At 70.0% G+C, this 45262-nt stretch carries 35 protein-coding genes (1 of these 35 cut by a window edge); 22 read left to right on the forward strand and 13 right to left on the reverse strand.

Going from position 1 to position 45262, the window contains the following annotated elements; all coding sequences use genetic code 11:
* Positions 1-593, forward strand: the end of a protein-coding gene (locus KF708C_RS24635; protein WP_059413569.1) for a hypothetical protein. 1642 nt of this gene lie to the left of the window's left edge; only the last 593 of its 2235 coding nucleotides appear in the window; its start codon lies beyond the left edge, outside the window; the stop codon is at positions 591-593.
* Between the two features lie 415 nt (positions 594-1008).
* Entirely contained in the window at positions 1009-2193 is a 1185-nt protein-coding gene (locus KF708C_RS24640; RefSeq protein WP_081651339.1) for a porin, read from the forward strand.
* A gap of 37 nt (positions 2194-2230) precedes the next feature.
* Here KF708C_RS24640 and cls read toward each other — a convergent pair whose 3' ends face one another.
* The 4 genes from cls to KF708C_RS24660 all read right to left on the reverse strand — a co-directional run bounded on the left by cls (position 2231) and on the right by KF708C_RS24660 (position 8170).
* Entirely contained in the window at positions 2231-3802 is a 1572-nt protein-coding gene (cls, locus tag KF708C_RS24645; protein ID WP_231586567.1) for a cardiolipin synthase, read from the reverse strand.
* Between the two features lie 130 nt (positions 3803-3932).
* Positions 3933-5120 (reverse strand): fumarylacetoacetate hydrolase family protein, encoded by a 1188-nt coding sequence (locus KF708C_RS24650; RefSeq protein WP_059413571.1) that lies wholly within the window; start codon positions 5118-5120, stop codon positions 3933-3935.
* Positions 5121-5169: 49 nt separating this feature from the next.
* Positions 5170-6954 carry an IlvD/Edd family dehydratase gene (locus KF708C_RS24655; RefSeq protein ID WP_059413572.1) on the reverse strand — a complete coding sequence of 595 codons (1785 nt, stop codon included), beginning with the start codon at positions 6952-6954 and terminating at the stop codon, positions 5170-5172.
* A gap of 214 nt (positions 6955-7168) precedes the next feature.
* The gene (locus KF708C_RS24660) at positions 7169-8170 is read right to left on the reverse strand and encodes a LacI family DNA-binding transcriptional regulator (protein ID WP_059413573.1); all 1002 of its coding nucleotides are present in this window, start codon (positions 8168-8170) and stop codon (positions 7169-7171) included.
* 478 nt (positions 8171-8648) lie between these two features.
* Between KF708C_RS24660 and KF708C_RS24665 the strand changes: the two genes are divergently transcribed.
* Positions 8649-10001, forward strand: a complete 1353-nt coding sequence (locus KF708C_RS24665) for an MFS transporter (protein ID WP_059413574.1) — start codon at positions 8649-8651, stop codon at positions 9999-10001.
* A gap of 21 nt (positions 10002-10022) precedes the next feature.
* On the opposite strand, the gene KF708C_RS24670 is transcribed toward KF708C_RS24665, so the two are convergent.
* From KF708C_RS24670 to KF708C_RS24680, 3 genes are all read right to left on the reverse strand, one after another.
* The gene (locus KF708C_RS24670) at positions 10023-12662 is read right to left on the reverse strand and encodes a sensor domain-containing protein (protein WP_082079812.1); all 2640 of its coding nucleotides are present in this window, start codon (positions 12660-12662) and stop codon (positions 10023-10025) included.
* 162 nt (positions 12663-12824) lie between these two features.
* The gene (locus KF708C_RS24675; RefSeq protein ID WP_059413576.1) at positions 12825-13835 is read right to left on the reverse strand and encodes a sensor domain-containing diguanylate cyclase; all 1011 of its coding nucleotides are present in this window, start codon (positions 13833-13835) and stop codon (positions 12825-12827) included.
* A gap of 357 nt (positions 13836-14192) precedes the next feature.
* A complete protein-coding gene (locus KF708C_RS24680) occupies positions 14193-15230 on the reverse strand; it encodes an alpha/beta hydrolase (protein ID WP_059413577.1) in 1038 nt (345 codons plus the stop codon).
* 183 nt (positions 15231-15413) lie between these two features.
* Here KF708C_RS24680 and KF708C_RS24685 point away from each other — a divergent pair, with 183 nt between their 5' ends.
* From KF708C_RS24685 to KF708C_RS24720, 8 genes are all read left to right on the forward strand, one after another.
* Positions 15414-16268, forward strand: coding sequence for an AraC family transcriptional regulator (locus KF708C_RS24685; protein WP_059413578.1), 855 nt, complete (start codon positions 15414-15416; stop codon positions 16266-16268).
* A 640-nt stretch (positions 16269-16908) separates the two neighbouring features.
* Positions 16909-18396: an efflux transporter outer membrane subunit gene (locus KF708C_RS24690; protein ID WP_059413579.1), complete on the forward strand. Its 1488-nt coding sequence runs from the start codon at positions 16909-16911 to the stop codon at positions 18394-18396.
* 16 nt (positions 18397-18412) lie between these two features.
* Positions 18413-19483 (forward strand): HlyD family secretion protein, encoded by a 1071-nt coding sequence (locus KF708C_RS24695; protein ID WP_020201673.1) that lies wholly within the window; start codon positions 18413-18415, stop codon positions 19481-19483.
* A gap of 3 nt (positions 19484-19486) precedes the next feature.
* Positions 19487-22258: a ribosome-associated ATPase/putative transporter RbbA gene (gene rbbA, locus KF708C_RS24700; protein WP_059413580.1), complete on the forward strand. Its 2772-nt coding sequence runs from the start codon at positions 19487-19489 to the stop codon at positions 22256-22258.
* A gap of 68 nt (positions 22259-22326) precedes the next feature.
* Positions 22327-23469: an ABC transporter permease gene (locus KF708C_RS24705; RefSeq protein WP_043365725.1), complete on the forward strand. Its 1143-nt coding sequence runs from the start codon at positions 22327-22329 to the stop codon at positions 23467-23469.
* Positions 23470-23567: 98 nt separating this feature from the next.
* Positions 23568-25889, forward strand: a complete 2322-nt coding sequence (locus tag KF708C_RS24710) for a DUF3141 domain-containing protein (RefSeq protein ID WP_063923057.1) — start codon at positions 23568-23570, stop codon at positions 25887-25889.
* Positions 25890-26045: 156 nt separating this feature from the next.
* Positions 26046-27134 carry a sensor histidine kinase gene (locus KF708C_RS24715; RefSeq protein WP_059413581.1) on the forward strand — a complete coding sequence of 363 codons (1089 nt, stop codon included), beginning with the start codon at positions 26046-26048 and terminating at the stop codon, positions 27132-27134.
* 19 nt (positions 27135-27153) lie between these two features.
* A complete protein-coding gene (locus KF708C_RS24720) occupies positions 27154-27957 on the forward strand; it encodes a LytR/AlgR family response regulator transcription factor (RefSeq protein ID WP_059413582.1) in 804 nt (267 codons plus the stop codon).
* 39 nt (positions 27958-27996) lie between these two features.
* On the opposite strand, the gene KF708C_RS24725 is transcribed toward KF708C_RS24720, so the two are convergent.
* From KF708C_RS24725 to KF708C_RS24740, 4 genes are all read right to left on the reverse strand, one after another.
* Positions 27997-28905: a crotonase/enoyl-CoA hydratase family protein gene (locus tag KF708C_RS24725; protein ID WP_059413583.1), complete on the reverse strand. Its 909-nt coding sequence runs from the start codon at positions 28903-28905 to the stop codon at positions 27997-27999.
* Between the two features lie 283 nt (positions 28906-29188).
* Positions 29189-29821 carry an MlaC/ttg2D family ABC transporter substrate-binding protein gene (locus KF708C_RS24730; protein ID WP_059413584.1) on the reverse strand — a complete coding sequence of 211 codons (633 nt, stop codon included), beginning with the start codon at positions 29819-29821 and terminating at the stop codon, positions 29189-29191.
* A gap of 267 nt (positions 29822-30088) precedes the next feature.
* Complete coding sequence (locus KF708C_RS24735; protein WP_020206363.1) at positions 30089-30439, reverse strand: DUF1428 domain-containing protein; 351 nt, start codon at positions 30437-30439, stop codon at positions 30089-30091.
* Positions 30440-30575: 136 nt separating this feature from the next.
* Complete coding sequence (locus tag KF708C_RS24740) at positions 30576-31115, reverse strand: hypothetical protein (RefSeq protein ID WP_059413585.1); 540 nt, start codon at positions 31113-31115, stop codon at positions 30576-30578.
* A gap of 345 nt (positions 31116-31460) precedes the next feature.
* Between KF708C_RS24740 and KF708C_RS24745 the strand changes: the two genes are divergently transcribed.
* From KF708C_RS24745 to KF708C_RS24760, 4 genes are all read left to right on the forward strand, one after another.
* A complete protein-coding gene (locus tag KF708C_RS24745) occupies positions 31461-33851 on the forward strand; it encodes an ATP-binding protein (RefSeq protein WP_059413586.1) in 2391 nt (796 codons plus the stop codon).
* A 25-nt stretch (positions 33852-33876) separates the two neighbouring features.
* The gene (locus KF708C_RS24750) at positions 33877-34599 is read left to right on the forward strand and encodes a methyl-accepting chemotaxis protein (protein ID WP_059413587.1); all 723 of its coding nucleotides are present in this window, start codon (positions 33877-33879) and stop codon (positions 34597-34599) included.
* A 63-nt stretch (positions 34600-34662) separates the two neighbouring features.
* Entirely contained in the window at positions 34663-35214 is a 552-nt protein-coding gene (locus KF708C_RS24755) for a hypothetical protein (protein ID WP_059413588.1), read from the forward strand.
* A 22-nt stretch (positions 35215-35236) separates the two neighbouring features.
* The gene (locus KF708C_RS24760) at positions 35237-35602 is read left to right on the forward strand and encodes a response regulator (RefSeq protein WP_029044314.1); all 366 of its coding nucleotides are present in this window, start codon (positions 35237-35239) and stop codon (positions 35600-35602) included.
* A 62-nt stretch (positions 35603-35664) separates the two neighbouring features.
* On the opposite strand, the gene KF708C_RS24765 is transcribed toward KF708C_RS24760, so the two are convergent.
* On the reverse strand, positions 35665-36816 hold the full coding sequence (locus KF708C_RS24765) for a methyltransferase (protein ID WP_020206369.1): 1152 nt from the start codon (positions 36814-36816) through the stop codon (positions 35665-35667).
* Between the two features lie 126 nt (positions 36817-36942).
* Entirely contained in the window at positions 36943-37884 is a 942-nt protein-coding gene (locus KF708C_RS24770) for a CysB family HTH-type transcriptional regulator (protein ID WP_020206370.1), read from the reverse strand.
* 155 nt (positions 37885-38039) lie between these two features.
* Here KF708C_RS24770 and KF708C_RS24775 point away from each other — a divergent pair, with 155 nt between their 5' ends.
* The 7 genes from KF708C_RS24775 (at position 38040) to cobA (ending at position 45193) form a co-directional block, all read left to right on the forward strand.
* Positions 38040-38813, forward strand: a complete 774-nt coding sequence (locus KF708C_RS24775; protein WP_059413589.1) for a sulfite exporter TauE/SafE family protein — start codon at positions 38040-38042, stop codon at positions 38811-38813.
* Between the two features lie 46 nt (positions 38814-38859).
* Positions 38860-40539, forward strand: coding sequence for a nitrite/sulfite reductase (locus tag KF708C_RS24780; protein ID WP_059413590.1), 1680 nt, complete (start codon positions 38860-38862; stop codon positions 40537-40539).
* Between the two features lie 18 nt (positions 40540-40557).
* Entirely contained in the window at positions 40558-41142 is a 585-nt protein-coding gene (locus tag KF708C_RS24785) for a DUF934 domain-containing protein (RefSeq protein ID WP_020206373.1), read from the forward strand.
* Positions 41139-41984, forward strand: a complete 846-nt coding sequence (locus KF708C_RS24790; protein WP_231586568.1) for a phosphoadenylyl-sulfate reductase — start codon at positions 41139-41141, stop codon at positions 41982-41984. Before KF708C_RS24785 ends, KF708C_RS24790 begins: the two co-directional genes overlap by 4 nt.
* Positions 41985-41997: 13 nt before the next feature.
* On the forward strand, positions 41998-42960 hold the full coding sequence (gene cysD, locus KF708C_RS24795) for a sulfate adenylyltransferase subunit CysD (protein ID WP_020206375.1): 963 nt from the start codon (positions 41998-42000) through the stop codon (positions 42958-42960).
* Between the two features lie 138 nt (positions 42961-43098).
* Positions 43099-44403, forward strand: coding sequence for a sulfate adenylyltransferase subunit 1 (locus tag KF708C_RS24800; protein ID WP_059413591.1), 1305 nt, complete (start codon positions 43099-43101; stop codon positions 44401-44403).
* Between the two features lie 40 nt (positions 44404-44443).
* Positions 44444-45193 carry a uroporphyrinogen-III C-methyltransferase gene (gene cobA / locus KF708C_RS24805; protein WP_059413592.1) on the forward strand — a complete coding sequence of 250 codons (750 nt, stop codon included), beginning with the start codon at positions 44444-44446 and terminating at the stop codon, positions 45191-45193.
* Positions 45194-45262: the final 69 nt, after the last annotated feature.

The following is a 45262-nucleotide window of genomic DNA, read 5'->3' on the forward strand; positions in this document are numbered from 1 at the left end:
GCGCGCCCGAGCGCTACCGCGAGGACGGCCAGCGCATGTCCCACGCGGAGCGCGAGCAGGCCTGGCTTGGCGGCAGCCCGTGGCCCAGCTCGATCTGCCATCGCGTCAATGCGTTCACCGCCGTCATGCGTCCGGACGACGGCGATCAGGGCCTGTACATGGGATGCGTGGGGCCGGCCAACCGGCGCGCGCTCATGCATATTCCCGGCCACGGCTACTACTACCACGACGAAGCCAACGAGTTCTGGGAGATCCGGCTGCGCCGCACCCCCGGGGAGATGCTCGAGGACGCAAAGCTCCGCGCTTCCCAACTGCTCGACGACGCCCGGCGGCGGCTCGACGGCGCGCGCAGGGTCTCGCCCGGCGTGGCCGGCTCGGCCTACCTTGCCGGACTGATCCAGCGCGCGGACAACGCCCTGCAGGAAGGCATGGAGTGCGAGTCGTCGATGAACGAGGGAGACGGCGAGGGTCAGGGCCAGGGCAACGGCGGGGACGCCGCGCGCCGGCTGTCCAGGGCGCTGCGCCGCTACACGACCTGCCAGGTCCGCGCGAAGCAGGCGATCACGGAGCTCGAACTGAGCCTGTCGATGTAATCGACCCGCCGGCGCCGCGCTCCTGGCGGCGCCGGCATCGCCGCGGCCGGGCCAGTGCCAATGCCGCGGGCAATCCCGCCTGAAAAGAGCGGCCGATGCCGCGCCACGCAAGCCGCGGCGCGGCCCGGCCGATCACGTCTGCCGCCGTACCTTCGCAGCCCGTTCGCGGCTGCGATTCGTTCCGTTCCGGTTCTCCCCGCGCGGCCCCGCTTGCGCGCCGGCCATGAGCACGGCCAGTCCTCATGCCAGCAGTGGACACACCTTTCTTGCAGCAGGAAATCCCCAGATTGGGGAAATAGATGTGGCATCAATATTGCATCTGGCATCGTGTAATTGACGATTGGTCAATTAGTGGCGCCAGACGGTTCTGGCTGCCGCAACGTCATCACGACTTCATCAGATCGGAGAGGTGCATATGCTTGGAAAGCGCGTCGGTTTGCTTTGTGTTGCCACGGTAGTGTCCTGCGGTTCCGCCAGTTCATGGGCGGAGGCCGACTCGATGGTCGATATTCAGCGCCTGGTCCTGCAGGGGGTGGGCCCGGGCGCGCTGGGCGTCATGCCGGGCAGGAGCATGCTGTCGCTGTACGGCACCGTCGACGTCGGGCTGGACTACACGCACGGGCCCAGCGGCAACATGAAGCGGGTGGAGAGCAACAACGCCTGGACCTCGAAGTTCGGCATCTACGGGCAGGAGAGCCTCGGCCGCGGGCTGACGGCGTTCTTCCGCCTGGAGAGCGGTTTCAACCCGGATTCCGGCACGCAGCAGAGCAAGACCTCCTTCTTCAACCGGGGCTCGTTCGTCGGGCTGTCGAGCACCGACTGGGGCACCGTCTCGCTTGGCAAGCAGCTCAGCGGCGCCTCGTCGCTGGCGATCGGCGCCGACCCGTTCCTGGCCACCGGGCACCAGTCCATCTACTCGTACCTGGCCGCCTTCAGCGACCTGGGCTACGGCTCGAGCCTCGACATCAACCGCATCAACAACTCGATCAGCTACACCACGCCGCTGCTGTGGGAGCACGTCGGCATCAACGCGTTCTACGCGCTGAAGGGAAACCAGGACGTCGGCCCGAGGACGCACAACCAGTCGCTGTCGATCTACTATGCGAGCCAGGAAAACTTCATGTCGGCGTCCTACTCCCAGAACTGGTGCGACCCGAGCCCGGCGGCAACGTCGCAATGCAGCCACGACGCCACCCGGGAGCCGTCGATCCGCACCGACAACGTCCTGCTCAACGTCTCGCACGACTTCGGCTTCCTGACCGGCACGGCGGTGCTGTCGTGGATCAACCCGAGGAATACCGGCGGCGCCAATGCCATGCTCTACTTCGCCGGGGTGCAGAAGAAGATCGGGGCGCACCTGCTGCGCGTCACGGCGGGGTTCCGCGACACCACGCAAAAGGCGAACCATGCCTGGGGCATGACGTTCGGCGACGACTATTTCCTGTCGAAGAGAACCTCGCTCTACGCCCGCTTCGGTTTCATCAGGAACAGCTCGGCCTCGGCCCTGACCTACAACTACGAGCCGGAGAACGGCTTTCCGCTGCCCAAGCCGGGCGGCTCGGTGCACAGCCTCACCGTCGGCATCGCGCACCATTTCTGAGCGGGCGCATGGCGGCCCGGTCCGCGCGCGGCAATTCCTACAGCAGCGAATCGGCCAGCCGGCAGAGGTTCTGCCAGGTGCGCCGGCGCAGCGGCCGCCGCTGCCAGGCGGCGCGGTCGACCTGCGCGCTGTCGCGGAAGTAGCGCGCCTGGATCTCGCGCATGCGCGCCACCACCGCGTGGTCGTAGATGACCAGCGCGGCCTCCGCGTTGAGCGCGAACGAGCGGATGTCCATGTTGGTCGATCCCACCATCGCCACTTCGTCGTCGATGGTCACGTGCTTGGCGTGCAGGAAGGCCGGCTTGTACAGGTGGATGTGCACGCCCGCGTCGAGCAGCACGCCAAAATAGGCTTCCTGCGCGGCCTGCGTGAAGCGCTGGTCGATCCGCCGCGACAGCACCAGGTGCACGGCCACGCCGCGGTAGCAGGCCAGTTGCAGCGCCTGCAGGAAGGCCTCGTCGGGAACGAAGTAGGGCGTGGTGATGACTACCCGCGCGCGTGCGCGGTGGATCATGCTGACCAGCGCCATCTGCGCGTTCTGCGTGCCGTAGCCGGGGCCGCTGGGCAGCATCTGCGCGGTGTGCGCGCCGGCGGCTTGCGGCGGCGGGAAGTTCCCGGCGACGAAGCCGCCACGTTCGGTCTGCGCGGCCTGCCCGGCCTCGCCGGTCTCGCCGGTCTCCAGGTAGCGGTCGGCCAGGAACACCGCCTGCAGCTGCGTCACCACCGGGCCGGTCACGCGCGCCACCAGTTCCTCGTTGGGCAGGCCGGGCGTGGATTCGGCGTCGATCACGTTCTGCGAGCCGATGTAGCCGATGCTGCCGTCCACCACCAGGATCTTGCGGTGGTTGCGCAGGTCGAAGCGCGCGCTCTTGCCCTTGAGCACGGCCGAGAGCGAGCGCATCGGCAACGCCTGCACCACTTCCACGCCGCCGTGGCGCAGCGTTTGCGCGAACGCGCGCCAGCCGGCGCGGGCACCCAGCGCATCCACCAGCAGGCGGCATTGCACGCCGCGCGCGGCGGCGCGCAGCAGCGCGTCGGTGAACGCGCGCGCGGTGGCGTCGGCCGCGTAGATGTAGACCAGCAGGTGGACCTGGCGCGCGGCGCCGTCGATGTCGGCGATCATGCGCGCGACCACGGCGCCGTAGTCGTCCATCAATTCCACGGCGTTGCCGCGCATCGGCCAGTACGAGCCGAGCCGCTCGATCAGCCCGGCGGCGTCGGCGGACACGCCGGCGGGCAGCGGCTGCACCGGCGCGAAGCGCTCGAGCGGGCCGCGCACGCGCTCGATGCCCTGGTTGATGCGCGCGAGCTTGAGGCGGCGCGACTTCGGATAGTAGATGCGGCCGAACAGCGCGTACAGCAGCAGGCCCAGCCACGGCAGGAAGAAGATCAGCAGCAGCCAGGTGCGCGCCGCCGCCGGCGCGCGGCGCTGCGGCACGTAGACCAGCATGACCAGCCGGATCAGCCATTCGGCCAGCGTGAACAGCCACGGCCATCCCGAGGACAGGCCGGCCGCCACCACGTCCGGCAGCGCGGCCAGCCAGGCGGCGGGCACGGTCGGGGAGAGCAGGGCGGGCAGGGAGGAAGGCGGTGGCAAGGATGGCGGCATGCGGCTCGGAGCGCCCGGCGGGCGACGTTCGGCGGAGCGCCAACCATACCAGAGCCGCGCGGCGGCGGGATGCGGACATTTCCGCCGCGCCGCCGCCGCTGGTGTCTCCGTCGCTGCCGGGCCGGCGCCGTTAGGCCGCGCCGAGCAGCCCGCGCTGCGCGAGGTTGCGGTACAGCGCGCGCACGCCGAAGGTCCACGGCGCGATCTCGGTGCACAGCCCCACCGTGTTGACCAGCGCGCCGAGCGCGGGCGCCGAGATGGTCACGACGTCGCCGAGGTGATGGGTGAAGCCGGCGCCCGGCGCGTCGCGGTCCTCGATCGGCGAGAACATGGTGCCGAGGAACAGCATGAAGCCGTCCGGGTACTGGTGGTGCGCGCCGCAGGTCTGGGCGACGAGGTCGGCCGGGTCGCGGCTGATCTCGCTCATGTGGCTGACGCCTTCGAGCACGAAGCCGTCGCCGGCGCCCTCGACGCGCAGCGACACGCTTTCCCGGCGCACCGAGTCGAGCGTGAAGCGCGCGTCGAACAGCCGCACGAACGGGCCGATCGCGCATGAGCCGTTGTTGTCCTTGCACTTGCCGAGCAGCAGCGCGGAGCGGCCTTCGATGTCGCGCAGGTTGACGTCGTTGCCGAGCGTGGCGCCGACCACCCTGCCGGCGCTGCTGACCGCCAGCACGATCTCCGGCTCGGGGTTGTTCCACACCGAGGCCGGATGCAGGCCGATGTCGGCGCCGAAGCCGACCGCCGACATCGGCTGCGATTTCGAGAACACCTCGGCGTCGGGGCCGATGCCGACTTCCATGTACTGCGACCACGCGCCGCGCCGCTCGAGCTCCGCCTTGAGCCGCTGCGCGGCCTCGGAGCCGGGCTCGATCTGCGACAGGTCGGTGCCGATCAGCGCGGTGATGGTCTCGCGCACGTCCTTGGCGCGGGCCGGATCGCCGCCGGCCTGCTCCTCGATCACGCGCTCGATCAGGCTCACGGCGAAGGTCACGCCGCACGCCTTGATGGCCTGCACGTCGCACGGCGCGAGCAGGCGCACCGGCGCGCCGGCGTCGCCCGCCAGCGCCGGGGCCAGCAGCGCCTGCACGCTGCCGAGCGCCTCGCCGGGCGCGTGGCGGGCGAGCTCCAGCGCGTCGGCGCGCTCGAACAGGTCGGCGGTGGTCGGCACGGTGGCCGTGATGTCGAAGACGTGGCCGTCGCGCACGGCGACCACGCAGGGGCCTTCATGGTCGCCGGCGCGGCGCCACACGCGCCCGACCAGCAGCGCTTGTTCGAGATCGGCCGGCAGGCAGGCGGAGGGAGAGAGGGTTCGCATGGGTTGGCGGGAGAGTCGGTTGTCGGGGGCGCGTGCGTTCAGTGCGCGTTCAGTGCGAGTGGCGCGGCTCGCCGCGTTCCTCGATCACCTTCAGGTACAGCGTGGCCGGTTCCAGGCAGCCGCCGGTGGACAACTGGCCCACCAGCTTGCGGTACAGCTCCTGCCACGGCGTCTGCGACGGCGGCGCGGTGAAGCTGGCGTGCTCGCGGCGGCGCGCCAGCTCGTCCTCGGGCACCAGCAGGTTGACGCTGCGCGCGTTGAGGTCCACGCGGATACGGTCGTCGGTGCGCAGCAGCGCCAGGCCGCCGCCCACCGCCGCCTCGGGCGACATGTTGAGGATCGACGGGCTGGCCGAGGTGCCGCTCTGGCGGCCGTCGCCCAGGCACGGCAGCGAGGTGATGCCGCGCTTGACCATCTCATCGGGCGGCGCCATGTTGACGACCTCCGAGCTGCCCGGGTAGCCCACCGTGCCGCAGCCGCGGATCACCAGGATGCAGCGCTCGTCGATCTCCAGCGCCGGATCGTTGATGCGCGCGTGATAGTCCTCCGGTCCCTCGAACACGATCGCGCGCGCCTCGAAGGTGTTCTCCGCGCCGGGCTCGCTCAGATAGGTCTGGCGGAAGGCGTCGCCCACCACCGACATCTTCATGATGGCGCTGTCGAAGAAATTGCCCGACAGCACGATGAAGCCGGCGCCGTGCTTGAGCGGGTCCCCGGCAGCGCGGATCACGTCGCGGTCGGCGTCCGGCGCGGCGTTGGCGATGTCGCCGATCAGGCGGCCCGACACCGTCAGGCATTCGCGGCGCAGCAGCCCGGCCGCGTCGATCTGGCGCAGCACGGCCGGCACGCCGCCGGCGCGGTGGAAGCTCTCGCCGAGGTATTCGCCGGCCGGCATGCAGTTCACCAGCAGCGGCACCTGCTCGCCCACGCGCTGCCAGTCATCCAGGCTCAGCGCGAGGCCCATGTGGCGCGCGATCGCGATCAGGTGCGGCGGGCAGTTGCTGGACGCGCCCAGCGCCGACGCCACCACGATGGCGTTCTCGAACGCCGCGCGCGTCATGATGCGCGACGGCCGCACGTCCTCGCGCACCAGGTCGACGATGCGCTTGCCGGTGGCGTAGGCCATCTGCCCGCGCTCGCGGTAGGCCGCGGGGATGCTGGCGCAGCCCGGCAGCGACATGCCGAGCGCCTCGGCCAGGCTGTTCATCGACAGCGCGGTGCCCATCGTGTTGCAGTGGCCGATCGACGGCGACGAGGCCGTGGTCAGTTCCATGAAGCCTTCGTAGTCGATCTCGCCCGCGGCCAGCAGGTTGCGCGCGTGCCAGATCACGGTGCCCGAGCCGACCCGCTTGCCCTGGTGCCAGCCGTCGAGCATCGGCCCGCCCGACAGCACGATGGCCGGAAGGTCGACCGTGGCCGCGGCCATCAGGCACGCGGGCGTGGTCTTGTCGCAGCCGGTGGTCAGCACCACGCCGTCGAGCGGAAAGCCGTGCAGGATCTCCACCAGCCCGAGATAGGCGAGATTGCGGTCCAGCGCGGCGGTGGGGCGGCGGCTCTGCTCGGCCAGCGGATGCACCGGGAATTCCATCGGGATGCCGCCGGCGTCGCGGATGCCGGCCTTGGTGCGCTGCGCCAGCTCGATGTGGTGGCGGTTGCACGGCGCGAGGTCGCTGCCGGTCTGCGCGATGCCGATGATGGGCCGGCCCGATTGCAGCTCCTCGCGGGTCAGGCCGTAGTTCATGAAGCGCTCGACGTACAGCGCGGTCATGTCCGCGTGGGAAGGGTCGTCGAACCAGTTCTGGCTGCGCAGCCGGCGCGGCGTGGATTGGGACATCTTGCTTGTCTCCGTGAGGGTCTGTTTGTGGTGCGTACCGGTGCCGGCGCGGCGGCGCGCATCGCTTCGCGCGCACTGGCCAGGCCGGACAGGCGGTGCTCCGCGCGTTTAAGTTACCGGTAACAATTTCGGATGTTAGCACGCATGCGCGGACCTGCACAGCGGTGCCCGGGCCGTGTGGCGAAGCGGGCGGATGGTGTTGCCGCAGGGGTGTCTAGGCGCTTTCGCGGGCCAGCACGGCGTAGTCGATCTTCACGCTCTTGGGCGGCGCCTTGGCCGCGCCGGCGCCTTCGCGCGCGTCCAGCGCGGCCAGCAGCGCCTCGCCGGTGCGCAGGCCGATGCCATATGCGTCGACCGAGATGGTGGTGATGCCGGGATGGCAGCAGGCGGCCACTTCGAAGTTGCCGAAGCCCGCCACGGCGATGTTGCCGGGCACCGACAGGCCGCGGCGCAGGCATTCCATGACGGCGCCGAACGCGGACATGTCGCTCACGCACATGACGGCGTCGGTGTCGGGCCATTGCGCCAGCAGCGCGGCGATGGCCGGCGCGCCGTGGCTCATGGTGATGGGGGATTCGCCCAGGCGGATGATGCGCGGCTCGCCCAGCCCGAGCGCCTTGATCTCGGCCTGGTAGCCCTTCATGCGGTCCAGCCCGCGCCGGTCCAGTTCGCTGGCGCCGCCGAGAAAGCCGATGCGCCGGTAGCCGCGCCCGGCGAGGTAGCGCACCATCGCGCGCGCGGCCTTCACGTTGGAGAATCCCACCGCGGTGTCGATCGGCGTGGTCGGCAGGTCCCACATTTCCACCACGGGGATATTCGAGCGCTGCAGCAGCGCGCGCGTGGTCTCGGTGTGCTGCGAGCCGGTCAGCGCCACGCAGCGCGGCTGGTGGCGCAGCATGGAGCGCACCAGCCGTTCCTCGCGCTCGAGGTGGTAGTCGGTGTCGCCGATCAGCAGTTGCAGCCCGTGCGGCTCCAGCGCGTCGCTCAGGCCGCGCACGGTGTCGGAGAAGTTCGAGCTCGACAGCGAAGGCACCAGCACCGCGACGAACTCCGAGCGCCCCGAGGACAGCGCGCCGGCCGCCGCGTCGGCCACGTAGCCGAGCTCGTCGATGGCCTGCTGCACGCGCTCGCGCGTGGCCGGCGCCACGCTGTGCCCCGCCAGCACGCGGGAGACCGTCATCTTGGACACGCCGGCCAGCCGGGCGACATCCGACATGCGGGGCGGTCCAGACTGGCGCGTCGCGGTGCTGCGGGTGGCGGGGGTAGTGGCCATCGGTCGGCGCTGTGAGGGAGTGGAAGGTGCGCATATGATACCGGGCACATCGGCACGGTCCCCGGCACGCGCTTGCCGGGGACCGCTGCTAAGGGAATACCCTTGCCGCGGCGGGCTTGAAGCCGCGATTGTCTCTGTGCTATTTTTCGTTACCGGTATCAGGACGTTTGTTGGGAGACTATTCCGCACCGAAATGTTACCGGTAACAAATAGAATGGCCGGCATCGCCGCGGGCTTCCCGCCTCACCCTGCGCTTCGCGCCGCGGCTGGTGCCCGACCGATGTCCTGACCGACCCGCGGCGAACGGATTCGCCGCCTGAACCTCTTCCGGCCCGCCGCGAACGCATTCCCGCGCGGCAGCAAGGTACCCCTGCCATCAGCGTGGGGCCGGAAGCCATCATAAGAAACGGGAGACAAATTCATGCCCTCCATCACGCAGGCCGCCGCCATTCCCGCGGCCGCCGATACGTCCGAAGACCGCCTGTACCGCAAGGTCATGCTGCGGATCCTGCCGCTGCTGCTGCTGTGCTACGTGGTGGCCTACCTCGACCGCGTCAACGTCGGCTTCGCCAAGCTGCAGATGCTCGACGACCTCGGCATGAGCGACACCGTCTATGCCATCGGCGCCAGCGTGTTCTTCTGGGGCTATTTCCTCTTCGAGATGCCCAGCAACCTGCTGCTGCACCGCTTCGGCGCGCGCTTCTGGATCGCGCGCATCATGGTCACGTGGGGCATCGTGTCGTCCTCGCTGGCGTTCGTGGTGCCGCTGGCGGAGCTGTTCCACGTGCAGACCACCACCATGTTCTACTCGCTGCGCTTCCTGCTCGGGCTGTGCGAGGCCGGCTTCTTCCCCGGCGTCATCCTGTACATGAACTACTGGTTCCCGGCCAGGCGCCAGAGCGTGGCGATGTCCGGCTTCCTGGTGGCGATCCCGCTGAGCCTCACCGTGGGCGGCGTGATCTCGGGCTGGCTGATGGAGAGCACGCACGGCCTGGCCGGCATGCAGGGCTGGCAGTGGATGCTGCTGCTCGAAGGCATCCCGTCCGTGCTGGTGGCATTCCTGGTGCTGTTCGCGCTCGGCGACGGCATCCGCTCGGCGAAATGGCTGAGCAACGAGGAGAAGGCCGTGCTCGAGCGCAACCTCGCGCGCGAGAACAGCAACAAGTCGCACCGCGTCGGCGCCGCGCTCAAGAACCCGCGCGTCTGGCTGCTGACCTTCATCCTGCTGACCTTCAACACCGGCTTCTACGGCCTCGCGTTCTGGCTGCCGTCGATCATCCGCGCCTCCGGCGTGACCAACACCTTCCACATCGGCCTGCTCACCGCGATTCCCTACCTGAGCGCCATCGTCGCGATGGTCTGGAACGCCCGCCATTCGCGCAAGACCGGCGAGCGCCGCTTCCACGCCGCGGTGCCCGCGCTGATCGGCGGCGTGGGCCTGATCCTGAGCGCCGCGTTCGCGCGGCACGTGGAACTGTCGATCGTCCTGCTGACCATCTCCACGTGCGGCATTCTCGCGCTGATGCCGATCTACTGGACCTTCCCCGGCCAGATCCTGTCCGGCCCCGCCGCCGCGGCCGGCATCGCGCTGATCAACTCCATCGGCAACCTGTCCGGCTTCACCGGCTCGATGATCACCGGCATGGCCAAGGAACTGACCGGCAACATCAACAACGGCACCTACGCGCTCGGCGCGTGCCTGCTGGTGAGCTGCGTGCTGATCGTGCTGATTCCGCGCAGCCTGCTCAACGGGGAAGGGGAGGCGGCGCGCTGAGCCGCCGCCGCGCGAGGCGGGTCATGCGTTCCACGTCTGCAGCAGCATGGCCGGCACCCGCTCGGCGGGGATCGCCGGGCTGAACAGGAATCCCTGGCCCATGTTGCAGCCGCAGCGCCGCAGGAAGTCGTACTGGCCGGCGTGCTCGATGCCCTCGGCGACGGTTTCCATGCCCAGCTTGCGGCTGAGCGTGACCACCGCCTCGACGATGGCGGCGTTGCCGGTCCGCTCGTCGAGATCCGCCATGAAACTGCGGTCTATCTTGATGACGTGGACGGGGAGCGCCTGGAGGTGGGTCAGCGAGGCGTAGCCGGTGCCGAAATCGTCGAGCGCGATGCGCACGCCCTCGGCGCTGAGCATGCGCAGCGCGCGGCCGACGCCCTCCGCGCTGCGCCCGAGGAAGACCGTCTCCGTCACCTCGACCTCGAAGCGGTCGGCCGGGATGCGCTCGGCCGCCAGCCGGGACAGGAACTGCTCGGCGAAGTCGTCGTGGACGAACTGCGCCGCGGCGGCATTGATGGCGATGCGGCCGAAGCGCAGGCCGGCGTCGAGCCAGCGGTGCATGTCGGCTAGGATGCTGCGGAACATGCGCTCGTGCAGCTCGTCCGCGAGCTCCATGTTCTCGAAGGCGGCGGCGATGCCGGCCGGCGGCAGCATCAGCTCGTCGCCCGAGTGCCAGCGCAGCAGCGCCTCGAAGCCGGTCACGCGGCCGGAGCGCAGATCGACCTTCGGCTGGTAGTACGGGCGGATGCGGTTCTCGTCGACGGCGCGCCGCGCGCACTTGATCATCTCCGTGCGGCAGCGCGCCTTGCGGCGCATGTCGGGATGGAAGAAGGCCAGGTGGCCGCGGTTGCCGGTCTTGGCCGCGTACAGCGCCGTGTCGGCCGCCTTGAGCAGGTCGGCCGCGCCGGTGCCGTGTTCCGGGTGGCAGGCCACGCCGATGCTGGCGCGGCAGTCGAGGATGCGCTGCGCGTAGCTGAGCGGCTGCCGCAGGCGCGTGCCGATGGCGGCGCCCAGGCTGGCGATGTCGGCGCGGGTGGCGAACGGCAGCGCGATGCCGAACTCGTCGCCGCCGAGCCGCGCGATGAAGGCGCGGGCGGGCAGCACCTCGCGCAGGCGGTCCGCCAGCGCGCGCAGCAGGGCGTCGCCGGCGTCGTGGCCGATCTGGTCGTTGGTTTCCTTGAGATCGTCGACGTCCACGATCAGGATGGCGGGGCCGGCATCGGGATCGCTGCCGCTGCGCTTGATCAGGCGCTCCATCTCGTGCTGGAACGCCGCGCGATTGGGCAGCCGGGTCAGGGCGTCGTGGGTTGCCATCCAGCGGATGCGCTCGTCGGCGGTCTGCTCGTCGGTCACGTCGCGGAACGTCACGAGCGCGCGCGCCATCTCGCCGCAGGGGCGGAACGTCTTCCATCCCTTGGTTCGCAGCCAGCGCTCGCGGCCGTCGTCGGCACGGCGGATGCGCAGCTGCGCATCGAATTCCTGCTGCCGGCTGCCGTCGTCGGGCGCGGCCAGCGCGGACTTGAGCAGCTCCCGGTCGTCGGGATGGATGAGCCTGCATGCGGTATCGGCCTGCGGCTGTTCGTGCTTCGCGATGCCGAAGATCGCCTTCAGCTCGTCGGACCAGACCTGGCGGCCGGTGCGCTTGTCGTAGTCCCACACGCCGAGCTCGGCCGCCTGGATGGCCAGGCGGAAGCGCTGCTCGTTCTCGCGCAGCGCGTTCTCGGTTTCCTTGCGGTCGTCGATGTCCTCGAGCGTGCCGTACCAGCGCACGATCTCGCCGGCGCCGTCGCGGCGCGGCTGCGCGCGCGCCCGCACCCAGCGGTAGGCGCCGTCGCGCGTCTCGATGCGGTATTCGATGTCCACCGGGTCGCCGGTGCGCAGCGCGGCCTGCCATGCGGCGACGACGGCGGCGATGTCGTCGGCGTGGAGCGAGTCCGCCCATCCGTTGCCGCGCGTGGCCTCCGCGCTCTGTCCCGTCACCTCGACCCACTTCGGGCTGATTTCCTCGACGAGGCCGTCGGGCGACGCGGTCCAGGGCATGCCGGGATTGAGCTGCACGGTGTAGCGATGGTGTTCCTCGCTGGCCCGCAATGCCGCTTCCGCCAGCATCCGCTCGTGGATGCATTCGCTGCGGCCGTGCCAGCTCGCGATGCGGCCGGCGTTGTCACGGCGCGCGATCGCGCGCGTGCGATACCACAGCGCTTCGCCGTCGCCGAGGGCCACGCGGCAGCGCACCTCGAACGGGCGCCCGTTCGCCAGGGCCTGCCGGATCGCGCGCCCGATGATGGGATGGTCTTCGCGCGGGACCAGGTCGCGCCAGCGCCGCCCGATCAGCCGTTGGCGCAGCGAGCTGGCCGCTTCGTCGCCGCTTTCGTCATCGCTTTCATTGCCCGCTTCGCTGCCCGTCCCGTCGCCCGGGTCCAGCAACAGGCTGAGCGCGCCGCGCCGGTCCGCGGCCCACCGGACCGACGGGTCGAGGGCATCCCAGTCCTGCCGCGCGAAACCGGCAAGCGCGGGTTCGGGCGCGCCGGGCGGGACCAGGCTCTCCCGGCTGTTGCGAAGCGTGGCCGAGCCGGCGCGGGCGGTAGTGTGCTCGCCGGGCCAATCCGGTGGCGGCCCGGCCTTGTGGGCCGGGGAGCAATGCTGGCATGGTTCCATCGTCTGTCGGTACTTTGGTGTTTACCGCTGGTGGTGCGATACATCGTCGCGATGCCGTTTCGGATAGAAGCGGATCGCACGTTACCGGCTGCTTGTGGCAGGCGCGGTGACGGGATGCGGGGAATCGGTTCCGGGCCCGGGCCGGCGCGTTCGCGCGCGGACCTAGGCCGTCATGCTTTGCGCGGGCCACGCGGCCGCCTCCGGCGCCGCCCGCCGCGATGCGCGCTTGTGGGCATACATCGCGGCGTCGGCCGCGGCAAGCAGGTCGGTGACGGAGACGTGCCGCCTGTCGTCGAACTCGATGTGCCCGACGCTGTATTGCAGCCGGTATCCGCGGCACATGGCGCCCTGGTTCTCCACCGCGATGCGGTGCTCGATGCGCCGGGCGATCTTGTCGGACTGCTCGCGGTTCGCGCCGGCCAGCAGCATGACGAACTCGTCGCCGCCGAGGCGGCCGATGATGTCGCCTTCGCGCAGGCTGCCGCGCAGTACGTCCGCGAATTGCGACAGCGCCTGGTCGCCGACCGCGTGGCCGAAGGTGTCGTTGATCTGCTTGAAATTGTCCAGGTCGAAGAAAAACAGCGACGCCGGCTTGCGCAGGCGCTTGCACGTCGTCAGCATGTTCTCGGCAAGCGCCACGAAGCCGAGCCGGTTGGCGAGGTCCGTGAGCGGATCGTGCGTGGCCAGCTCCACCGCCAGCAGTTCCTGCTCCGCCATCCGTCCCAGGTCGCGCAGCAGGGAGCGGTCCTCCTCGCCGAAATCGCGCGGCCGGTCGTCGAGCACGCTCAAGGTGCCCAGCTTGCTGCCATTGGAGGCCGACAGCGGGTAGCCGGCATAGAAGCGCACGTGCGGCTTGCCGGTCACGAACGGATTGTCCTTGAAGCGGTCGTCGCGCAGCGTGTCGGGCACGACCAGGATGTCGTTGCCGAGGATCGCGTGGGCGCAGATCGACGAACTGCGCGGCGTTTCGCGGAACGCGATGCCCGAGATGGACTTGTACCACTGCCGCTCGGCGTCGACGAAGCTCACCAGCGCGATCGGCACGTCGAACAGCCGCAGCGCGAGCCGGGTCAGGCGGTCGAACCGCTCGTCGGGCGGCGTGTCGAGGATCCGCAGCGCCCGCAGCGTATTGATGCGGACCTGCTCGGTGTCTGGCGTGGCGGCGGCTGGCATGGTGGCGATGATGTTCTTGTCCTGGCCGCGTCGGCCAGAAAAAACGCAGCCATGTCATGTTGGGACGGGGCTGCGGCAAGGGCATTCGGGCCGCGGCGCGGGTCGCGCGCGGCGTGGCTGGCGGCGGCAGTCGCCGTGGCCAGCAAAGCCGTCCATTATATAAGGGTTTACCCTTTATTCATCGTTGTTGCGCGATTTCCCACCCCGACGAAAGAGGGGTGGCATGCGCGGCAACGCGCTCCGTGCCCGTTTCCGGTGCGCGCAGCCGGCTCGCCGTTCCCGAAATGCCAAAGCGCAGCCGGCCAGGCTGCGCTTTGGCGCTTGTTGCCTGTGTCGCCTGTTGCCGGGGCGTGCCGGTCAGCGAGCCAGGCTCGAGCGCAATGTCTCGCTGGCCTGATGCAGCGCCGAGCGCACCGCCGGCACGTCGGCCAGCGCGTTGAGCAGGCCGTAGTCATGGATCATGCCGTTGTAGCGCACCGACACCACCGGCACGCCGGCCTGGTCGAGGTGGCGCGCATAGGCTTCGCCTTCGTCGCGCAGCACGTCGTTCTCGGCGGTCTGGATCAGCGCCGGCGGCAGGCCCTTCAACTGCTCGGGCGAGGCCAGCAGCGGCGAGGCGTAGATTTCCGCGCGCTGCTTCGGGTCGGTGGTGTAGGCGTCCCAGAACCACTTCATCATGCCCTTGCTGAGAAAGAAGCCGTTGGCGTACTGGTCATACGAGGCGTTCTCGAAGCTGGCGTTCGTCACCGGCCAGAACAGGATCTGCGAGCGCAGCTTGGGGCCGTTTTCCAGCTTGGCCTTCAGCGCGACCACGGCCGCGGCATTGCCGCCGACGCTGTTGCCGACCACGGCCAGTTCGTGATCGTCCAGGCCCAGTTCCTTGCGGTGCGTGTCCACGTACTGGGTGGCGGCGTATTCCTGGTTGATCGCGGTCGGGTAATGCGCTTCCGGCGAACTGGTGTAGTTCACGAAGATCGCCTCCTGTCCGGAATCGACGACGAGGTCGCGGACGAAGCGCTCGTGGTCCTGATAGCTGCCGAGGATCCAGCCGCCGCCGTGGAAGAACATGAAGCCCGGCAGCGCGCCTTTGGCGCCGCGCGGGCGCACGATGGTCAGCTTCAGCGGCTGGCCGTTGTAGCTGATGGTCTTTTCGCTCACGTCGGCCGGCGGCAGCTTGGCGCCTTTCTGCGCGCCGAGCAGCACCTGGCGCGCATCGGCCGGCGCGAGGGTCTCGATCGGCTGGCCACCGCCCTTGGCGAGGGCGTCGAGGAAGCCCTGCACATGGCTTTCGACCAGCGGGCCGCCGGCGTTGCCGGCCAGGGCGGCGGATGCGGCGGCCATCAGCACGGCGGCTGCGGCGATGCGGGTCACGCGGGTTTTCTTGAGGATGTTCATTGTCATTCTCCTGGTGCGGTGAGAGGTGGCTTGCTCGGCGGCCGTCAGGGGCGCGCCGACGTTGCGGTGGACACCGGCACGCTCCGAAGCATTGGGGAGTGCTGGTTGGCAGGTACCACTTTGCCCGCGTTCTTGGTACGATACGTGCCATAAAGTACGTATAAATTGACTTGGAGTACGGATATGGTCGACCGCCTCGAAGCGCTGTTCGAGCGTTTCAGCGTCACCGCGCAGGTGTTCAATACCGGCGCGCTGTGCGGCATCAGCGACCTCACCGCCGAGGACACCGGCCAGCTGCATCTGGTGCGCTGGGGCGAGGTGGAAGTCGTGAACGACGGCAAGGTCGCCGCGCGCGTGCGCGAGCCGAGCCTCCTGCTGTATCCGCGCCCGCTGTCGCACCGCTTCATCACCGAGGCGACGCGCGGCGCGGATTTCGCCTGCGCCAACCTGAAGTTCGAGGGAGGCGTTTCACATCCGATCTGCGCCGCGCTGCCGGCGTTCGTGTGCCTGCCGTTGAACCGGATCGAAGGGGCGAAGGACGTGCTGGCGCTGCTGTTCGACGAAGCCTTCGCCGAGCGCTGCGGCCGGCAGGCGCTGCTGGATCGTCTGTTCGAGGTGGTGCTGATCCAGATCCTTCGCCACCTGATGGAGCATGGCCATGCCAGGGCCGGACTGCTCGCGGGCCTGTCGCATCCGCGGCTGCGCCATGCCCTGGTGGCGATGCACGAAAAACCCGCGCAGGAGTGGACGCTGGAAGGGCTGGCCGGCGCCGCGGGCATGTCGCGCACGGTGTTCGCCAATACGTTCCACGAAGTCGTCGGCTTGACGCCGGGCCAATACCTGCAGGGCTGGCGCATCAGCCTCGCGCAACTGGCCCTGCATCGCGGCCATGCGCTGCGGCTGATTGCCGACGAGGTGGGTTATGGCAGCGAAGCGGCGCTGTCGCGCGCGTTCAAGGCGCAGACGGGAAGCTCGCCGCGCGAGTGGAAGCGGATGCAGGCCGCGTTGACGGGCGCCGGCCAGCCGGCCGGGAAATGAAAAAAGCGAAAAAGCCGCCTCTGCGTGAACAGAGGCGGCTTCCGAATTGGTGCCCGAGGCCGGAATCGAACCGGCACGCCTTGCGGCGGGGGATTTTCTTCCCACTTCGGCTTTCGCCGCCGACCTGCGCGGGGCAGGGCGTTCGTGGTCTGGAGCACGCCTTCACCATAGTCTTGCGACCGTAGGTGCCCGCCGTCTGCTCTCTACACCTTCCCTTGAACCTTTCGGTTCGAGGGCTTGGCTCGGCATTAGCTCGGACCTGAGTCCAGGGCCTTCACCGAGTTTGACGGGCTTCACCTCTGGAGTTTCCCCCGGAGGGCTCAAATTTGGTCTGAGTCCCCTGCGTCTACCAATTTCACCACTCGGGCGGAGTGGGTGCAGGCGGCTCGTGCCGGGAAACCCGGCTGGCCAGCACTGCGCTAAGCCGGCGATTATGCCGTAAATCCAGGTCGCCCACAACCTGAGCGCCGGGCCGCGCCGGCTCCCGGACTCCGCGAAGGAAGACTGTGGCATTTGATACATATCAGATATGTATCGGAGGGTTTTCCCTAGAATGGGGAAACCCCCTACAGGGGGATGCCACCCGTCCCGGGGGCGCATCGCATACCGCGGCGCGCCCCGCGCGGACCCAACGGAACCGATGCCACCAGCCCCCGCCCTGACATCAGCCCGCCTGCCCGCCCCCAGGCCAATCCTGGCTTGCGCCGGGGCGTTGGCGCTCGCCGCCCTGCTGGGCGGCTGCATCTCGATGGCGCCGCCCGACACGCGGCCACCGTTGCCGGTGCGCGCGTCGTGGGAGCCCGACGCCGCCGCGCAGCCGGCCGCCGCCAGCGCCGCCGCGCTGGACTGGCGCGACTATTTCGCCGATCCCACCTTGCGCGAGCTGATCGCGCAGGCGCTCGACAACAACCGCGACCTGCGCGTTGCCGCCGCGCGCGTGGCGCAGGCCTACGCGGCCTACGGCATCCAGCGGGCCGATCTGTTTCCGTCGCTTGCCGGCGTGGCCGGGGACACGCGCCAGCGCGTGCCCGGCGACCTCAACCTCACCGGCCGCCCGGTCATCAGCAGCCAGTACCAGGTCGGCCTGGCGCTGAGCCCGTGGGAACTCGATTTCTGGGGCCGCGTGCGCAACCTCAAGGACGCCGCGCTGGACAGCTATCTCGCCAGCGAGGCCTCGCAGCGCGCGGTCGGGCAAGGGCTGATCACCCAGGTCGCGCAGACCTACCTGGCGCTGCGCGAGCTGGACGAGCGCATCATGCTGGCCCGGCGCACCATCGACAGCCGCGCCGAGTCGCTGCGCATCTTCCGCCGGCGCGAGCAGGTCGGCTCCGCCTCCCGGCTGGAGCTGACCGAAGTCACCACGCTGTGGCAGCAGGCGCGCACGCTGGCCGCGCAGCTCGAGCAGGAGCGCGCCGCGCAGGCGCACGCGCTCGAGCTGCTGGTGGGCCGGCCCGTGGACATGGCGCCCGCCACCGGCCTGATCGACGACGCCGAGCTGATGCGCGAGCTGGCGCCGGGCCTGCCGTCCGCGCTGCTGGAGAACCGGCCCGACATCGTCGCCGCCGAGCACCAGCTGCGCGCGGCCAATGCCAACATCGGCGCGGCGCGCGCGGCCTTCTTTCCGCAGATCACGCTGACCGGCTCGCTCGCCACCGCCAGCGCGGACCTCAGCGGCCTGTTCCGCGGCGGCAGCCTGGCGTGGAATTTCGCGCCGAGCATCACGCTGCCGATCTTCCAGGGCGGCCGCCTGCGTGCCAACCTCGCGCTGACCGAGGCGCAGCGCGCCGAGGCCGTGGCGCAGTACGAGCGCACCATCCAGGGCGCCTTCCGCGACGTGGCCGATGCGCTGTCCGCGCGCCGCTGGCTGGCCGAGCAGGTGGACATCCTGCAGGCCACCCAGGCCGCGCAGGCCGAGCGCGCGCGCCTGGCCAAGCTGCGCTACGACCACGGCGCCGCCGCTTTCCTCGAAGTGCTGGACGCCGAGCGCGACCTGCTCGCCGTCGAGCAGCAGGCCGTGCAGTCGCGCCGCGCGCTGCTGGCCAGCCGCGTCAGCCTCTATGCGGCGCTGGGCGGCGGCGGCACCGCCGTCGACGCCGCCCGGTCCGCGCCCGCGCCTCCCCCGCAATGAGCCAAGGTCATTCCCGATGAAATTTCCCGCCAAGAAGCTGGTTCCCGTCCTGATCGCGCTGGCCGCCGCCGCCGGCGGCTGGTACGCCTGGACCTCGCTCCGGGACACCGGCCCAGGCCCCGGCTTCACCAGCGGCAACGGCCGCATCGAGGCCACCGAGGTCGACGTGGCCACCAAGCTGGCCGGCCGCGTGGACGACATCCTGGTCTTCGAGGGCGATTTCGTCAAAGCCGGCCAGCCGCTGGCGCGCATGCAGGTGCAGGTGCTGCAGGCCCAGCGCGACGAAGCGCGCGCGCAGCACCAGCAGGCCATCAACAGCGTGGCCGCGGCCGAGGCGCAGGCCGCCGCGCGCCTGAGCGACAAGGCCACCTCGGAAGCGCTGCTGGCGCAGCGCGAGGCCGAGCTGGACGCGGCCGAGCGCCGGCTGTCGCGCTCGGAGACGCTGTCGAAGGAAGGCGCCTCCTCGATCCAGGAACTCGACGACGACCGCGCCCGCGCCCGCAGCGCGCGCGCCGCGGTGGCGGCGGCCCGCGCGCAGGTGGCGGCGGCGCAGTCCGCGGTGGAAGCGGCCCGCGCCCAGGTGGTCGGCGCGCGCTCCACGGTGGAAGCCACCCAGGCCACCATCAACCGCATCGAGGCCGACATCACCGATAGCGAGCTCAAGGCGCCGCGCGACGGCCGCGTGCAATACCGCGTGGCGCAGCCCGGCGAAGTGCTGGCCGCCGGCGGCAAGGTGCTCAACCTGGTCGACCTGTCCGACGTCTACATGACGCTGTTCCTGCCCGAGGCGCAGGCCGGCAGGCTGGCGATGGGCTCGGAGGCGCGCATCGTGCTGGACGCCGCGCCGCAGTACGTGATCCCGGCCACCATCTCGTTCGTCTCCAGCACCGCGCAGTTCACGCCCAAGACCGTGGAGACCGCCAGCGAGCGCCAGAAGCTGATGTTCCGCGTCAAGGCGCAGATCAGCCGCGAGCTGCTGCAGAAGCATCTCAAGCTGGTCAAGACCGGCCTGCCCGGCGTGGCCTGGGTGCGCGTGGACCCGAAGGTGGCCTGGCCGGCCAGCCTCGCGGTCACGGTGCCGGAGTAGGCGATGGCCGACGGGCGCGTTCCCGCCGTCGTGCGCCTGGCCGGCGTCTCGTTGCGCTATGGACGCAAGACCGTGGCGCTCGACCGCGTCGACCTCGACATTCCGGCCGACCGCATGATCGGCCTGATCGGGCCGGACGGCGTGGGCAAGTCGAGCCTGCTGGCGCTGGTGGCCGGCGCGCGCGCCGTGCAGGACGGCACCGTGCACGCGCTCGGCGGCGACATGGCCAGCCGCGCGCACCGCGACGCGGTCTGCCCGCGCATCGCCTACATGCCGCAGGGGCTGGGCAAGAACCTGTATCCCACCTTGTCGGTGGAAGAGAACCTGCAGTTCTTCGCGCGCCTGTTCGGCCATGACGCCGCCGAGCGCCGCCGCCGCATCGACGACCTCACCCGCAGCACCGGCCTGCACGCGTTCCTGGCGCGGCCCGCGGGCAAGCTCTCGGGCGGCATGAAGCAGAAGCTCGGCCTGTGCTGCGCGCTGATCCACGACCCCGACCTGCTGATCCTCGACGAGCCCACCACCGGCGTGGACCCGCTCGCGCGCGCGCAGTTCTGGGACCTGATCGCGCGCATCCGCCGCGAGCGGCCCGGCATGAGCGTGCTGGTGGCCACCGCCTACATGGACGAGGCGCAGCGCTTCGACTGGCTGGTGGCGATGGACGCCGGCAAGGTGCTCGCCACCGGCACGCCGGCGGAGCTGCTCGCGCGCACCGGCGCGGCGGACCTGGAATCCGCCTTCGTCGGCCTGCTGCCGGACGACAAGAAGCGCGGCTACCAGCCGGTGGAGATCGCGCCGCTGCGCATCGGCGACGACACGCCCGTGGCCATCGAGGCCAGGGGCCTGACCATGCGCTTCGGCGATTTCGTCGCGGTGGACCACGTCGACTTCCGCATCCGCCGCGGCGAGATCTTCGGCTTCCTCGGCTCCAACGGCTGCGGCAAGTCCACCACCATGAAGATGCTCACCGGCCTGCTGCCGGCCAGCGAAGGGCAGGCCTGGCTGTTCGGCAACGAGGTGGACCCGCGCGACATCGACACGCGCCGCCGCGTGGGCTACATGTCGCAGGCGTTCTCGCTCTACAGCGAGCTCACCGTGCAGCAGAACCTGGTGCTGCACGCGCGCCTGTTCCACGTGCCCGAGGAGGAGGTGCCCGCGCGCGTGGACGAGATGGTGGCGCGCTTCGCGCTCGGCGACGTGCTCGGCAGCCTGCCGGACAGCCTGCCGCTGGGCATGCGCCAGCGCCTTTCGCTGGCCGTGGCGATGGTGCACAAGCCGGAGCTGCTGATCCTCGACGAGCCGACCTCGGGCGTGGACCCGGTGGCGCGCGACAGCTTCTGGCGCCTGCTGATCGCGCTGTCGCGGCAGGACCACGTCACCATCTTCATCTCCACCCACTTCATGAACGAGGCCGCGCGCTGCGACCGCATCTCGCTCATGCACGCCGGCAAGGTGCTGGTCAGCAACCCGCCCGCGCGCATCGTCAGCGACCGCGGCGCGGCCACGCTGGAAGACGCCTTCATCGACTATCTGGTGGAAGCCGGCGGCGGCGCGCCGGCCGAGGCGCAGGCTGCCGCGCCGGTACTCGATTCGGCGGCCGACTCCGTGACCGCACAGGCCTCGCCCGCCGCGGCGCCGGCCCGGCGCCTCTGGTTCTCGCCGGCCCGCATGATCAGCTACCTGTGGCGCGAAACGCTGGAGCTGCGCCGCGACCCGGTGCGCGCCACGCTGGCGCTGGTGGGCTCGGTGGTGCTGATGTTCGTGATGGGCTACGGCATCAGCATGGACGTGGAAGACCTGCGCTACGCCGTGCTCGACCGCGACCAGACCACGCTGAGCCAGAACTACGCGCTCAACATCGCCGGCTCGCGCTACTTCATCGAGCACGCGCCCATCACCGACTACGACGACCTGGACCGCCGCATGCGCAGCGGCGAGCTGTCGCTGGCCATCGAGATCCCGCCCGGCTTCGCGCGCGACGCGGCGCGCGGCAAGGCGGTGCAGGTGGGCGCGTGGATCGACGGCGCCATGCCCTCGCGCGCGGAGACCGTGCAGGGCTACGTGCAGGGCATGCACCAGAACTGGCTCGAGACGCAGGCGCGCGAGCGGCTCGGCCAGCGCGCCGCGCCGGGTTTCTCGATCGAGACGCGCTACCGCTACAACCCCGACGTCAAGAGCCTGCCCGCGATGGTGCCGGCGGTGGTCCCGCTGCTGCTGCTGATGCTGCCGGCCATGCTCACCGCGCTGTCGGTGGTGCGCGAGAAGGAGCTCGGCTCCATCCTCAACCTGTACGTCACGCCGGTCACGCGCGCCGAGTTCCTGATCGGCAAGCAGCTGCCCTACGTGCTGCTGGCCATGCTCAACTTCCTGCTCATGGCGCTGCTGGCCGTGACCGTGTTCGGCGTGCCGGTCAAGGGCAACTTCCTCGCGCTGCTGGCGGCCGTGCTGATATTCAACGTGGTGGCCACCGGCATCGGGCTGCTGGCCTCGACCTTCACGCGCAGCCAGATCGCGGCGATGTTCTTTGCCATCATCGGCACCATGATCCCCGCGATCCAGTTCGCCGGCATGCTCACGCCGGTGTCCTCGATGGAGGGCAGCGCGCGCCTGATCGGCGAGCTCTATCCCGCCACCTACATGCTCATCATCAGCCGCGGCGTGTTCAACAAGGCGCTGGGCTTCGCCGACCTGCACGCCGCCTTCTGGCCGCTGCTGGTGTCGGTGCCGGTGATCCTCGGCGCCACGATCATGCTGCTCGACAAGCAGGAGAAGTGATGGCGCCGACGCCGAACGCATCCGCCACGGGCACCCGGGCCGCAGCGCCGGCGGCCGGGCCGGCCGGCATGCGCGGGCAGCGGTGGCTGCGCATGCTGGTCAACGTCTACCGGCTCGGCTGCAAGGAGCTGTGGAGCCTGGCGCGCGACCTGACGATGCTGGTGCTGATCGTCTACACCTTCACCGCCTCGGTCTACTCCGCCGCCACCGCGCAGCCCGACACGCTGCACCTGGCGCCGATCGCCATCGTCGACGAGGACCACTCGCCGCTGTCGGCGCGCATCGCCTCGGCGTTCTTCCCGCCGCAATTCACGCCGCCGCGCATGATCACCTCGTCGGCCGAGGACGCCGGCATGGACGCCGGCGACTACACCTTCGCGCTCAACATCCCGCCCAACTTCCAGCGCGACCTGCTGGGCGGGCGCGCGGCCGTGGTGCAGCTCAACGTGGACGCCACCCGCATGAGCCAGGCGTTCACCGGCAACGGCTACGTGCAGCAGATCGTCTCGGGCGAGGTGCGCGAGTTCCTGCAGCGCTACCGCGACACGGCGGTGCTGCCGGTGGACCTGGCCGTGCGCGTGCGCTTCAACCCCACGCTGACGCAGGCGTGGTTCGGCGCGCTGATGCAGGTGGTCAACAACATCACCATGCTGTCGATCATCCTGACCGGCGCCGCGCTGATCCGCGAGCGCGAGCACGGCACCATCGAACACCTGCTGGTGATGCCGGTCACGCCCGCGCAGATCATGCTGGCCAAGGTGTGGTCGATGGGGCTGGTGGTGCTGGTCGCGGCGGCGCTGTCGCTGCTGCTGATCGTGCACGGCGCGCTGCACGTGCCGATCGGCGGCTCGGTGGCGCTGTTCCTCGCCGGCGCCGCGCTGCACCTGTTCGCCACCACCGCGATGGGCATCTTCCTCGCCACGCTGGCGCGCAGCATGCCGCAGTTCGGCATGCTGCTGATCCTGGTGCTGCTGCCGCTGCAGATGCTCTCGGGCGGCAACACCCCGCGCGAGAGCATGCCGGTGCTGGTGCAGAACCTGATGCTGGCCGCGCCCACCACGCATTTCGTCGAGCTCAGCCAGGCCATCCTGTTCCGCGGCGCGGGGCCCGGCGTGGTGTGGCCGCAGTTCCTCGCGCTGCTGGCCATCGGCGCCGTGCTGTTCGTGATTTCATTGCGGCGGTTCCGCAGGACCATCAGCCAGATGGCCTGAACCCGGCATCCGCCATATCCGTCGCCTTCACCGTTTTCACCGCTTTCACCGCATTCGCGCAGGTCCCCGGCGCGTTGCCTTCCAGGAGCCAGACCGCCATGTCATCCAAGGAATACGCCAGCCAGCAACCCGCATCGCGCTATCCCGGCTTCGGCTGGGGCGCGGCCGCCGCCTACGTCACCGATGCCCTGCAGCGCGGCGTGCTGTACGCCGACGTGATGCGCCAGCGCGGCAACCAGTACCAGGCCCACCTGGCCGAGGCCGTGCCCAACGTGCTGGACTTCGCCGCCGAGATCATCATGGATGGCCGCGAGCTGCCGCGCCCGGTCAACTACGGCCTGGTGCGCATCGCCGCGCCCGAGGACGTGCCCACCGTGCCCGGCAAGCGCCCGTTCGTGGTGGTGGATCCGCGCGCCGGGCACGGCCCCGGCATCGGCGGCTTCAAGCGCGACAGCGAGATCGGCGCCGCGCTGCGCACCGGCCACCCGTGCTACTTCATCGGCTTCCTGCCGGACCCGGTGCCGGGCCAGACCGTGGAAGACGTGATGCTGGCCGAAGCCGCCTTCCTGGAGAAGGTGATCGCGCTGCATCCGGGCAGCATCGGCAAGCCGGCCGTGATCGGCAACTGCCAGGCCGGCTGGCAGGTGATGATGACCGCCGCCATGCGCCCGGAACTGTTCGGCCCCATCATCCTGGCCGGCGCGCCGCTGTCCTACTGGGCCGGCTGGCGCGGCAGGAACCCCATGCGCTACTCCGGCGGGCTGCTCGGCGGGAGCTGGCTCACCGCGCTGACCGGCGACCTCGGCAACGGCCGCTTCGACGGCGCCTGGCTGGTGCAGAATTTCGAGAACCTCAACCCGGCCAACACGCTGTGGGGCAAGTCGTACCAGCTCTACGCCAACGTCGACACCGAGGCGCCGCGCTACCTGGGTTTCGAGAAATACTGGGGCGGCCACGTCTTCCTCAACGCGGTGGAGATGCAGTACATCGTCGACAACCTGTTCGTCGGCAACAAGCTCGCCACCGCGGAGCTGATCACCTCGGACGGCACGCGGCTGGACCTGCGCCACATCCGCTCGCCGATCGTGGTGTTCTGCTCCTACGGCGACAACATCACGCCGCCGCCGCAGGCGCTGGGCTGGATCACCGACCTGTACCGCGACGACGGCGACGTGCTCGGCCACGACCAGACCATCGTCTACGCCACGCACGACAGCATCGGCCATCTCGGCATCTTCGTCTCGGGCAGCACCGGGCGCAAGGAACACCGCGAGTTCGTCAGCAACATCGACCTGATCGACGTGCTGCCCGCCGGCCTCTACCAGGCGCAGATCAACGACAAGACCGCCGACACGCCGGGCGGCGGCCTGGTCGACGGCCCGTACATGCTCTCCATCGCGGTGCGCGGCATCGAGGACGTGCGCAAGATCGTGCAGCCCGACGCCGAGAGCGACTGGCGCTTCGCCACCGCCGCGCGCGTGTCCGAGGTCAACCTCGGCCTGTACCGCAGCGTGCTGCAGCCGCTGGTGCGCGCCTGCGTGACGCCGCAGTCGGCATGGTGGACGCAGGCGCTGCAGCCGCTGCGCGTGTCCTACCAGCTGTGGTCGGACCGCAGCCCGCTGGCCAGCGGCATCGCGCAGATGGCCGAACAGGTGCGCGAGCAGCGCGAGCCGGTGCCGGAAGACAACCCGCTGCTGCTGATGCAGAACGTCTGGTCCGACGCCATCGTGGCCGCGCTCGACCAGTGGCGCGACGTGCGCGACGACGCCTGCGAGAAGACCTTCGAAGCCATCTACGGCAACCCGTGGGTGCAGGCGCTGGCCGGCCTGAACCACGCCGACGGCGCGGCCGCGCGGCAGCATCCCGGCACCACGCCGGAACACCGCGCCTTCGTCGCCGCGGAGATGGAAAAGCTGCGCGGCGAGATCGGCAAGGGCGGCCTGCTCGAAGCCGGCGTGCGCGCCATGCTGTACATCCTCCACTCGCAGGGCGAGGCGGACGAGCGCCGCTTCAACCTCGCGCGCTCGCTGCACGCCGCGCACGATGCCCAGCACGGCAAGGCCCGGCCCGGCCTGCACAACGCCGAAGGCCTGGCCGCCTTCAAGCAGATGGTGCGGCGCCAGGCCAGCCTGCTCCGGCTCGCGCCGGAAGCGGCCATCGACGCCGTGCCGGCGATGCTCGCGGGCGCGCCCGCCGCCAGCATCCGCGAGATGACGCACACCATCGAGACCATTTCCACCGCCGTGCCGCTCGAAGCGGACGAGCAGCGCGACCTCGCGCGGCTGCTCGGCATGTTCCGCGCGGCGGCGGACGCCGGCGCGCCGCGCGCGCTCGCCGGGCCGGCCCCGGCCCCCGCCAAGCGCCGCGTGGCGCGGCGGCCCGCGCCGGTGGTCGCGGGGACCAAGGGGCGGCGCACGTAGCGCTGGCCGGCCGCGCGCATCGTGCTCGCGGCCGGCTTTGCTTCCGGCGCGGTTAGCGGTATCTTCCTCGCACGCGGGCTGGCGATGTGGCGCGCGGCGCCGGCCGGCGCCGTCGGCTAAGCCAGCCCCGCATTCCGCATTCACGCTGCCGCCCCGATGCAAGCTGCCACCACCCGCCCCAAGCACTGGCTCCTGCGCGAACTGCGCATCGGCGTGCCGGTGGCGTTGGGCGTCGCGCTGTTCTTCAGCGCGCTGTACCGCGAGCCGTTCGGCATCAACCTGGTCTATTCGGCCTGCATCACCGCCACGGTCCAGGCGCTGATCCAGGCCGGCCGGCACGGCCTGCTGCGCCTCGGCTTCCGGCAGGACGCGCCGGCGCCGGGCGGCCGGCCCTGGCCGGGCTGGCGGCTGATGTTCCCGTGGGTGCTGGTGTCGGGCATCCTGGGCTATTTCGGCGGCAGCGCGCTGGCCGCGTGGCTCACCGGCACCGGCGGCAGCCCCGCCGAGCTGGCGCGCAATCCGCGCGCGCTGATGGTCAGCACGATCGTGGTGGCGGCGCTGTCGCTCGGCATCAGCTATGTGTTCTACACGCGCGGGCGCCTGGCCGCGATGGCCGCGCGCGAGCAGGCCGCCATGCGCAGCGCGGCCGAGAACCAGTTGCGCCTGCTGGAATCCCAGCTCGAGCCGCACATGCTGTTCAACACGCTGGGCAACCTGCGCGTGCTGATCGGCCAGGACCCGCAGCGCGCCCAGCTCATGCTCAACCAGTTGATCGCCTTCCTGCGCGCCACGCTGGAGGCGTCGCGCTCCGGCCCGCATCCGCTGTCGTCGGAGTTCGCGCGCATCGCGGACTACCTCGGCCTGATGCAGGTGCGCATGGGCCCGCGCCTGCGCATCGCGCTGGACCTGCCGCCCGAACTCGCCGGCCTGCCGGTGCCGCCGCTGCTGCTCCAGCCGCTGGTGGAGAACGCCATCAGGCACGGCCTCGAGCCCAAGCTCGACGGCGGCGAGATCCGCCTCGCCGCGCGCCGGGACGGCAGCGCGCTGGTGCTCACCGTGCGCGACACCGGCATCGGGCTGCGCGTGACGCCGCTCGCGCCGGCGCCGGGCGCATCGTGCTTCGGCACCGCGCAGGTGCGCGAGCGCCTGACTCAGCTGTACGGCAGCCGCGCCGGTTTCACGCTCGACAATGCCGCCGACGGCGCCGGCGGCACGCTCGCCACCGTGCGCCTGCCGCTGCCCTGAACTCACCACCGCGCGTCCCATGCAAGCCACCGCCCTCATCGCCGAAGACGAAGCCCTGCTCGCCGCCGACCTGCGGGCCGAACTCGCCCGCCTGTGGCCGGGCCTGCGCATCGTGGCGACCGTGGGCGACGGCGCGGCCGCGCTCGCGCAGGCGCTCGAGCTGCAGCCGGACCTGCTGTTCCTCGACATCCGCATGCCCGGCATGTCCGGGCTGGAAGCCGCGCAGGCGCTGGCCGAGGACTGGCCCGCCGACGGCAAGCCGTTCCCGCTGCTGGTGTTCGTCACCGCCTTCGACAACTACGCGCTGCACGCCTTCGAGCAGGCCGCCGCCGACTACATCCTCAAGCCCGTGCAGCCCGAGCGCCTGGCCAAGGCCTGCGTCCGCCTGCAAGCCGCGCTCGCGCAGCGCGCGCAGGCGCCCGCGTTCGACGCCACGCTGGCCCGGCTGCGCGCGCTGCTCGGCGCCGGCGCGCCGCTGCGGCCCGCGCCCGCCGCCGAGCCGCTCAAGCTGATCCAGGCCAGCGCCGGCAGCACCATCACGATGATCCCGGTGGCCGAGGTGATCTACTTCGAAGCCGACGACAAATACGTGCGCGTAGTCACCGCCGCCGGCCAGCACTGGATCCGGATGTCGCTGCGCGAACTGCAGGCGCGGCTGGACCCGCGGGTCTTCTGGCAGGTCCACCGCGGCACCGTCGTGCGCGCCGACGCCATCGCCACCGCCACGCGCGACGATGCCGGCAGGCTCACGCTGACGCTGCGCGGGTGCGCGGACAAGGTCGGGGTCAGCCGGCTTTACGCGGAGCTGTTCAGGGGCATGTGAGGCGCGCGCGGCGTTGCCGGCGTACCGCCGGCGCGGCGCTCATTCCTGCCGGCGCGCTTTCGCCTCCATCTCGCGGATCAGCGCCCGCGCCTCGTCGCCTTCCGGAATCGGCTGGCCGCCGTCGCGCCAGCGCACCGCCGCCTTGAAACCCTCCGCCTGCGCATAGCGGCGGAACCACAGCCCCTCCGGGTTGTGGCGCGTGATGCCGTCGAACACCGTCGCCATCATCTGCGTCTGCTCCAGGCCCATCGTCAGCATCACCTGGTTCACCACCATCTTGTGCATCGCCAGGTGCGCGCGCGGCACGCCCGCGATGCGCCGCGCCAGCCGCATCGCCGCCGCATCGAGTTCGGCCGCCGGCGCGGTCTCGTTGGCCAGCCCCCACGCCAGCGCTTGCCGCCCGTCGATGGTGTCGCCGGTGAACATCATCTGCTTGGCGCGCGTCGGGCCCAGCCGGAACGTCCACATCGCCGTGGTCGGGCAGCCCCACACGCGCGTGGGCATGTAGCCGATGCGCGCATCCTCGGCCATCACCAGCAGGTCGCAGCTCAGCGCGATGTCGCTGCCGCCCGCCGCCGCATAGCCATGCACCTTGGCGATGGTCGGCTTGCTGCAACGCCACAGGCTCATGAAGTCCTCGGTGTTCCGCTTCATGCAGGCATAGTCCACCATCGGGTCCCACGGATACTGCTCCTGCTGGCACGGATGCTCGATCGACTGCTGCGCCGTGTCGGCCAGGTCATAGCCGCCGCAGAAACCCTTGCCCGCGCCTTCCACCACGATGACGTGCACCTCGTCGTTGGCCTGCGCCCATTCGACCGCCGCGCGGATCTCGCGCGGGGTGTCGTCGTTGATCGCGTTCAGGCGCTCGGGGCGGTTCAGCAGCAGGCGGGCGATGCGGGGGGATTGCGGGTCCTGGTCGATGCGCAAGGTGGTGAACGTGGGCATGGCGGTTTCCTCGGTGGGAGCGGCAGGGGGCAGGGGCAGGCTAGCACCGGAGTGGTTCGACGGTAAATAGTGGTTGTCGTGCAGGGGCGGGCCGCTGCTGCCCGGGGCGAAATGCCGGCGCGCAGGGTGTTGCATCCGCTGCGTGGTGTTGCGCCTGCTGGACGCGGACGGCGCCTGGCCTCTGTCCCGCACGCGGCAGAAAGAGGCGCGCCGAGGGCGCGCCCGCTATCCCGTCATCCGCCCGGGCACGCGCCGCCGCGCGCGATGCCCGGCCACGCCGCCCTTACTGCTTGACCACCACCGGCAGCCGGTTGCGCTCGGTCAGCGAGCGCAGCAGGCCTTCCACGCCGCCTTGCTGGATGATCTCGTTGAACTGCTGGCGGTAGGTCTGCACCAGCCAGGCGCCCATCACGTTGAGGTCGTACACGCGCCAGCCTTGCGGGGTCTTGTGCAGGCGGTAGTCGATCTGCACGGGCTGGCCGCTGGCGGTGTCGAGCGCGACGGTGCGGACCACCACGTCGGTCTCGGTGGGCTCGAAGCGCGAGGGCGGGTAGGCGATCTGCTGGTCGGGGCGGAGCTGGGCGATGGCGCCGGCGTAGGTGTGGATCAGCAGTATCTTGAATTGCTCGATGATCTGGTCCTGCTGCTCGGGCGTCGCCGTGCGCCAGTAGCGGCCCATCGCCAGCTGGGTGGTGCGGCGCAGGTCGGTGTAGGGCAGGATGTCGCGGTTGACGATGGCGGTGATGCGCGGGATGTCGTCGGGCGCCACGGCGCGGCTGCGCACTTCGTTGAGCACCTGCTGCGTGGCGGTCTGGATCAGGGCCTGGGGTTTCGACTGGTCGTCGATCTGCGCGAAGGCCGGGCTGGCGAAGGCAGGCAATGCCGACAATAGGGCAATCAGGAACAGTTTCTTCATGCTGGGACCCCGCGTGGAAGGCGTCATGCTGCATTGCATTGTGCGCGATTTTGCCGCGTTCGGCCATTGGCGGTGGCGGCAGCGGGGCATGTGGCGGGATCGTGCGGGGCGCGCGCGGTGGCGGGTCCGGCGCGCGAAGGCAGCGTGCGCGGTCGGGGCATGGTGCTTCGCCGTGCCCCGGCACGGCATGGACGCGCAGGCCGCGCAGGCCGCGCGGGTGGCGGCGGCGGCCAAAACGCGCTCCCGCGCACGGAAGCGCGCGTTGCCTCAGGCGTCCACCAGCACCTCGAATCCGCCAAAGATCATGCGCTTGCCGTCGAACGGCATCTCGCCGTGGTCCTTCAGGCGCGGGTCTTCCATCGCGGCTTTCATGCCGGCGTCGCGGGTCTTGCGGTCGGGCCATGTGATCCACGAGAAGACCACGGCTTCGTCGTCCTTGCGCTGGACGGCCATCGTGAACGAGGTGAGCTTGCCTTCGGGCACGTCGTCGCCCCAGCACTCGACGAGGGCGAGGGCGCCGTGGTCCTTGAACACGGCGGCGGCGGTTTGGGCCATCTTCTTGTAGGTTTCGCGGTTGGCGATGGGAACGGGAACGACAAATCCATCGATGTATGCCATGTCGGATCTCCTTTGCTTGTCGACGTACGGGTGATTGGCGGACGCGATGCGGCCCGCTGCCCGGACGACGATTCAGTGTGGGCGAAATCGACAGGCGGGGCGCAACTTTTCTGCGGGGTGACGCCGCGGGCGGTTTTCAGCCGAGCGGCAGCAGGTCCCGGAACGAGGCTTCGATGTGCGCCACCAGCGACGGGCTGGCGGTGTCGTTGAGCAGGACCTGGAAGGCGTCGAACACCAGTTCCACCGCGGCGCGGTCGGTGGCTTCGACGAGCCGCGCGCGCAGCGGGTGGTCCGCGGTGCCGAAGGTGCGCGCCATCACGTCCATCAGGTACATGCGCGCGGCGGCGAGGGAGCGTTTCCTGGCGGCTTCGGCGGGGGCGGGCGCGGGCGCCGGCGTTGCTGCCGGCGCGTGCTCGCGCGGTTGGGGCGGCGCGGCCTCGGCCCGGTCGCCCGCCGCGCGCGCCGCGAGCTGGACGAGGCCGCCTTCGATCAGCTGCGCGACGGCGCTGGCGTCGAGGCCGAGCTGACCGGCGCGGCTGACCATGTCGGCCATGCTGGTGCGGCCGTCGATCATGATCAGCAGCGCGCGGCTGCGCCGGTCGAGCGCGCCGGTCCGCTGCCCGAGTATCTCGCGTCCGGCTGCCGTTTTCTCCAGCAATCCAGCGTGATCTTGCATGGCTCGTCCTCCCCAGGATGGCGCCGAGGCTAGTGGCCGGAGGTGACAGCGGCATGACAGCGCGGCGCCGCGCCGGCGGGTGATGCCGGGCGCTGTCGGGTGCGCGCGGGCCTTGTCCGGCGCGCCGTGGCGGGTTGCGGGGCGGATGCGCGCGGCGCGGCGGTCGGGCGTGGACGTATCCCCCCACTTGTGGGGGGCGGCCGGGATGGGGCCCGCGCAACGGCGCGTCATCGCTCGGTCACACTCGTTTAGCAATAATCACTGCGCACGACTATACGTTCCGTTTAAAACGGGCAATTTTCCCTTTATATAGGGCTTGAAACGCTTGCAGACAGGGGCTTGAGCATGACCATCCGTCATCGCATTACGTTATTGGTTGTCCTGATGTTCGTGGCACTGGCGGCGATAGGCGGCTACGCCGTCTACCAGACCCGGGCCGGGGCTTCGGAGGTGAGGCAGGTGACGGAGGGCGTGGTGCCCAGCGCGCTGGCGTCCGCCGACGTGGTATCGCTGGTGAAGGATGTGCAGCTGGCCACGATGGCGCTGGTCTACGCGCCGGACGGCAACCTGGTGGCGCAGGCGCAGGACGAGCTCAAGGCCAAGGAAGCCGCGCTGCGCGAGGCGCTCGCGCGCCAGGCCAGGGGCGCCAACGGGCAGGCGCAGAAGGGCCTGCTGACGCAGGCCGGCGAGAGCCTGGACAACTACTTCGGCGCGATCAACGAGACCGCCGAGATGAAGGCGGCGGGCCGCAACGAGATCGCGCAGGCCTTCCTGTTCGCCAACGTGGCGCGCTATCGCGACGAGATGGAGAAGATCGTCGACACGCTGCGCGTGGAGAAGAACCGCGAGAAGGACGAGGCCATCAGCGGCCTGAACGGCAAGCTGGCGACCACCGCCACCGCCATCGGCGTGGTCAGCGGCGTGGCCATCGTCCTGCTGACGGCGATCGGCGCGCTGCTGTACCGGCAGATCACGCGCCCGCTCACGCGCATGCAGGCGATGATGAGCGAGATCGCCACCAGCCAGGACTTCACGCGGCGCGTGCCGGTGGGCCGCATGGACGAGATCGGCCATTCCATCGTGGCGTTCAACCAGATGATCGAGAAGATCCAGGAGAACGCCGCGCTGCTGCGCCAGAAGACCGCCGACATCCAGGCCATCCTGCAGAACATGCAGCAGGGCATCCTGACGGTGGTGGAGGGCGGCACGGTGCATCCCGAGTATTCGGTGTACCTGGAGCAGATCTTCGAGACGCCGGACATCGCCGGGCGCGACTTCATGCAGCTGGTGTTCGCCGGCACCGACCTGGGCGCGGACGCGCTGTCGCAGATCGACGCGGCGGTGGGCGCCTGCCTGGGGCAGGACGCCATCAACTTCGTGTTCAACCAGCACCTGCTGGCGGGCGAGGTGGCGCGGCGCATGCCGGACGGCCGCGTGAAGATGCTGGACCTGAGCTGGTCGGCCATCACCGACGACGCCGACACGGTGACGCGGCTGATGCTGTGCGTGCGCGACGTGACGCAGTTGCGCCAGCTCGCGGCCGAGGCCAGCGAGCAGCGCCGCAGCCTGGAGATCATCGGCGAGATCCTCGCGGTGAGCCAGGAGAAGTTCCACCAGTTCATCGAGAGCTCGACCACCTTCATCCACGAGAACGAGCGCATCATCCGCCAGTACTCGGAGGCGGACAGCGCCGCCATCGCCGCGCTGTTCCGCAACATGCACACCATCAAGGGCAACGCGCGCACCTACAACCTGCAGCACCTGACCGACGTGGTGCACGAGACCGAGCAGCGCTACGAATCGCTGCGCCAGTCCGACGAGGACAGCGCCTGGGACCAGGACAGCCTGATGCAGGAACTGGCGCGCGTGCGCGAGACGGTGGAGCGCTACGCCAGCATCAACGCGGTGAGCCTGGGCCGGCGCGGCCCGGGCCAGGGCGCCGGCCAGGGCGCGGCGCCGCTGCTGGCGGCCAGCAAGGAGCGCATCCGCGAAAGCCTGCGCCTGCTGGAAGCCGCGAACCCGGACAACCTGCACGACCTGGTGTCGATGCGCGCCGCGGTGCTGCGCACGCTGCGCCTGCTCGAGACCCAGAGCTTCGGCGAGGCGCTGGCCGGCGTGCTCGATTCGCTGCCGTCGCTGGCGGCCGAGCTGGGCAAGGAGGCGCCGGTGGTGCGCATCCAGGACAACGGCTACCGCGTGCACGAGGAGGCCGGCGCGCTGCTGGAGAACGTCTTCACGCACCTGCTGCGCAATGCCATCGACCACGGCATCGAGGCGGCCGAGGCGCGCCGCGCGCACGGCAAGCCGGGCGCGGGCCACATCGACATCGAGGTCGGCGTGGACCAGGACGTGCTGCAGATCACGCTGAGCGACGACGGCCGCGGCCTCGCGCTCGACCGCATCCGCCGCATCGCCGCCGAGCGCGGCTGGATCGGCGCCGGCGACGAGCTGGCCGACACGGCGCTCGCGCAGTTCATCTTCCGCCCGGGCTTTTCCACCGCGGCGGCCGTCACCGCGGTATCGGGGCGCGGGGTCGGCATGGATGCCGTGCACGACTTCCTGGCGCGCGCGCGGGGCAGCATCGAGCTGCGCTTCACCGACGACCGCGAGGGCGCTGCGTTCCGCCAGTTCCAGACCATCGTCTGCCTGCCGGACCGGCTCGCCGTGGACAGCGTCGCCATGCTGGCGGACGCCGCCGCCGGGCAGGCCGAGGCCTCGGCCGCCAACGCCATCTGACGCTGCTCAACGAGAGGAATTGCTTGTGATCGGACTGTATCTGTTGGCCGCCCTCGCGGGCGGCGTGGCAACCGCGGTGCCGGCGCTGCTGGCGCACCGCTTCTGCAAGGCGCGCGCGCTGGCGCGGCTGCGCGCCGACACCGAGGCGCGGCTCGACGCGCTGACCCGGGACGGCGCCGGGCAGCGCGAGCACGCCGCGCGCGCCGCGCAGGAAACCCAGGCGCTGCAGGCGCAGCTGCAGCAGCTGCGCGAGGAAGCGGCCCGCCGGGCCGAGGCCGCCGACGGCCAGCGCGCGGCGCTCAAGGCCGCGCAGGACGAGCGCGACCAGTGGGCCGGCCAGGCCCGCCGCATCGCCGACGAGGCCGGGCGCCTGCGCGGGCTGGCCGCCACCTTCGAGCGCTGGCACGAGCAGATGATCTCGCTGATGGCGCGCAACCAGGCCATGCACGAGCAGAACCAGGAACTGTCGTCGATCGTCAGGCACGTGGTGATCGTCTCGCTCAACGCCTCGATCGAGGCGGCGCGCGCGGGGCAGGTGGGACGCGGCTTCGCCGTGGTGGCCGGCGAGGTCCGGGAGCTGGCCGCGCGCTCGGAGGCGCTGTCCAAGAGCTACAGCGACAGCCTGCACCAGAACGACCTCACCACCACCGCCACGTTCCAGGACATCCAGGCCGGCGGCAAGATGATCACGGCGTCGCTGAGCAGCGTCGAGGCGCTGGCCAGCCAGTTCCATGCGCGGCTGCACTGAGCATGGACGGACGGGATCGGGCAATCGTCATCGGGCAATCGGCATCGGACAGCGGGCATCGACGTGATCAGTTCCAGCGCACAGCATAGTTTCGAACGCATTTTCCACCGCGCGGCGCAGTCGCGGCTGCCCGCGCAGGCCGGCGACGCCTGCGTCGTCACGCCCGCGCCGAAGGGCCTGGCCGGCGAGCGCGCGCATGGCCGGGCCGACGCGGAGGTGGTCGTGCTGACCATCTCGTCGGTGGTGTTCCGGCTGATGCTGGTCCTGCATTTCGAGGACGACGAGGCCACCCGTGCGTATTTCATGCCCGACGGCGCGCAGGGCGCGCTGCGCGAGGCCTTCGTGGAAACCGGCAACCTCTGCTGCGGGGCCATCAACCAGGACCTGCTGCGCCATTTCCCGGACCTGGGCATGTCGACGCCGTACGTGCTGAGCGCGCACTGCGTGCCGCACCTCGACGGCCTGAAGCCGGACTATCGCGCCGCGTACAACGTCTCGATCAACGGCACCGTGCAGCTTGGCGCGACGGTGTGCGTGTTTACGAGCGCGCCGCTCGACTTCGTGGCGGACGAAGACGCCGTCGAGGAAAGCGGCGGGGAACTAGAACTGTTCTGACCAAACAAGACAGGGGAAAAAAGTGGCAAAGATTCTCGTGGTGGATGACTCCGGCACCGTGCGCGACGAAGTGGCGGGCTTCCTGAGAAAGAACGGGCTGGAGGTCGACACCGCCGTGGACGGCAAGGACGGCCTGGCCAAGATGAAGGCGGGCTCCGGCATCCGGCTGGTGATCAGCGACGTCAACATGCCCAATATGGACGGCCTGACGATGGTGGAGAAGATCCGCGGCGAGCTCGGCAACAAGACCGTGAACATCGTCATGCTGACCACCGAAAGCAGCCCGGCCATGAAGGACCGCGGCAAGGCCGCCGGCGTCAAGGGCTGGATCGTCAAGCCGTTCAAGGGCGACGCGGTGCTGGACGCGTTCCGGAAACTGGCGGGCTAGGTACCCGGCCTGGGGCCGCCGGCGCGCGGCGACGCGCCCGGCGGCCTGCCGCGCTCAAGCGCTTACTTCACTCCCAGCCGCCACAGCGAAGTCACTTCCGCCGCGCGCGCCGCGTGCAGCGGATCGGCCGGGTCGGCGGCCTTCGGGTGGTGCGGCTTGACTTCCAGGCGCCCCAGCACCTTGAGGCCGGCGGCGTCGATCCAGCCCAGCAGCGCCTCGCGCGTGCGCAGGCCGAGGTGCTCGGCGAGGTCCGACAGCAGCAGCCAGCCTTCGCCGCCGGGTTCGAGGTGATCGGCCAGCCCCGCCAGGAAACCCTTGAGCATCTGGCTGTCCGGGTCGTACACGGCGTGCTCGATCGGGGAGTTGGCGCGCGCCGGCACCCACGGCGGGTTGCAGACCACCAGCGCGGCGCGGCCTTGCGGGAACAGGTCGGCCTCGATGACCTCGACCGGGCCGTCCGCGCGCAGGCGCTTGATGTTGTCGCGCGCGCAGGCCAGCGCGCGCGGGTCCTGGTCGGTGGCGATCACGCGCTTGACGCCGCGCTGGGCCAGCAGGGCCGCCAGCACGCCGGTGCCGGTGCCGATGTCGAAGGCCAGCTCGGCGGCCCCGGCGGGCAGCTGGGCCTTGGCCACGAGGTCGATGTATTCGCCGCGCACCGGCGAGAACACGCCGTAATAGGGATGGATGCGCTCGCCCAGCGCGGGGATCTCCACGCCCTTCTTGCGCCATTCGTGCGCGCCGATCAGGCCGAGCAGTTCGCGCATGGTGGCCACGTAGGGCGCGTCGGCCTCACCGTGGGCTTCCAGGCAGGCTTCGCGCACGTCGGGCGCGCGGCGCAGCGGCACGCTGTGGTCGGCCTCGAACGGCAGCAGCAGCATGCCGAGCGTGCGGGCGCGCTGGGACTGGGCCTGGCGGTGCAGGTGGAACGCCTCGGTGGCGGTGGGCTTGGCCTGGCCCTTGTTGCGGTGCGCCTTCTTGGGCTTGTCGGCGCGCCGGGCCAGCGCCTGCAGTAGCTGGCGGGCGTTCTGGAAGTCGCCGCGCCAGAGCAGGCCGGTGCCTTCGCAGGCCAGCCGGTAGGCGGTGTCGGCGCTGGTGGTGTCGTCGGCGACGACCACGCGCCTGGGCGGCGGCATATTGGATTCGGAGCGCCAGTTGGCGCTGCGTTCTTCGCCGTCTTCGGTCCAGTGGATGGTGCTTTGTACTTGATTCGTCATATCGGGTTCAGGCCAGGTTCGGTAAGCCGGCCCCGCGCGGGGAGCAGGAGCGGAGGCGGGGATCGGCAGGGCGCGCCAGGCCGGGGCGCGCCGCCGGCACCGGGCGGGCCGGTGCCGTTGGGGAAATCAGAGTTCGTAGGCTTCGTGGTCGCCGGACATGGCCTGCTCCACCAGCTTGCGGTTCAGCGTGGGCGAGAACAGCTCGATGAAGGTATACACGAAGCTGCGCAGGTAGGCGCCCTGCTTGACCGCCAGGTGCGTCACGTTGGTGCCGAACAGGTGGCCGGCGGGAATGCCGCGCAGGTTGCGGTCGCGCTCGGCGTCGTAGGCCAGCCCGGCCACGATGCCGATGCCCAGGCCGATCTCCACGTAGGTCTTGATGACGTCCGCGTCGATGGCCTCGAGGATGATGTCCGGCTCCAGGTGGCGCAGCTCGAAGGCCTTGTTGATCTTGGGCCGGCCGGCGAAGTTGAGGTCGTAGGTGATGATGGGGTAGGCCATCAGGTCTTCCAGCGCCAGGTGCTTCTTTTCCAGCAGCGGGTGGTCGGGTGGCGTGACCACCACATGCTGCCACTGGTAGCCGGGCAGCGAGACCAGGTTCTTGTCCGCCGAGATGCCCTCGGTGGCGATGGCGAGGTCGGCCTGGTCGTGCAGCACCATGTCGGCGATCTGGCTCGGGTTGCCCTGCTGTATCGAAAGGCGCACCTTGGGGTAGCGCTTGGTGAACTCGGCGATCACGCGCGGCAGCGCGTAGCGCGCCTGCGTGTGGGTGGTGGCGATGGTGAAGTTGCCCTGGTCCTGCGCGGCGTAGTCCTTGCCCACGCGCTTGAGGCTCTCCACTTCCTGCAGGATCTTCTCCACCGACACCAGGATGCGCCGGCCCGGCTCGGTCAGGCTGCGGATGCGCTTGCCGTGGCGCGTGAAGATGTCCACGCCGAGCTCTTCCTCGAGCTCGATGATGGCCTTGGATACGCCTGGCTGTGATGTGTAGAGCGCTTTTGCGGCTTCGGTCAGGTTGTAGTTCTGACGTACTGCCTCACGCACAAAGCGGAACTGGTGCAGATTCATATAACTGGTGTCGTATAAACAAACAACTTCTTATTAGTTTGAGATATGAGGCCAGTTTATTACGATTCTCGGACTTTGTTAACGAATGGTCGGATTCTCCGCGCGCGCCTGGCTTCCCGGCGGCCCGCGGCGCTCACCGGCCCGGCGCGCGCCCCATGTCCCTTGCCTATACCGTTTCCGGTCTGCTAGTAGGCGTCCTCGTCGGTCTGACCGGGGTGGGAGGGGGCTCGCTCATGACGCCGCTGCTCACGCTGATGTTCGGCTTCTCGCCGGCCACCGCGGTGGGCACCGACCTCGCTTTCGCCTCCATCACCAAGGGTTTCGGCACGCTCGCGCACCGCGCGCACGGCCACGTGCAGTGGCAGGTGGTGCGCCGCCTGTGCATCGGCAGCCTGCCCGCGGCGGCGGCGGCCATCCTGGTGCTCAAGAGCGCCGGCGAGCTGAACGCGCAGTGGCTGTACGCGATCCGCATGGCCATCGGCGTGTCCGTGATCCTGACCGTGCTGTCGCTGCTGTTCCGCAGGCAGATGCTGGACTGGCTGGCCCGCAACCCGCGCTTCCACCTCCAGGGCCGCGCCCAGGCCGTGGCCACCGTGCTGGTTGGCGCCGTGATCGGCGTGCTGGTGACGGTGTCCTCGATCGGCGCCGGTGCCGTGGGTGCCACCCTGATCCTGCTGCTCTACCCGAAGATGAAGCCGGCCGAAGTGGCCGGCACCGACATTGCCTACGCCGTGCCGCTCACGGCGCTGGCCGGGCTGGGCCACGTGTGGCTCGGCACCGTGGACTGGAATCTGTTGCTGTCGCTGCTGGTGGGCTCGATCCCCGGCATCTGGCTGGGCGCGCAATTGTCGCGGGCGCTGCCCGAGCGGCTGGTGCGCGCCGCGCTGGCAACCACGCTGACGCTGGTCGCCATCAAGCTCGTCTCCTGAATTCAACGCCTTACCGCATACACCGAATACTGAACGGACCCACACCATGTATCAGTACGACCAATACGACCAGCGCATCGTCAACGAGCGCGTGGCCCAGTTCCGCGACCAGGTGCGCCGCCGCGTCTCCGGCGAGCTGAGCGAGGAAGAGTTCCTGCCGCTGCGGCTGCAGAACGGCCTGTACATGCAGCGCCATGCCTACATGCTGCGCGTGGCGATTCCGTACGGCCTGCTGTCGAGCAGGCAGATGCGCATGCTGGCCCACATCGCGCGCACCTACGACCGCGGCTACGGCCATTTCTCCACCCGCCAGAACATCCAGTACAACTGGATGGACCTGGAGCGCGTGCCCGACGTGCTGGCCGACCTCGCCAGCGTGGAAATGCACGGCATCCAGACCTCGGGCAACTGCGTGCGCAACATCACCACCGACCAGTTCGCCGGCGTCGCGCCGGACGAGTCGCTGGACCCGCGCGTGCTGGCCGAGCTGCTGCGCCAGTGGAGCACGTTCCAGCCGGAATTCGCCTTCCTGCCGCGCAAGTTCAAGATCGCCATCACCGCCGCGGCCGACGACCGCGCGGTGGTGCAGATGCACGACATCGGCATCCACGCCTACCGGAACGCCGACGGCGAGACGCGCCTGCGCATCCTGGCCGGCGGCGGCCTGGGCCGCACCCCGATCCTCGGTTCGGTGATCAAGGAAGACCTGCCCTGGCAGCACCTGCTGTCGTATGTGGAATCGGCCATCCGCGTGTACAACCGTTATGGCCGCCGCGACAACAAGTACAAGGCGCGCATCAAGATCCTGGTCAAGGCCATCGGCGTGGAGAAGTTCGCGCAGGAAGTCGAGGAAGAATGGCAGTTCAGCAAGGACGGCCCCGCCACCATCACGCAGGCCGAGTTCGACCGCGTGGCGCAGTACTTCGCGCCGCCCGCCTACGACAAGCTGGCCGACACCGACGCTTCCTATGAAAAGCACCTGCTGGACGACAAGGCCTTCGCCCGCTGGGTGAGCCGCAGCGTGCATCCGCACAAGGTGCCGGGCTACGCGGCGGTGACGCTGTCGACCAAGCCGGGCGTGGTCTCGCCCCCGGGCGACGCCACCGACGCGCAGATCGAGCTGGTGGCCGACCTCGCCGACCGCTACGGCTACGGCGAGCTGCGCGTGGCGCACGAGCAGAACCTGGTGCTGCCGGACGTGAAGAAGCGCGACCTGCACGCGCTGTGGCAGGAAGCCAGGAAGGCCGGTCTGGCCACCGCCAACGTGGGCCTGCTGACCGACATCATCGCCTGCCCGGGCGGCGACTTCTGCTCGCTGGCCAACGCCAAGTCGATCCCCATCGCGCTGGCCATCCAGCAGCGCTTCGATGACCTCGACTACGTGCACGACCTCGGCGAGATCTCGCTGAACATCTCGGGCTGCATCAACGCCTGCGGCCACCACCACATCGGCAACATCGGCGTGCTGGGCGTCGACAAGGACGGCGAGGAGTGGTACCAGGTCACGCTCGGCGGCGCGCAGGGCAACGCCAGCGCCATCGGCAAGGTGATCGGCCCGTCGTTCAAGGCCGAGGAAATGCCCGACGTGGTGTCGCGCATCATCGACACCTTCGTGGCCAGCCGCCACGAGGACGAACGCTTCATCGACGTGCTGGGCCGCGTCGGCATCGCGCCGTTCAAGGAACGCGTCTATGCGGACAAGCAGCGCGAACGCGCCGAAGCCTGAGCACCGGAGAAACACGACATGGCAAAGATCATTCAACTGCAACGCGGCGCGCAAGGCACCAACCCCGTGCCGGTCATCCTCGACGATGCCTGGACCGTGCTGCGCGGCGCCGAAGGCCAGCCGCTGACCGACGAGCAGATCGCCGCCGCGGCGCAGGGCAAGGACCACGTGCTGTTCCCGCTCGCCGCGTGGCTCGCGCACAAGGACGGCGTGCTGGCCGGCCGCGCGGCCGACATCACCGGCGTGTGGCTGGCGCCCGAGGACGAGCCCGCCGACGCGCAGGCCGCGTTCGCCAGCGTGTCCGTGGTGGCGGTGGACTTCCCGGTGTTCCGCGACGGCCGCGGCTTCTCCACCGCCTACCTGCTGCGCACGCGCTACCACTGGGCCGGGCAGCTGCGCGCCATCGGCGACGTGCTGCGCGACCAGCTCAACTTCATGAAGCGCTGCGGCTTCGACACCTTCGCCGTGCGCGCCGACAAGAACATCGAGGACGCCATCAAGGGCTTCACGGAATTCACCGTGGCCTATCAGGCATCGGTGGACGAGCCGCTGCCGCTGTTCCGCCGCAACCGCGCCGAAGCGCTGGGCAGGGAAACGGCATGAACGGGATCTCCATCGTGGAGGTGCCGGTGAGCGTGCCGTCGCCGCGCGCCGATGCGCCCGAGGCCGAGGCTTCGCTGTCGTCGCTTTCGCCGCTGCGCCCGCCCGTGCTGTGGACGGCGCCCGAATACACCGGCAGCATCGCCGACCTCGAAGCCAAGGAGCGCGAGCTGGGCCAGCGCCTGGCCGGCATCGCCGGGCGCTTCTTCCGCGCGCGCTTCGCCTCCAGCCTGGCCGCCGAGGACATGGTCGTGACCGACGCCATCCTGCGCGGCGGCGAAGCCGTGCGCGCCGGCATCCGCGTGTTCACGCTGCAGACCGGCCGCCTGCACGCCGAGACGCTGGCCGTGCTGGACGCGGTCAAGGCGCACTACGGCTACGACATCGAGCAGTTCACGCCGGACGCCGAGGCCATCGAGAACTACCTGAAGAAGAACGGCCTGAACGCCATCTACGACAGCGTGGACCTGCGCAAGAGCTGCTGCGGCATCCGCAAGGTGGAGCCGCTGAACCGCGCGCTGTCGCACGCCGACGCCTGGCTGACCGGCCAGCGCCGCGAGCAGGCGGTCACGCGCGCCGAGCTGCCGCTCGAGGAAATCGACGAGGCGCGCGGCATCCCCAAGTTCAACCCGCTGGCCGACTGGACCGAGGCCGAGGTGTGGGCCTACCTGAAGCGCCACGGCGTGCCGGTCAACGCGCTGCATGCCAAGGGCTATCCCAGCATCGGCTGCGAGCCGTGTACGCGCGCGGTGCGCGCCGGCGAGGATGTGCGCGCCGGGCGGTGGTGGTGGGAAAGCCGCGACTCGAAAGAGTGCGGGCTACACGAACAGAACATCAAGCATTGAGGCCGAGAACGACATGGGCATCATGAACGAACTGAAGGGCGCGCCGGACGTGGCGCACCTGCTGCAGGTACAGAACGACCATCTCGACAAGCTCGAGGCGGAATCCATCTACATCATCCGCGAGGTGGTGGCGGAGTGCCGCAACCCGGCCCTGCTGTTCTCGGGCGGCAAGGATTCCATCGTCATGCTGCACCTGGCGCTCAAGGCCTTCCGCCTCGGCGAGCGCAAGACCGAGCTGCCGTTCCCGCTGGTGCACATCGACACCGGCCACAACTATCCGGAAGTGATCGCCTTCCGCGACCAGCGCGTGGCCGAGCTCGGCGCGCGCCTGGTGGTGGGCCACGTGGAAGACTCGATCAAGCGCGGCACCGTGCGCCTGCGCAAGGAAACCGACTCGCGCAACGCGGCCCAGGCCGTGACGCTGCTGGAAACCATCGAGGCGCACAAGTACGACGCGCTGATGGGCGGCGCCCGCCGCGACGAGGAAAAGGCGCGCGCCAAGGAACGCATCTTCTCGTTCCGCGACGAGTTCGGCCAGTGGGACCCCAAGGCCCAGCGCCCCGAGCTGTGGAGCCTGTACAACGCCCGCATGGCGCCCGGCGAGCAGATGCGCGTGTTCCCGATCTCCAACTGGACCGAGCTGGACGTGTGGCAGTACATCGCCCGCGAGGAGCTGGCGCTGCCGCCGATCTACTACGCGCACGAGCGCGAAGTGGTGCGCAAGAACGGCCTGCTGGTGCCGGTCACGCCGATCACGCCCAAGCAGGACGGCGACGTGAGCGAAGTGCTGTCGGTGCGCTTCCGCACCGTGGGCGACATCAGCTGCACCTGCCCGGTGGCCAGCGTGGCGGCCTCGCCGATCGAGATCATCGCCGAGACGGCCGTGACCGAGATCACCGAGCGCGGCGCCACGCGCATGGACGACCAGACCAGCGAAGCGTCGATGGAACGCCGCAAGAAAGAAGGCTACTTCTGACACCGGACGCATACGCGGGCACATCGCGCCGTTGCGCGGGTGCCCGTGCACCGATGCACACGTCGCCCCCGCGCGCCTGACGCCGCCTCCCGCATCTGCGCCGGAGCGAGCGCCCCGGGGGAAACAAAGGATCTGAACATGAGCAACCAAGCATCACACCAAGGCCTGCTGCGCTTCATCACCGCCGGCTCGGTCGACGACGGCAAGAGCACGCTGATCGGCCGCCTGCTGTACGACAGCAAGGCCGTATTGTCGGACCAGCTGACCGCGCTGACCAATGCCAAGAACAAGCGCACCGCCGGCGAGCAGATCGATTTCTCGCTGCTGACCGACGGCCTCGAGGCCGAGCGCGAGCAGGGCATCACCATCGACGTGGCCTACCGCTACTTCTCCACCGCGCGCCGCAAGTTCATCATCGCGGACACGCCGGGGCACGAGCAGTACACCCGCAACATGGTGACGGGCGCGTCCACCGCGCATGCCGCCATCGTGCTGGTCGACGCCACCCGCGTGAGCGTGAACGACGGCCGCGCCGAGCTGCTGGCCCAGACCAAGCGCCATTCGGCCATCCTCAAGCTGCTGGAGATCCAGCACGTGATCGTGGCCATCAACAAGATGGACCTGATCGAGTACAGCGAGGAGCGCTTCGACCAGATCCGCAACGCCTACACCGAGCTGGCCGGCCAGCTCGGCCTCAAGGACGTGCGCTACGTGCCGGTCTCGGCGCTGCGCGGCGACAACATCGTGCACGCCAGCCAGGCCATGCCGTGGTACGCCGGCGAGCCGCTGCTGCCGCTGCTCGAAGCGCTGCCGGTGGAAGAGCCCGCGCCCGAGGGCGACGCCGCGCTGCGTTTCCCGGTGCAGCTGGTGATCCGCCAGGACGGCGCCCAGGCCGACGATTTCCGCGGCTACGCCGGCCGCGTCGAGGCCGGCACCGTGCGCGTGGGCCAGAAGCTGCGCGTGCTGCCCGCCAACCGCGACGCGGTGGTGGCCGAGGTGCTCACGCCCAACGGCGTGGCGGAAGCGGCCAGCGTGGGCGAGACCGTCACGGTGCGCCTGTCCGAGGACGTGGATGTATCACGCGGTGACATGTTCGTCGCCGCCGGCGCGGACAGCGTCTCGGCCAAGAAGCTGACCGCCGACCTGTGCTGGTTCGACGACGAATCGCTCAACCCGGCGCGCAAGTACGTGCTCAAGCACACCACGGCCACCGTGTTCGCGCGCGTGGCGTCGGTGGACCGCGTGCTGGACGTGCACACGCTGTCGCACGAGACCGGCCGCCGCGACATCCGCCTCAACGACATCGGCTCGGTGCAGCTCTCGCTGCAGAAGCCCATCGTGTGCGATGCCTACGGCGATAACCCGGCCACCGGCGCGTTCGTGCTGATCGACGAAGCCACCAACCACACGGTGGCGGCGGGCATGATCCGTGCATTCGCCTGAGCGGGTATCGGACAAGCAGGCGAAGGTCAAGGAGCAAGTCATGGGCAAGGTCTATCTGATCGGCGCGGGTCCCGGCGCCGCGGACCTCATTACGGTGCGCGGTGCACGGCTTTTGGGCGAAGCCCAGGTGGTGCTGCACGACGCGCTGGTGTCGCCCGAGATGCTGGCGTGGTGCCCGCAGGCGCAACTGGTGGAAGTCGGCAAGCGCTGCGGCCAGCGCTCCACCGCGCAGTTGTTCATCAACCGCCAGATCGTCGACATGGCCGGCAAGCATGAGCGCGTGGTCCGCCTCAAGGGCGGCGACCCGATGCTGTTCGGCCGCGCCGACGAGGAACTGCAGGCGCTGGAGGCAGCCGGCATCGAGTACGAGATCGTGCCCGGCATCACCGCCGCGCTGGCGGCCGCGTCCGCCATCCGCAAGCCGCTGACCAAGCGCGGCGTGGCGCGCAGCGTCGCCTTCGCCACGCAGAGCAAGGCCGCCGACACCGTCGACGTGGAAGCCGACGTGAAGGCCGATACGCTGGTGTACTACATGGGGCGCGACCAGGCGGCGGCCATCGCCGCGCAGCTCATTGCCCACGGCAAGCCGGCCTCCACCCCCGCGTGGGTGGTCGAGGCGGCCACCTCGCCGCGCCAGCGCAGCCGGGAGTTCACGCTGCGGCAGATGGCGGCGGGCGAGGCGGCAGCGTGGATTGATCCGTCGCAGCCCAGTTTGTTGATGATCGGGGAGGCGTTGGGGAGGAGGGGGACAGAGGGGTTGCGGGTGGAGGGGGTTACGCGGGCGGCATAGGGGGGTTGGGGTTTTTGCTTCAACTTCAACTGCTTAACGTCGAAGTCAAAAGCTTAAAGTCAAAGGCTT

The organism is Cupriavidus basilensis, assembly GCF_000876015.1.
GTDB lineage: Bacteria > Pseudomonadota > Gammaproteobacteria > Burkholderiales > Burkholderiaceae > Cupriavidus > Cupriavidus basilensis_B.

Excerpts from the sequence above, each read along its gene's own strand:
- KF708C_RS24745 (WP_059413586.1), top strand. The coding sequence starts at position 31,461 with ATGACCATCCGTCATCGCATTACGTTATTGGTTGTCCTGATGTTCGTG.
- KF708C_RS24670 (WP_082079812.1), bottom strand. The coding sequence starts at position 12,662 with ATGGAACCATGCCAGCATTGCTCCCCGGCCCACAAGGCCGGGCCGCCA.
- KF708C_RS24720 (WP_059413582.1), top strand. The coding sequence starts at position 27,154 with ATGCAAGCCACCGCCCTCATCGCCGAAGACGAAGCCCTGCTCGCCGCC.
- cls (WP_231586567.1), bottom strand. The coding sequence starts at position 3,802 with ATGCCGCCATCCTTGCCACCGCCTTCCTCCCTGCCCGCCCTGCTCTCC.
- KF708C_RS24800 (WP_059413591.1), top strand. The coding sequence starts at position 43,099 with ATGAGCAACCAAGCATCACACCAAGGCCTGCTGCGCTTCATCACCGCC.
- KF708C_RS24715 (WP_059413581.1), top strand. The coding sequence starts at position 26,046 with ATGCAAGCTGCCACCACCCGCCCCAAGCACTGGCTCCTGCGCGAACTG.
- KF708C_RS24650 (WP_059413571.1), bottom strand. The coding sequence starts at position 5,120 with ATGCGAACCCTCTCTCCCTCCGCCTGCCTGCCGGCCGATCTCGAACAA.
- KF708C_RS24640 (WP_081651339.1), top strand. The coding sequence starts at position 1,009 with ATGCTTGGAAAGCGCGTCGGTTTGCTTTGTGTTGCCACGGTAGTGTCC.
- KF708C_RS24675 (WP_059413576.1), bottom strand. The coding sequence starts at position 13,835 with ATGCCAGCCGCCGCCACGCCAGACACCGAGCAGGTCCGCATCAATACG.
- KF708C_RS24725 (WP_059413583.1), bottom strand. The coding sequence starts at position 28,905 with ATGCCCACGTTCACCACCTTGCGCATCGACCAGGACCCGCAATCCCCC.
- KF708C_RS24770 (WP_020206370.1), bottom strand. The coding sequence starts at position 37,884 with ATGAATCTGCACCAGTTCCGCTTTGTGCGTGAGGCAGTACGTCAGAAC.
- KF708C_RS24705 (WP_043365725.1), top strand. The coding sequence starts at position 22,327 with ATGCGCGGGCAGCGGTGGCTGCGCATGCTGGTCAACGTCTACCGGCTC.
- KF708C_RS24740 (WP_059413585.1), bottom strand. The coding sequence starts at position 31,115 with ATGCAAGATCACGCTGGATTGCTGGAGAAAACGGCAGCCGGACGCGAG.
- KF708C_RS24775 (WP_059413589.1), top strand. The coding sequence starts at position 38,040 with ATGTCCCTTGCCTATACCGTTTCCGGTCTGCTAGTAGGCGTCCTCGTC.
- KF708C_RS24660 (WP_059413573.1), bottom strand. The coding sequence starts at position 8,170 with ATGTCGGATGTCGCCCGGCTGGCCGGCGTGTCCAAGATGACGGTCTCC.
- KF708C_RS24685 (WP_059413578.1), top strand. The coding sequence starts at position 15,414 with ATGGTCGACCGCCTCGAAGCGCTGTTCGAGCGTTTCAGCGTCACCGCG.
- cobA (WP_059413592.1), top strand. The coding sequence starts at position 44,444 with ATGGGCAAGGTCTATCTGATCGGCGCGGGTCCCGGCGCCGCGGACCTC.
- KF708C_RS24680 (WP_059413577.1), bottom strand. The coding sequence starts at position 15,230 with ATGAACATCCTCAAGAAAACCCGCGTGACCCGCATCGCCGCAGCCGCC.
- KF708C_RS24695 (WP_020201673.1), top strand. The coding sequence starts at position 18,413 with ATGAAATTTCCCGCCAAGAAGCTGGTTCCCGTCCTGATCGCGCTGGCC.
- KF708C_RS24765 (WP_020206369.1), bottom strand. The coding sequence starts at position 36,816 with ATGACGAATCAAGTACAAAGCACCATCCACTGGACCGAAGACGGCGAA.
- KF708C_RS24785 (WP_020206373.1), top strand. The coding sequence starts at position 40,558 with ATGGCAAAGATCATTCAACTGCAACGCGGCGCGCAAGGCACCAACCCC.
- KF708C_RS24730 (WP_059413584.1), bottom strand. The coding sequence starts at position 29,821 with ATGAAGAAACTGTTCCTGATTGCCCTATTGTCGGCATTGCCTGCCTTC.
- KF708C_RS24790 (WP_231586568.1), top strand. The coding sequence starts at position 41,139 with ATGAACGGGATCTCCATCGTGGAGGTGCCGGTGAGCGTGCCGTCGCCG.
- KF708C_RS24710 (WP_063923057.1), top strand. The coding sequence starts at position 23,568 with ATGTCATCCAAGGAATACGCCAGCCAGCAACCCGCATCGCGCTATCCC.
- KF708C_RS24780 (WP_059413590.1), top strand. The coding sequence starts at position 38,860 with ATGTATCAGTACGACCAATACGACCAGCGCATCGTCAACGAGCGCGTG.
- KF708C_RS24655 (WP_059413572.1), bottom strand. The coding sequence starts at position 6,954 with ATGTCCCAATCCACGCCGCGCCGGCTGCGCAGCCAGAACTGGTTCGAC.
- cysD (WP_020206375.1), top strand. The coding sequence starts at position 41,998 with ATGGGCATCATGAACGAACTGAAGGGCGCGCCGGACGTGGCGCACCTG.
- KF708C_RS24735 (WP_020206363.1), bottom strand. The coding sequence starts at position 30,439 with ATGGCATACATCGATGGATTTGTCGTTCCCGTTCCCATCGCCAACCGC.
- rbbA (WP_059413580.1), top strand. The coding sequence starts at position 19,487 with ATGGCCGACGGGCGCGTTCCCGCCGTCGTGCGCCTGGCCGGCGTCTCG.
- KF708C_RS24665 (WP_059413574.1), top strand. The coding sequence starts at position 8,649 with ATGCCCTCCATCACGCAGGCCGCCGCCATTCCCGCGGCCGCCGATACG.
- KF708C_RS24690 (WP_059413579.1), top strand. The coding sequence starts at position 16,909 with ATGCCACCAGCCCCCGCCCTGACATCAGCCCGCCTGCCCGCCCCCAGG.